The sequence below is a fragment of the Shewanella sp. Pdp11 genome (assembly GCF_002838165.1).
Taxonomy (GTDB): Bacteria; Pseudomonadota; Gammaproteobacteria; order Enterobacterales; family Shewanellaceae; genus Shewanella; species Shewanella hafniensis.
Genome location: NZ_CP015194.1, coordinates 3509928 through 3567598, shown reverse-complemented (window position 1 = coordinate 3567598; position 57671 = coordinate 3509928). Strand labels below are relative to the sequence as shown.

Genomic DNA, 57671 nt, shown 5'->3' with positions numbered 1-57671 from the left:
ATGAAAAATGGACATCCAGTCTTAATGGCATGGTAATTAACCTCCGACTATGCTTGGGTTAAGCATTAAACAAGGAGGTTTGTATGCCGCGCCCTCGCAGAACTCAGATAAGTGTTGAAGACACTCCCTATTACCATTGCTGTAGCCGCGTGGTGCGGCGTGCATTTTTGTGTGGCGATGATGCCTATTCGGGAAAAAATTATGACCATCGCCGCGCTTGGGTAGAATTGCTACTGTTTGAACTCGAAGCGGTTTTTGCTATTGATGTGGCGGCCTTTGCAGTGATGTCCAATCATCTGCATGTGGTGCTGCGGGTCGATGTCGACAGCGCCAATCGTTGGACTGACCGCGAAGTACTTGAGCAGTGGCATAAGCTGTTTAAAGGTGATGGCTTAACACAAAAATTCGCCAAAGGTGAGTTAGTTGAGGCGCATGAAGTTCACAGATTAAAGCATTCAATCGCAATTTACCGCAGCCGATTATGCGATATTTCATGGTTTATGCGCTGCCTTAATGAACCGATAGCAAGACAAGCAAATCAAGAAGATAACTGTACAGGTCGTTTCTGGGAAGGTCGCTTTAAAGCCCAAGCCCTGCTCGATGAAGCCGCTGTGTTAACTTGTATGGCCTATGTTGATTTGAATCCTATTAGAGCGCAACTGGCTGATACACCAGAACAATCCGACCATACCAGTATTCAGCTGCGTATTCGGGCCGCATTAAAAGGTGAGCAACCTAAAAATCTACTGCCTTTTATCGGTAATGAGCGCGACAACCAGCCCAATGGCATTGCGTTTTTATTATCGGATTACCTTGAATTGGTCGATGATACAGGTCGAATTATTCGAAGTGATAAACGTGGGGCAATCAGTATAAATAGCGCTAAGTTACTGGCAAGATTAAATATTCCCCATGATAATTGGCTCAAGCTCACTACTGAGTTTGGCAAGCTATTTCATGGTCCGGTGGGTACGCTGCAAGCACTCACTGATTACTGTGAACATCTAGAAAAGCGACGACGGCACTTTGCCGCAAGCTGTCAGCACTTTCACAGCAACTAACTGTAATACTGCTTAACCAAACCAATCACTGCCCATTTGTTTTATTGGGTGGGTTAGTATGTCTTAAATGCACCATTTTTTAATGAGTTAGCTCATTTTTATGCCTTAGCTTTAGCCCTTCAACTTTTGATGACTCTCATTTAAGCAATTTTAGTTCGTACAAGTTGTAGACAAACCAAAAGTGCATTATGTTGTTGATCTAAAATGGGTGGCCAGATTTTCGCCGTCCAGTTGCGTATTCGGGCTGCATTAAAAGGTGAGCAACCTAAAAATCTACTGCCTTTTATCGGTAATGAGCGCGACAACCAGCCCAATGGCATTGCGTTTTTATTATCGGATTACCTTGAATTGGTCGATGATACAGGTCGAATTATTCGAAGTGATAAACGTGGGGCAATCAGTATAAATAGCGCTAAGTTACTGGCAAGATTAAATATCCCACATGACAATTGGCTCAAGCTCACTACTGAGTTTGGCAAGCTATTTCATGGTCCGGTGGGTACGCTGCAAGCACTCACTGATTACTGCGAACATCTAGAAAAGCGACGACGGCACTTTGCGGCAAGCTGTCAGCACTTTCACAGTAACTAACTGTAATACTGCTTAACCAAACCAATCTCTGCCCATGTGTTTTATTGGGTGGGTTAGCATGTCTTAAATACACCATTTTTTAATGAGTTAGCTCATTTTTATGCCTTAGCTTTAGCCCTTCAACTTTTGATGACTCTCATTTAAGCAATTTTAGCTCGTACAAGTTGTAGACAAACCAAAAGTGCATTATGTTGTTGATCTAAAATGGGTGGCCAGATTTTTGAGATTTTTATCTACTTTCAACTAGTTGGAGAGTCTGATTCATTAGCAAGTCTTACAGACGCATGTAAAAGCTATCGAAACTCCTCTGAAGTTGAACTATTCGTTCCGTAATAGAAATACGTTTAAATCAAAGGTACTTCGAATTAATGCTATTGGCCTCATCCATTTGGAGCTTTTTCTTACCTGTAACAGAGCAATTTTGCCAGCGACCTAGGCAGTCGTAACCAGTAGATGTGATCAGTGGCTGCCAGCAGGGCGGGCAGTTTGGTGCAGTGCCACTAACTGATGACACTGACACAATTGATCGCTTCTGCTGTTTATGGGTGATCACTTCTACTGCTTTGAGCTGCTCAGTCTGCTGCGAGTTTTAGAAGAGCATTCGCTTTAGGATGGCTTTTTCATCGGGTTTAATATTAACGTTCAATAATCGCCTTACAAATATTAATCCGAAACCAATGAATTAGAGTAAAAAATCTAGCAAGGTTTTGTCCAAAAGTGTGTTGCGTATGTCTGTTAAATCTACAGGTTACGTGAATGCACGAAAGGTGAGCCATGGCGATTAGCGAGATGACCGTCCGCCCCATGGATGGGGCGGTCGAGCATCCACGGACGGACTGGCTGCGAGTCGAAGAGCGAATGCCATGGCAAGCCTGTGTGAGTGGATATCAGCAAACGCTACACTGCTAACAACTAAAATTACTGGTCCCAAGTCCAAAAGATTGTAGTGTATTTTTATTAGCCTTATTAAAAAGCATTTATAAGTCATCAATAAATAAAATGATTAGTCAATCTGATAACAGTAAATGTAAGATCTGTCTTTAGAAGCAACAGGTTACGCGAATGCTCGAAAGGTGAGCCATGGTGATTAGCGAGACGACCGTCCGCCCCATGGACGGACTTGAACAACATCCTTGTTTAACTGCCAGTTCGCCCTCCATGGCTCTCGTTCATAAGCTCAGAAACCTTAGGTTTCTATTCACCGTGTCGGAAAGTGAATGCCATGGCAAGCCTATATGATTGAATACCAGCCAACACTAGATCTCTGTGACTGAAATAACAGGTCACCCAGTACAATTTGTCTACACCTTCTGTCTTGAATTGAGTTGCGTTTAGTATGATATTTCATGACTCAGTTGCAGCGTCACTAAAGTAAAAACAATGCAAATCAGCACAATAACTTTTCCACACAATAAAAAGCCCTGCTTATACAGTGATGTATAGCAGGGCTTTTTAATCGAGAGTTTGCATTCGCTAAGCGGAGAGACACGCTTTACTCAGGGTTTATGACCTAGTTCGAATAGGTCATAAATCCTTTTATCTCATCCACCTATTTCTCTCACTCATCTCTTTACACTCATCTATTTCAGTAACATTGGCATCATGGAGATGCTAGTAGCCGATGGCTTCGCTACCTGAATGGCGAGGGTCAGAGGCGCCAAAAATCCCTTGTTCGGTCACCATGATTGATTGTGTACTGCCCATCGCGGGCTGTACTTTCACTTTGTGGCCTTTGGCTTCGAGCAGGGAAATGGTATCGCGGTTTAAGCTGGATTCAACTCGCAGCTCATCGGGCAGCCATTGATGGTGTACCCGCGCTGCATTACTGGCTTCGGCGATGTTTAATCCATGATCAATAACATTCATGATGATCTGCAGTGTGGTGGTGATAATGCGTGAACCGCCTGGGCTGCCAGTGACGAGGAAGGGCTTGCCATCTTTCATCACAATAGTGGGGCTCATTGAACTGAGTGGGCGCTTATTGCCTTCGACCGCATTGGCATCACCGCCAACTAACCCGTAGCCGTTTGGCACGCCGGGTTTGGCCGAGAAATCATCCATCTCGTTATTGAGCAAAATGCCAGTTCCCTTGGCTACTAAACCTGAGCCGTAGCTGAAGTTTAAGGTGTAAGTGTTTGAAACCGCATTGCCCCATTTATCCACTACCGAGAAGTGAGTAGTTTGGTCGCTCTCATAGGGCGCGAGTTTACCTGGCTTGATTTCGGCGCTTGGCGTTGTTTTATTCATCGCGATTTGGCTGGCGATTTTTTGGGCGTAGTCCTTACTGGTTAAGGCTTTGACGGGCACCTTATAAAAGTCGGGATCGCCTAAGTATTCGCTGCGATCGCTATAGGCATGCTTCATGGTTTCTGCCATCAAATGAATCGTCTGCGCCGTATTGTGGCCGAGTTTATCAATCGGGAATTGCTGCAGTACATTAAGCATTTCTATGATGTGCACGCCGCCCGATGATGGTGGTGGCATAGATACAACCTCGTAGCCACGGTATTCGCCGCGCACGGGTTCGCGTTCTACAACCTTATAATTTTTAAGGTCGTCTAAAGTCATAATGCCGCCAGCATCCTTCACCGCATTGATGAGCTTAGTGGCGGTTTCACCTTCGTAGAATCCTTTAGTGCCTTTTTCAGCGATCAGACTTAATGAATGTGCAAGTTCAGGTTGTTTAAGAATATCATCAACTTGAAAATCACTGCCGTCGGCTTTGTAGAAGATAGCGGCCGTAGTTGGCCATTGGGACATGCGACGTTTTAGGCCTGCAAGGGACTGTGCAAGATCTGGCGTCACGCTAATGCCTTCCTGCGCCATTTTAATCGCGGGAGCAGTGACTTGGGCGAGTGTCATAGTGCCATATTTTTCAAGGGCTAAGCTCATGCCCATGACTGTACCTGGGACACCTACAGCAAGGCCGTGTTCGCGGCTCAGCTTTTCAACTGCATCGCCATTCTCGTCGAGGAAAATGTCTTTCTTGGCTTTAGATGGCGCCATTTCACGGTAATCAATTGCTATGGTTTTGTTTTCTTTGGCAATATGCACCAACATAAAACCGCCGCCACCGATATTACCAGCGCGCGGTAAGGTGACTGCCAAACTAAAAGCCACTGCCACGGCCGCATCAACCGCATTGCCGCCTTGTTTTAGGATCTCAACGCCAGTGCGACTGGCGAGTGTTTCTTGGCTGGCAACCATGCCATGCTTGGCCCACACAGGTTGTGCTGTGGCCATCTGGCTGAAAATTGACGATTCTTCGGCAAGCAGACTGGGTGATGATAGTAGGGGAAGCGCCATGGCAATGGCGAGAATAAGAGGTCTAAAAGGTCTTGTTGGACGCATACTCAATCCTGAATTTATTTTCATTATGGCTATGCAATGTGCCGAGAATTAGGCTTAATTGCAACCTTGTATATTAGTTAAGATCCGTAAAGGACGAGAATTTACCCAATGAGACAGCTTATCTTGGCCTTTGCGAGCTCAATATCGGATATTTCGGCCAGTGCGTGGAATGCCGTTATGGGGGAGGCGAATCCCTTCTGTCGCCATGAGTTTTTGTTGGCACTAGAGCAAAGCCATTCGGCCTGCGCTGCAACGGGTTGGACGCCGCGGCATTTATGCGTGTTTGATGTGGGTGACAGATTAAATGATGTCGTAAGTACCGATAAAAGCCTGTCGCCTTTGCCTGCAGGAGCCCTGATAAGCCGGCAAGCAGCTAAGCACTTCAATCCATTATCGCTGGTGGCGGTGATGCCCTTGTATCAAAAGTCTCACTCCTACGGCGAGTACGTGTTCGATTGGGCGTGGGCGCAGGCCTATGAGCGCCATGGGCTCGATTACTATCCCAAATGGGTGAATGCGATTCCTTTTACCCCAGTGCAAGGGCAAAGGATGGGCATTCATCCCGCATTTGATAGCGTTGAGCAACTGCGCGTGGCGCAATTACTGCTGCTGACATTGAATCGCCGGCTAACATCAGAGCTGTTTAGGTCCGAGCCTAGTGCGTTAGAGAAAAGTGATTCGTTTTTTGATGAGCCGGAGTTTGACCAGTCTGTTATTGATCAGCCCGTTGTTGAATCTGATCTTGATAGCTCAGTGCAAAGCGCTAAAGAGCTGGGCGACAGCCCAATTTCTTCATGGCATAGCTTGTTTGTTACTCCAAGCCAAACACCGTTATTTGCAGGCTCGCCCAATTCGCTGTTAAAACGCTTAGGCACTCAGTTCCATTGGCATAATCGCGGCTATCGAGATTTTGATGATTTTTTGGCGGGCTTTAGTTCGCGCAAACGTAAGAATATCTTGAAAGAGCGGGTGCAGTTACAGCCTTTTAATCTTAAGTTTCACTTTGTCGAAGGTGAACACATTACCGTTTCACAATGGCAGACGTTTATTCAGTGTTATCAATTAACTTACCTTAAACGCTCCGGTCATCGCGGCTATTTAACGCCCGAGTTTTTTCAGCAGTTGGGGGCACAACTCGCTGCGCAAGTTTTACTGTTGGTAGTCGAAGATGCCAAGGGCGAGATGGTAGCAGGCGCCTTGTATCTTAAAGGCGAGAATACTCAAGGGCAGAAATGCTTATATGGCCGTTATTGGGGCACCACGGTTGAGCTTGACGGTTTGCATTTTGAGGCATGTTATTACCAAGGTATTCAATACTGTATTGAACATGGGTTCCAGATGTTTGATGCGGGCGCACAGGGGGAGCATAAGGTGCTGCGCGGCTTTGAACCTGTTGAAATGTATTCCTACCATAATATCGCTCACTTAGGATTTAGGGCGGCGATTGCCGATTTTGTTGAGCAAGAAGCACAGCAAATGCAGCAATATATGGCGCAGATGCGCGCTGTTTTGCCCTACAAAAAAGAGCCCTAATAAAAGACCGAGTTAACGGGACATTATTGGGTTCTCATTTATGTCGTGCTTGTTCAACCTATGTAATACAACCTAAGCAGTTCTATCTAAGCTGTTAATTCAAAAGGTTAGCTATGAATGTTGGCTATGAATGTTAGCTCATGGCTAACCAAACGCCCACGCCTATCATCAGGCTGCCTGCAATGCGGTTTAACCAGCGAATATTATCGCCGCGGCTTAGGAAAATACGCAGGCTTTTGCCGCCGCTGGCGTAGGCGAGCATAGAGGTAAACTCGGTCACCATGATAATGCTCAGCAGCGCGAGCAGCTGCGGCGCAACGTCACGCTCGGCATTGATAAAAGGCGGCAATAGCGACACCATAAATGCCCAACCTTTAGGATTGGCAATGGCGGTAATAAAGCCTTGAGAGATCAAGGTAACATTGCTGGCTCTGGGGTTAGTGTCGTCATCGCTTAATATGGCCATCTTGCCGCGCGCGCGCCACATCTGTACGCCGATAAAGCCTAAATAAATTCCGCCGATCCATTTAAAAATTTGAAATACTTCGGGATAGTTGAGCATGATACTGGCCACGCCCATCACGGCGGCCGTGGCCACTAACGCCACGCCTACCAGTTCACCCAGCATCATCCACAGGGTGCGGCGCACACCTATGCTCATACCCAGTGTCATGGCGAGTGTCATGCACATCCCCGGCGTAATAGAAACAAAGAAAAAAGTCGGGATAAACACAGCGAGTAAGGCAAAATCAGGCATGGTTTGGTCATTCTTGGGTGAAGATGAGAAGGCCGATAGTGTAATGAAAACCGCGGGTTTAGCCAATGCGCGTCCCGTTTTTTCGATGAGTAACTGTAACTTAGTATGTAAACAACTCGACTTTTTTGGGATGTTTACTCTGTTATCACCACAAGATCTCGCTATTTATGTATCGAGTTTACCCAGCTGCTCCCCATCTTTGCGGTACAAAGTGTACCGTATTAGCGATAGATGAGAGATGAACATTGTCATATTCTCTGTTTGTCGCTTTTGTTACTTTAGCCACTTGAGCTTAAATGCTGAGGTTTGGTAGGGTGACAGCATGAAATTAATCGCAGGGGATGCATGATGCTTGAGAATAAAGGGATTGAAGTAAAACAGACTGAGAAACAAAAAATGTTGGCGGGTCAGCCCTATAAGGCTTGGGATGATGAGTTATTGGCCGAGCGGATGCGGGCGAAATACGTTTGCCATCAGTTTAATCTGGCCGAACCGACTCAGCTTGATGCCCGAATGGATCACCTTCGTGGCCTGCTCGATATTCAACACTGCGCCCATATTGAGCCTATTTTCTTTTGCGATTACGGCTATAACATCCATATCGGTAAGCAATTTTACGCTAATCATAATCTAACCATATTAGATGTTTGCTCCGTCTCGATTGGCGATAACGTGATGTTTGGTCCCCATGTGATGATTTCTACCGCTACGCATCCGATTGATCCCATTGCGCGGCAAACGACTGAATTCGGCGCGCCAATTCAAATCGGCAATAATGTCTGGCTTGGAGGTAATGTCTCTGTACTGCCCGGTGTGACCATTGGTGATAATTGTGTCATCGGTGCTGGTAGTGTCGTGAATAAGAGCATTCCGGCGAACTGTGTGGCGGCGGGGAACCCTTGTAAGGTTATCAAACCCATCAATGTGGAATAACGCAGGAAGGTCGATGCCGAGTGATTGGCGTTAATGCTGATGCTGATTTAGATGGCGATTTAGATATTCGTAGAAAGAAAAACGGTACGCAGTGGTACCGTTTTTTATGGGGGATGAAAACTTACAGTACGCCGCGGCGCATTTGATCCCGTTCAATTGATTCAAACAGGGCAGTAAAGTTGCCTTCACCAAAACCTAAATTATTTTTGCGTTGGATGATTTCGATAAAGATTGGTCCAAACAGGTTTTTAGTAAATATCTGCAATAAATAGCCTGTATCATCGCCATCCACCAGAATTTGGTGATGTTTGATGCGCTCACGATTCTCTGTCACTTGAGGCAACTTCTCAAATATGGTGTCGTAGTATTCAGGGATGATGTCTAGGCATTGGATTGAGCTGCCTTCCATCGCATCCAGCGATTTTACGATATCGCGGCTTCTAAAGGCTAAATGTTGCACACCTGGGCCATTGTATTCCTTCAGGTATTCATCGATTTGGTTCTTATCGCTGCCTTTACCTTCGTTAATCGGGATACAGAAGCTGCCATCGGGCGAGCGCAGGGCGTAGGACACTAGCGCGGTTTGCACGCCGCTGATGTCAAAGTAGCGCACTTCAGTAAAACCAAAAATGTTTTTATAGAAGTTAGCCCAATGTTCCATTGTGCCTTTGTAGACGTTGTTGGTTAAGTGATCGACTTCGATAAAGCCTTTCTCTTGGGTGATCACTTGCTCGTCTAAGTCTTCAAAATCAGCGGCATAGATATTGTTATCTGCGCCAAAGGTGTCGATGAAATAAATTAAGCTGTCGCCAATGCCGTAAATCGCAGGATAAGGCAGATCTTTATTGGCATCATCGGCGGGTTTTGCACCACGTTCAACGGCAACGCGATAGGCAAAGCCGGCATCTTCTACCCGCCAGCCCATAGAACAAATGGCTGGGCCGTGGGATTTAGCAAATTTAGCTGAGAAACCTTCGCGCTCAGTGTTGAGCAAAAAGTTAATGTCATTCTGTTTGTAGTACAGGATGTCTTTGTTTTTGGCTTTTTTCAGCAGTGAAAAACCAAAGTCGATAAAGACCTTGTGCATAAAATCAGTATCAGGGCTGGCGAATTCCGTGAATTCTATACCTAATAAGCCCAGTGGATTTAGTTCGCTTGCCATGATGTTTTCCTCATTATTTTAGTTCAACCGCCGACACTCTTTATCCCTTTTATTACCTTGGGATACGCAACCTTTTTGGTGCGCTGGTGGCTTAGGGCTAGTCTTCTAGCCAAGAGCGGTTGTAGTCTTTGCTCATGCAATTTTGTACATGTTCAGTTAATTTCAGTGGGGCGAACGTGTCGACCATCACTGCGTATTCATAGGTTTCTTTTTTGCCAATCGAGGCTTCAGTGCGGCCCGGTTGTGGGCCGTGGGCCACGCCTTTTTGATGTAGGGTCATGTAACCCGCTTCAATGCCCGTACGGCTCATAAAGTCGCCATCGACGTAATATAAGACTTCGTCGCTATCTATGTTGTTGTGGTAATAAGGCGCTGGAATCGATTTCGGGTGGAAATCGTAGGGGCGCGGCACGAAGTTACAAATCACAAAGTTATGGGCGGTAAAGACTAAGTGATCAGAAGGCGGCAGATGGATTTTGCCCACTTTTGGCGCGTATTCGGTAATGTTGAATGCCCAAGGGTAAACACAGCCATCCCAACCCACTAAATCAAAGGGATGCCATTCGAGCGTAGTGAGTTGGTATTTATCGCCAAACTTACACACTAAGGGGAAGGCACCGCGCTCAACCACAGCGTCTTGCAATGTAGGTACGCGCAAATCGCGCTCGCAGTAAGGTGCTGATTCTAATAGCTGACCATACTCGTTACGGAAATGTTTAGGCACTTCCACCATAGAGAATGACTCGATAACGAACAGTCGCACATTGCTGTAATCGTTGAATTTAAGTTGATAAGTCGTGCCACGTGGGATCACGAGATAGTCCCACTTTTGGACCTTAATCGTGCCGTACTCGCTGTAGAGTGTGCCTTCGCCTTCGTGGATAAAAACCACTTCATCGGCGTAGGCGTTACGGTAAAACTCGTCAGTATCGGCGCTGACTTTGGCGGTATAAAGTGCTAAGTCATTGTTATAAAAAATCTTGTTACGGGCGCTGAAAAAATTACCTTCACGGTCGGCGTCGCGGGAATCGAGTTTATAGTTTTGGACCAGCGAGTCTTCCCAATTGGCACCATGGCTTAGGCTATAGGGCGCCACTTCCAATGCTTTGGTTGGCATGTTGTGGTGATATTTATTGGAATAAATATTGGAAAACCCATGGGTTGAGAACAGCTCTTCACGGTAAAGCTCGCCGTTTTCCTTTTCAAATGCGATATGGCGCTTATGGGGGATCTGGCCTTGTTTCACATAAAATGGCATGGTTATTCCTTCAATATTGCGTTGCAGGATTGCCTACATCGCTGGTCGTTATACTGCAAGTTGCATTAGTGTGATCTTGTTATCAATTTAGTTGCTTGAATGAACAAAAAAAAGAATAATAAATCCGTTATCTCAGTCTAAAAATTAGATGGTATTCTAATCTTTACGAATCGTAGTGTTTCCGTGACATGTTCATAAGAGCCAAGGAGTGACCATGCGCATCGATATTGATGCTTTTAATGTGCTGCAAGTGCTGGTGGAAGAGGGCAGTTTTGCCAAGGCGGCGGAGCGGTTACACAAGGCGCAATCGGCGGTGAGTTATCAAGTTAAAAAGTTAGAAGAGCACTTAGGTGTACAACTCTTTAGCCGTGAGCAATATCGTGCAGAGCTGACGCAAGAGGGCCGAGTGATTTTGGCCGAGGGGCAAAGGTTATTGCAACACCTTGCAAACATTGAACATCTTGCCAGTCGTTTCAGTGAAGGCTGGGAGCCAAAGCTAGAGCTAGTGATAGACGGTGCCTTGCCGATGGAGCCCATTATGACGGCTTTAAAGCGTATGGCTGAGCATCAAATACCCACTAAAATTCAGCTCAATATGGAATTTTTAGGCGGCGTGCAACACAGATTCGAGCGGGATAATGCCGACTTGATGTTAGTGAAAGATTATCGCACAGGTCCTTATTATCATCCGCAACCTTTGCCAGCTATCACTAGCGTGCTGGTAGCGAGTGCTTCGCATCCTTTGTCATTTATTCGCGAAATTAGTTTGTCCGAACTGCAGCAACACGTGGAATTGACTATCGAAGACTCTTCACCCAATAAAAGTTACCGCGATGAAATGCAATTTGGCGGCGATAAAGTGTTTTATCTTTCTGGTTTTATCATGAAAAAGAACGCTTTGTTAAAAGGTTTAGGTTTTGGTTGGTTGCCAGACTTTCTCGTACAAGAAGAGTTGGTGAAGGGGGAGTTAGTTGAAATCGACTTTGTCGGTGGCAGCCGGTATACCTTTATTCCACAGCTCGTCTCGACCTTAGAGCGGCCGTTAGGCCGTGCGGGACAACTTTTTACCGAGTTGATATTAGAGGAGTTTGCTAAGGCTGAGCAGTTCAATGGTGTGGGTTTGGGTTGATAAGTCTTCACCTGTCATCTTTTGATACAAGTTACCGCATAAAATAATCGCATTTTGACATTTTATGTCATAGATTAATGCCTAGGTCAGATTAAGGCTTAGATTGAGAGTTAAAATAAGGCCTAAATTCAGACTGAGCTTAGATCTAGATTAAGGTTCGTGATGAAGAGTGAAATTGAGCCGCGATAGCTAAAGAGTTGTCCATCTGGGTCAATCTAAAGGCTAGTAACAAGGAACTGACAGTTAAGGGGAACAGTATGTCTAGACGTTGTCATGAAGTGGATTATGAAATCATCGGTCACAGTATGCAGTTGGTTGAAGTGGAGCTTGATCCTAACGAAACCGTGGTTGCCGAAGCGGGCGCGATGAACTACCTAGAGCAAGACATTAGCTTTGAGGCCAAAATGGGCGATGGCTCTGAACCAGAGTCCGGCTTTTTTGGCAAGTTGATGGGCGCAGGTAAGCGGGCGCTGACGGGTGAGAGCATTTTTATGACTCACTTTACCAATCAAGGCAACCAAAAGCGTAAAGTCGCCTTTGCCGCACCTTATCCGGGCACAATCCTTGCGATCGACTTAGCCGAACATGGCGGCGAGCTTATCTGCCAGAAGGACAGTTTTTTAGCGGCTGCGTTAGGTACGCGAGTGACGATGAAATTTAATCGCCGTTTAGGTACGGGATTTTTCGGTGGCGAAGGGTTTATTCTGCAAAGCTTACAAGGCGATGGCATGGCCTTTATCCATGCGGGCGGCACTTTAGTGAAGAAAGAACTGCGAGGCGAAACCTTAAGGGTTGACACTGGTTGTCTGGTTGGATTTACGCCTGGAATAGATTACGACATTGAGCGCGCAGGCTCGTTAAAGTCCATGGTATTTGGTGGCGAAGGTTTATTTTTAGCGACCTTAAAAGGCCATGGCACGGTTTGGCTGCAAAGCTTGCCGTTCTCACGTATGGCGGATCGCATTATCGCCCATGCCCCATCTGCGGGTGGCAGTGATCGCGGTGAAGGCTCAGTGCTAGGTGGTATTGGTCGTATGCTTGATGGGCGTTAAGCCGTAAGCTCAATCGATTTATCAATCACAGCACCATTTTGCAATCATGCTGTCTTTTCCTAAGGCATTCCAGATAATCCTCTGGGATGCCTTTTTAATTGAAACCTGTCATTTCCTTCAATGTTTTAAGCATATTTAGCTGTAATTAAAGCTGTGTTGGGCCGTTGTTAAGACTCTGCTGAATGCGTCTTTCAACTAGTTTAGATATGAGATACATCATTAAATAGCCTGTTCCCAAGGCTAAAATCACTGCGACGACATTCTCGGTATATAGGCGATAAGCGTAGAAAGTACCCACTAGCACTGCGATACCTGCGAGGCGAATGAGCAGGCTTTGGGTAAAATAGCCGTGAGCTTTGATATAGGCCAACTGATAGCCATTGAGCATCATGAATATAAAAAACATGGAGAAATGCATTAATACTGGGGCCGCTTTTATGTATTGCTCGGGGAATAGCCAAGCGACTAATGGCTTGCTCGCAAAGACCATAACGACAAAAAAATACCGCTGATCCACAAAGAAACTTTAGTCAGCCATGACTTAATTTGTTGGACTTCGTCAAAGCGTTTTTCTCGTACGCACACTGCGACTTCGGGCAGCACAAAGCGGTAGATGGGGAAGACAAACAGCAAGGTGAGGTAAGTGATCATCGGCCGCACCACCACTTGGAAATCACCCAGTTCATCTATGCTGAAATAGGCAATGGTCAGCAGTACTGTAATGTAAATCATCAAGATACTTGCGCCAGCCTCCATGGACGCCGTCAGGCTTTTCTTCATAAAACTGCGTAAACCTGTATCAAAATGCACCGCACTTAAGGGCGGAGTGGCGATATCCTTGCGTCGTTTTAAGTACATATATAAGGCAACGATGAGCGATGACAATGTCATGCTGTAAAAGAGTGACGCTATGGCCGTTTGTTTTAACGCATAGAAACACAAGAAAAAGCTGCTCACTTGTGCAATCGGCTCAAGCCAAGTCACTCGATTGGAGATGGCATATAGCCGGTACATAGCAATTTGATTGGTAAAATACACTTTAAGCCCCATGCTCAAAATAATGCCAACCAATTGAAAATATTCTACATTGAGCTGAAGTTTGTGTTTGATGTAGGGCAAAACTAAGCCCCAAGTCAGTAGCACCATAGCAATTAAGCTGTAGCGGAATATATTAGTGATATCCACATCTTGCTTGGTCTGGGAGTAGGTCACCACCATAGAGGAGCGAAATCCTGTCATCAGGATCAGCGACAGTGAGATGATATCGATAACCGTGTGATAGAGCGCAAGATCGGCTTTGGTAACCCATTGTGCTAACCAAAGCTTAAAAAGAAAACCCACAGAAATACTGGCAAGTGAAGCCCAGAACCCCGCAATAATCGCCTGCTTAACCCGTTGAAGTGAGGTGTGTTTCATTTTCAAAAATCCAGCGTCAGTCTACGGTCATTGGAGAGTAATAATAGATATGCTATGGGTGGCGTTAAGGTTATGCATTAGTCGCTGCTTTAGTTGTAAGAGAGCTTTGATAACGCTTAACTTACTCAAAATTATACGTATGAGTTTATGCAGAGCACTTGGTATCAATACTTCGATGTCAGGAGCTTAGTTTTCGGTCTCGACTATAACGTCTCACCTCACCGAAGAAGTTTTATCTGAGTTTACACACATATTAGCACTGGCTGAGTCTAGCATTCAGCTCATGAGTGACCAAGCATCAGAGAGTAAAGATATGATAAATATCAGTATGTTGCTTAATTGTAACTGTGGCCGTTAATTCGCTAGCGATTGCGGGATACATAGCAGTTCAGATAAGGGAGCGAGCTGTGCAAGCATCATGGTTTTGAATGCTTGCACGTCCTAATAAGAATTGGGCGTGCTAATAAAACTGCCGTGATTAGCCATTTCGCACATGTTATGCGTGACTATTCGGTAATAATATTGACGATATCGAGGATTTTACGGCTGTTATTATCGAGTTTGATCAATGCGCCTTCAACTTGAATGCTAATAATCCCATCTTTGTCTAAGGGCACAATGATACGGCCGCGGTCATAAATATCATGCTCAAGCACATCACCACGATGGAGTTTTTTCTGCCAACCGGGTGGCAGTGGTTGACCACGGTTCACTTTTTTCTGTAATCCCGGTGGTAAATCTTTATCATTTTTATGGTGTTTATGCTCTTGGTCGTCTTTAGCAAAAACAGAGATAGGCGCCATTAAACTGAGCACTAGCCCTGCGACAACCATTGACGTGAATTTATTCATCTGTGCTCCAAAAGGTGTTTAGTCGATGCTGTGACAATAGAGTCTCTTAAATGAACCTTAGCTGAACGTTTTACGTTGAGATGCTAACTCAACGGGTTAACATTAGCACAGCTTGCCATTGCTCGGCGGTCACAGGTTGGATACTTAGCCTTGAACCCTTAGTCACTAAATACATGTCAGCTAATTGCGGCAGGTTTTTAATCAAGCTTAAGGGAATAATATCGTTAAATTTTTCGACAAAGCGGATATCTACTCGTAACCATCTTGGTTTAGTTGGATCTGACTTAGGGTCGAAATATTTTGATTCGGGATCGAAGGCCGTGCTGTCGGGATACGCATTGGTCACGACTTCTGCGATACCGACAATACCGGGTACTTTGCAGCTTGAATGGTAAAAAAATACCTTGTCGCCAATCTGCATCGCATCGCGCATAAAGTTACGCGCCTGATAGTTACGTATTCCATGCCAAGCTTCGGTTTGGTTCGGGCAAGCCTTAAGATCATCTATGCTAAATTCGTCGGGTTCCGATTTCATAAGCCAGTAGTTCATTGGGTTTCCTTAATTCATAGTGGTCGTTAAGCGCTTCAATATCCCTGAGTTTATCTTAATTTTATCGAACACCCCAGTTCGTCACTCAGATCAAGCATTGTGAGTTTGATTAAGTTTCGGTTCAGATAAGGTGGCTTAGCCTGTGGGCAGCAATCTTATTTGGTATGCCTTATGCAAATTCTCGATACTAAAGGCAAAGCGTCAAATTCGATCTCGGTTTGTGATTGGTGCCCTATAAGTTGTGGCAGCAGTGGCAATCAAAACCTATGAGGTGTGTTATGGAAACTTCAACAATGACGTCCGACTGTGGTTTATACACTAAATATCTTAAGGATTTTACCGCCGGTGATGTGATCCTAAGCCATGAGCGTATGCTGGAATTTATTAATGACCTGACTACGCAAGGTTGGTTGTTGGCAAATTTCACCTGGGACTATTGGTATAACAACAGTTACTTAGTCGATAAACCCGCCTACATTCGTGATGCGAGCATAGCACAATGTAAGTTGCTGTTGACGGCTATGACGCGCCTTGAGGTCTTTAGTCCTGGCGTATTAGAAAATATGCGCCGCCAAGGGATTTTACTGGCCATTATTGAGCGCTTGCAAAGCTTAAATGTGCCTAAGTCGAGCACTCATCTTGAATTTATCAGCCGTTAGCACAGGGCTTTAATGGATTGTTATCTAATCGATTATCTTACTCTTTAGTCTAATAAAGTGTTTTTTTGCTTGTGACATGATCCGTGGATTGGTTAGTTTGGACCTCGCTAATCATAATAATAAATGCACGGAGGCCTTAATGTCTGTTCCAACAAGCCAAGTTATCAGTCCGCTCAACGTCAGCGAGTTTAGAGGCGAGTTATCACCGAAACTCGTTGAGAAAACCATAGGTCAATATCTTGATGAGATTGCGGCAACCTATCCCGACCAATTAGCCGTTGTCGTACATCATCAACATATCCGCTGGAATTACCGCCAATATCTCGCTCAAATCGAGGCGCTCGCCACAGGGTTATTGAAGCTTGGCATTCAGCCCGGTGATAGGGTGGGTATTTGGTCACCTAACAATATCGAGTGGTGTTTAACCCAATATGCGACCGCTAAAATTGGCGCCATCATGGTGTGTATTAATCCTGCGTATCGACCGGAAGAATTGCAATATGCGCTGAGTAACGTGGGTTGCCGCGCGGTAATTTGTGCCGACAAGTTTAAATCCAGCAATTACCTCGAAATGCTATACGAATTGGCGCCTGAGCTAACTTCTTGCCCTGCTGGTCAATTACAGGCGAAGGCCGTTCCTGAGCTCGAGTTTGTGATCCGTATGGGCGCTGAAAAATCCGTCGGCATGTTGAATTTTGATGACCTGCTCGTCGATGTGACCGCCGATGAAAAGGCTACACTCGATAAGATCGGCATAGCATTAAGCCCGTATGATGCGATTAATATCCAGTTTACCTCTGGCACGACGGGTAGCCCTAAAGGTGCAACCTTATCCCACCATAACATTTTGAATAATGGTTATTTAGTCGCAGAGGCGATGAAGTTTACCTGCCACGATAAACTCTGTATTCCTGTGCCCTTATACCATTGTTTTGGCATGGTGCTCGGTAGTTTAGTCTGCTTAGCCAAAGGCGCAGCGGCTGTGTTCCCCGGCGAGTCCTTCGATCCTTTGACGACATTGCACGTGATTGAGCAAGAGCGGTGCACCGCTTTACATGGCGTACCGACCATGTTTATTGCCGAGCTTGAGCATCCTGAATTTACGCGTTTTGATTTGAGTTCTTTACGGACCGGCGTGATGGCGGGGGCAACTTGCCCCGAAGAAGTGATGCGCCGAGTACAAAACCTCATGTATATGGAAGAAGTGCTGATTGGTTATGGTCAGACTGAGTGCAGTCCGCTCAATCACATTACTGAAATCGATTCGCCAGTTGAGAAACGTGTGCTCACTGTTGGCCGTGCTTTGCCCCATACCGAAGTGAAAATAGTTGACGAATTTGGTGAGGTGTTGCCAATTAACCAACCTGGTGAAGTCTGTAGTCGCGGTTATTGCATAATGCAGTGCTATTGGAACGATCCCGAAAAAACGGCGGCGACCATAGACAGTGCGGGGTGGCTACATTCGGGCGATATCGGCCAAATGGATGAGCAAGGTTATGTGCAAATTGTGGGTCGCATTAAAGATATGATTATTCGCGGTGGCGAAAATATCTATCCCCGTGAGATTGAAGAGAAACTTTACACCCATAAAGATGTGCAGGATGCGGCGGTCTTTGGTGTTCAAAGCGATAAATACGGTGAGGAAGTGTGTGCTTGGATTAAAGTCCGCTCAGGCTCCGCGATTACCGAAGAAGATATTCGTCATTTCCTCACCGAGAAGTTTGCCTATTTCAAGGTGCCACGTTACATCAAGTTTGTGGATCAGTATCCAATGACAGTGACGGGGAAAATTCAGAAATTCAAAATGCGTGAGCTGATGTATCAAGAGTTATATGAAGATATTAATGCTTAAGTGATTTGGCTCGCCTGCTTTTTTGACTTCAAGCCGTGCAATGCGGCTTGAATTTTATTCAGTCTATAGATGCCGTTTAACCCACAAGTGAACGAGTTAACGGAAGAGTCGACGAGTCATGCCATCGAGCCAAGCCGCACTTTGAGTTAACTTTCGCTGGCTGCGACGCAGCGCCAGCTTTGCCCACGCATATTGTGTGCTGAGCAGCGCCAATCCTAAGATAATCAAGAGTAAACCTGGACCGGGTAAGAGTAAAAAGACCAGCCCGAGCAAGGTTAAAGCTGCGCCAACCACAGTGATCCCCGCTTGAGTTATTGCGCCTTTTGTATGGGAGGACGTCGCGCGATTGAAAACGGAAACTTTGCGCATAGGAGTTGGCCTTATGGTGAGTTAATCGAATCAAGCTTTACTATTTACTATCAGTTGAGTACTGACTGTATATCAGTTTTCAGTCTAATCCTTTGCTTATTTTTTGGCATCTTATGTCATTAGCCGAATTGTAACAAAACTTCACTTCCCCGAAGTGGCTTCATGGCTATACTAAAACCAGAGATAAAGTATCAGCGATAAAATCTTGGCAGATAAATTTAATGCTTAATTTGTCGATGATTTAGTGGTTAATCCAAGCAGCAGGCTAAGGAGTCTTAAATGGTTCGATGGCGGTCAATGCTCCTTGCATGTTGTCTTTCCTCCATGGGATTGAGCACAGCGAAAGCGGATACTTTAATGCTGACATCCTTACTTTGGCCGCCTTATTCGGGGCAACAGTTAGCAGAGCAGGGCGCGAGTATTGCCGTAGTGCGGGCTGCGCTTAAAGTGATGGGGCATCAATTAGAAGTGGATTTTTACCCATGGAGCCGCGCTGTAAAGCTCGCCAGTATGCCTAATTCTGACTATCTGGGTTATTTCCCTGAATATTACTTTGAGACTGAAAAGTTTGTTTTTTCTAAATCGATTGGCGACGGTCCTTTGGGGTTGGTGGAGCAAAAAGCCCACCCTGTGAGTTGGAATTATGTCGAAGATCTGAATCGCTATACCTTAGGCGTAGTGAAAGATTATGTGAATACTCAGGCGTTAGATCGCATGATTGCTACAGGCGTTCAACCGACTGAAGCCGTCACTTCAGACGAGCACAATATTAAGAAAGTGGCCGCAGGCCGTATTGATGCGGCGGTAATCGATGTCAACGTGCTGCACTATTTACTTAAGCAAAAGCCCTTGCAACCGCTGGCGGACAAACTGCAAATCAACCGCCAAATTTTAGCGAATAAGCAGCTTTATATTGCGTTTCGTAATACCGAAGAAGGTCAACGTTGGCGAGATATTTTCGATCAAGGTTTGGCACAAATTGACGTCGAAACCATCATTGGAGAGTTACTGTATCGTGAAGACTAATGCATGATTTAGGTTAGTGTGCTCTCTAATTTTCCCTCTATTTTCAGCCTATTTCTCTTAAAATTACATTAGATATACCACTTGTCATCATTCTGTCTTTGTTTACTATTAGCATCACCTTAACGGTATGAGTTGCTCTCTCATTTTTTGATTAAGGTGACATGAATAAACTTCCCTTTGAGCTACCATTTGAGTTAGATACGCTGCAACAACTCATTGATACTCATCATCTTAAGTTGCAGTATCACATTCTTGCCGACATCCCATTTCGTCACGAACATTTTCCGCTCTACAGTGTTGAACTGGGGGGAGGAGATAAGCCCTGTCCGACAGTACTCTTTGTGGGCGGCGTGCATGGGGTTGAACGTATTGGCTCTCAAGTCATCTTGGCATTGTTGAACAGTTTGTTGCAGCGACTGGTGTGGGATAAACACCTACAGCAGATGTTAACGGGCGTGCGGTTAGCTTTTGTCCCAGTGGTGAATCCCGTTGGCTTATTTATGGGAACGCGAGGTAATGGTAATCAAGTGGATTTGATGCGTAACGCCCCGATAGAATCCTGCGAAAAAGTCTCCTTTATGGTGGGAGGGCAGCGGATATCATCACGGCTGCCCTGGTATCGCGGCATGGGGGGAATGGAGCTTGAAACCGCTGGCTTAGTTGCCTACGTACAGCAATTGCTGAGCCGCAGCACCAGTTTAATTTCGCTCGATGCCCACTCGGGATTTGGCTTGAGTGATCATATCTGGTTCCCCTACGCCCATACGCGTACCGCCTTCGAAAATGCCAATTATATTTTTCATCTAAAACAATTATTTGAACAAAGTTATCCACATCATGGCCATTACCGGCTTGCGCCGCAGAGCCAGTTCTATCGCACCAATGGGGATATTTGGGATTACCTCTATCGCCAGCATCAAGTGGCCGATCCCCATGCTCAGGTACCGTTTCTGCCTTTGACATTAGAGATGGGGTCCTGGGCTTGGATAAAGAAAAACCCAAGGCAAATATTTAATTTTGCAGGTTTTTTTAATCCGCAGAAAACACATCGTCACCACAGAATTTTACGCAGGCACACAGTGCTGATGCAATTTATGATGGAAGCGGCCTACGCCCAATCGTTAGAGCAGTTAACGCCTGAACGTTTGGCTGAACTCACTGAGTGCGCGCGGCAGTATTGGTATCGGGAGCCACAGTCATGACAACTTGGGTGTTATTGCGGGGATTAATGCGTGATCAGCGCCACTGGCATGGCTTCGATCAACGACTGCGACAAAAAGGATTGCGAGTACTGACCCCAGATTTGCCGGGTAATGGGATGTTATCCAATAAGGCCAGTCCGCTGAAGATTGCCGATTATGCCCATGCCGTGTGGTTGCAATTGGATGAGCAGGTGCAAGAAGGAGAAGCCATTTACCTTCTCGGCTTGTCTATGGGCGGTATGTTAGCGCTGGAAATGGCGCACCAGCGGCCTTGGCAGATAAGGCATGTTTTTGTACTAAACAGCAGTGCGGCGAATTTATCGCCTTGGTATCAAAGATTTAATCCGCTGAATGCATTGAAGGCGTTTTGCTTGCGGGCTCGGGGTAAAGCCTTACATCCCATCGAATCGACGATAGTGCGTTTAACCAGTTTTCGCCATCGACGAGATTGCGATTTAATTGCCGAATGGAGTGAATTTCGCCGCGAATCCTCGCCAACTATCCGTAACGCCTGGCGGCAACTGTGGGCGGCTTTTCAATATCAGAGTCCATTGACCGTGGAAGTACCAATAAGTGTGCTTTGCGGTGACCGTGATGCGTTGGTGAGCATGGCATCGAGTAAAGCTTTAGCGCAGCACTTTCACACTGATTTGATAGTATTAGCGTATTGCGGCCATGATGCGGCCATTGATGCCCCTGCAAAACTGGCACATTACCTGTTAGCGATTGCGACGCCGACTAAGCCGCAAACTGAGGTTCAAGAGGATGATGAACCTGCCCATGCTCAATATGTCCATACTCAATATAGTTGCAATGATTTACTGGAGGAGGAAATGGCCTTCAATGAGGCGATATTTTCAGTATGGGATGACAAAGCGCTATCCACTCATGAAACCAAATAATCGAGAGTGAATAGCGCAGTTAACTGATTGGCTTATTAAGCTTTAGCCACTACGGTTTGCCCTATCGGTGTTAGGCTGAGTAACGCCAATTTAAGATGCTGTATTCCAAAGGGAATACCGATAATCGTTACAAAACAGGCTAAGGCATGAGCTAGGTGGCCTATGGCTAACCAGATCCCAAACAGCAAAAACCAAATGATATTTCCCACCATGCCTAGGGCACCTGTGCCTAAATCATCACGTCCGGTCAAGTGGCGACGGTTGATTTGTTCTTGGCCAAATGGCCAGAAGGTCATTTCGCCGATAACAAAGCAGGCGCGGCCAAAGGGAATACCAATAATGCTGATAAAACACAGGATACCTGCGAGCCACCAAGCGAGTCCCATCACAAATCCACCGAGCACAAACCAAGCGATGTTGAATATTAAGCGTAATACTGCCATTGAAAACTCCTTAGGTTACTTTTTTAGCCTTTATCGTTAGCTGTAATGAATGCCGTTAGCTTTGATAAATTGAATATATGTCAATGACTAAGCGAGAAACGTGCCAATTTTTTAACACCAGTAAATCAATTGCTTACGGGTATTGTTCAAAACTGTATTTGTGATTTCCACTACTTCTTCGCTAAATTGCTAATTTCTTAGGGTACACTAGCCATTCCATTAAAATGGCTTAAAAGCCCGAGTATTTAATCGTTTGAGTAGCCTGATGTTTGCAAATTCCCCCGTCGATATTTTTGCCTTTGCTGGTCGAGAAATATTTCTAAAACGTGATGATTTATTGCATCCAGCGTTTAGCGGCAATAAAGCGCGTAAATTCGGTTATTTTTTAGATCATGAGTTTGCCGGCATCAACAAGGTGATAGGTCATGGCTCACCCTTAGCGAACTCTTTGTATTCCCTATCAACATTGGCCAAGATGAAAGGCTGGCAGTGTGACTTTTATGTTGATCATATTGCCAGTCAAATAGTTAAACATCCCACGGGCAATTATGCTGCTGCCTTAGCAAATGGTGCCAATATTATCGATTTAAGTGTGTTAATGGCGCAAAAGCAGACGTGCACTCATGCGCAATCTGAACCTCAGGTTTTGTCAAATCTTAAGGCTAGTCCTAACCTTAATGCGCAAGTTGAAAATGTGCGATTGAGTTGCCAAGAGTATATCGAGGCTCAAGTGCTCGCGAATGAACCGACGGCACTGTTTATCCCAGAGGGCGGACGCTGTTCCTACGCTGAATACGGGGTAAATGTATTGGCGCAAGAAATAGTGCAATTTGCGCAGGCGAATGATTTAGTCGATTTAACGGTATTTTTACCGTCGGGAACGGGGACGACGACGGTATTTTTAAATAAGTACTTTATTCGTCAGCAAACGGCGATTCGCGTCGTGACTTGTGCTGTGGTGGGAGGCGATGATTATTTACGTTTGCAATTCTCTATGCTTAATCCAAACACTCTCGAGCATCCACAGATAGTGAATGTCGGCAAAAAATATCACTTTGGTAAACTTTATCCGGAATTTTATGCCATGTGGCAGCGGATTTGCGCCTCAGGGATTCAATTTGAATTACTCTACGATCCCTTAGGTTTTATTGTGCTTGAGGATTATTTACAGCGAAGTGAACCAGGTCATGTGATGTATTTGCATCAAGGCGGATTATTGGGGAACGAGACCATGTTGCCGCGTTATCAGCGTAAATTTGGCCAAAGTAGCTATGCCCACGGCGCAGGATATTTACTTAGTGACGCTAAGACATAATGTGTTTGAAGCTGTGTCATGCCTAAGTTAAGCTTATGATATTGAATGATGGGGAATACTCATGACTGAAGCGGAATATCTTGCCAATTACGATCCTAAGGCTTTCAAGGCTCAGCTACTGACAGTGGATGCTGTATTGTTTACCTACCATGATCAGCAGCTTAAAGTACTCTTAGTGCAACGTTCAAACCATCCTTTTTTAGGTTTCTGGGGATTACCCGGAGGCTTTATCGATGAAAATTGCGATCAATCCTTAGAACAAACCGTATTACGTAAACTGCATGAGAAAACCGCGGTAGTGCCACCTTATATTGAGCAGCTATGCACTGTGGGTAATAGCTGTCGCGATGTGAGAGGTTGGTCGGTGACTGTGTGTTATACCGCGTTGTTGAGTTATCAAGCCTGCCAAATACAGATTGATTCAGTGAGTGATGCTAAGTGGTGGCCATTAGAGGATGTGTTACAGATGCCCTTAGCGTTTGATCATTTGCAGTTAATCAAGCAAGCGCGCGAACGTTTAACCCAGAAAGCCTTGTATTCCTTAGTGCCAGGCTTTGCACTCTCAGAACCTTTCACTTTGCCAGAACTGCAGCATGTACATGAAGTCTTGCTGGGTAAGCCTATCCAAGGGAAATCCTTCCGTCGGCGAGTGGAACAGGCCGATTTATTGATTGATACGGGCTTAAAACGTACTGAACGTGGCCGTCCAGCCAATTTATACCGTTTGAAGTCGGATACGGCATCCTATCGATTCTTAAGAAATCTAGAATGTTAGCTGTGCTTGCCACTTAAAGCTGTTACCCAGAGCAATAATAGAGACTGTTTGTGCAGTAGCATGAATTATCAGGGGCTATGTAGCCGCCGATGTTGCCGTAATACGTCCATTCTTTACTTTTCGATACCCATTTTCTCATTATCATTGCTAAATCGCATATAGTGTCTTAAGGACATTATATGCGATTTAGGTATATTCTTTACCATTATCCCGTAAAAAATAGTCTAAAAATCAACTTTACACATTAGTGTCTATAGGACACTATTGCTCGCAGGCAACAAGAGTGCTGTATATTGCAGCAATCTTGCATAGACAGGAGGTGTATATGTCTCTAGGCATTCAAACGTATCAAGACGCAGTTAACTCATCATATCAGCAGGCTGATTTTTATCGACTCCCTGCCGCTAATGATGAAAATCACTACCGTTTATTTCAATTTGGTGCGGGGGAGAATCATGTTCAACTGCTGGTTCCTCCAGCGAAACGCGTCACACTTTTCTTCGGCTATCGTGGTGATCAATCCATCATGCAACTCTTGTTGTTAACTGATGCATTACGCCGCAGCGGTGCAGAGCAGATCGATCTGTTACTGCCTTATATGCCGGGCGCCCGCCAGGATAGAGTGTGTAATGTGGGCGAGGCTTTATCAGTAAAAGTCTATGCCAGCCTGATTAATCAGCAGCAATATGCTTCAGTCAGCATTTTTGACCCGCACAGTGATGTCACCGCCGCATTGTTAGACCGAGTGCAGGTAATTGACAACCACAGCTTTGTCGCAGCGATCGCAGCCCAATTAACCGGTGAGCTAGTGTTAGTTTCGCCTGATGCGGGGGCTAATAAGAAAGTATTCGGCTTAGCTAAAGCGTTACAGGGTATGCCGGTGATCAGGGCCGATAAACATCGTGATGTGGTTAATGGCCATATTATTGCTACCGAAGTGTTCTGTGATGATTTATCGGGTAAAACCTGCTTAATCGTCGATGATATTTGTGCTGGGGGCAGAACCTTTATCGAACTTGCCATCAAGTTAAAGCAGAAGGGGGCCCAAAGCGTCATTTTGATTGTTTCACATTATGAGGACAAGGCCAGCGAATCGGCTCTGTGCGAGGCGGGCATCGACAGGTTATTTTGTACCGATAGTTTAGGTGTCCCTGCACATATTTCGAGCGAGTTCTGTGATTGCCATGCTGTTTTGAGTTATATGAATCATTAAGGAAAATATTATGTACTTGAATCCCGTTACCGCCATTGATGGCTACAAAGTCGACCACCGTCGTCAGTATCCCGATAATACTCAAGTGATTTTTAGTAACTTGACCGCCCGTAAATCCCGTCGTGGTTATACAGACCAAATGGTGTTTTTTGGCTTGCAGTATTTTATCAAGCATTTCTTGATCGACAGTTGGAACCGTGATTTTTTTTCAACAACCCAAGGATCAGATCATTCGCCAATTCTCCCGCCGTATCAATAACTATCTCGGGCCAAATAATGTCGGTACTCAGCATATTGAGGAATTGCATGATTTAGGTTATTTACCAGTAAAAATCATGGCATTACCTGAAGGTTCAGTGTATACACTAAAAGTGCCTTGCTTGGTTTTGTACAATACTGATGAGCGATTCTTTTGGTTGACCAATTACCTCGAAACCATCCTTTCCGCGAATGTGTGGGGTATGTGTACCAGTGCCACTACCGCGCTGCAATACCGCAAAATATTTGAGACTTACGCGCTAGAAACCGATGGTGACATCGCATTTGTTGATTGGCAGGGCCATGATTTTAGTTTCCGCGGCATGTATGGTGCAGAGGCTGCGGTAATGAGCGGCGCCGCCCATTTACTCAGTTTTACGGGTACAGATACCATTCCCTCGATTGATTTTCTTGAGCAATATTACCGTGCCGATAGTGATCATGAACTTGTCGGTGGCAGTGTGGCCGCAACGGAGCACAGTGTGATGTGTGCGGGTGGTATGGAGAATGAATTAGAGACGTTCCGCCGTCTGATTGAAGATATTTATCCTAGCGGCATTGTCAGTATCGTTTCTGATTCTTGGGATTTTTGGCAGGTGATGACAGAGTTCACCGTTGCCTTAAAAGACCGTATTCTTGCGCGTGAGGGCAAAGTGGTGTTTAGGCCTGATACGGGTTGTCCGGTGAAGATCATTTGTGGCGATCCACAAGCAGCTGTGGGGAGCCCTGAGTATAAAGGCGCTATCGAGTGTTTGTGGGATGTCTTTGGGGGCAGCACAACTGCCAAAGGTTACAAATTACTCGATAGCCATGTCGGACTGATTTATGGCGATTCAATCACCATTGAGCGGGCTGAAGCCATTTGTGCTGGCTTAAAGGCTAAAGGTTTTGCTTCAACCAATATCGTGTTTGGGATTGGCAGTTTTACCTATCAACACGTGACCCGAGATACCGACGGTTACGCGGTGAAAGCGACCTTTGCGAAAGTTGATGGTAAAGACAGAGAAATATTTAAAGATCCTAAAACCGATGACGGTACTAAAAAATCAGCTAAGGGACTGGTTGCGGTGTTTAAAGATGAGCAAGGGCAATTTTATCTTAAAGATCAAGCGAGCTGGCAAGATGTTAACAATTGCGAGTTTGTCCCCGTATTTGCCGATGGTGAACTCTTAACTGAATATTCTTTGGCAGATATTCGCGCAAGGTTGGCAGAGTCCAGACGTTGAGCCTATAGAATTGTAATTTTTAACGGCTATAGACAATAGCTAAGATAAAACTGGCAATGTGATTTCTATCAGGATCATATTGTCAGTTCAGTTCAGTTCAGTTATGAATTTATGTTCAGTCGTATAAGTAAAACGCCCCATAAATAGTTAAATGCAAATACAAGCGATTAAGGCAGCAACTGGTTCCGCTTAAGGATTTTATAGGTACGTTGGCCTATCTTTTCGAGGTTTTTTAAATCTTTTAGGCTGGGTATCGTATCGGAATATTGCCAATAGCTGATTTCTGCATCGAGCATTTCAAGCATTTTTTTCGAACAACCTAAACATTGTCCCTGGCACAATTGTGCTTCTTCTAAGTTGAGTGGAATAGTCGCTTTGATCTGGTTTATCAAGCTTTGCATGGCGATTTGGGTATTGGGTTTTGGCATAGAAGAGGTACGTAACAGTATTCATGGGAATGAATATTAGCGGATGCTGCAGTGGAAGTGGGTGATCTAAGCTGGATTTGACTCATTTGGTTCGGCAGGTATCTGTGTGAGAGAGATACAGCCTGAACCAAATGTGTTCGTCATCATGACGTAAAAAAGGATAGCGTGTTCGTGACATTCGGCTATCAGTTTACTTAAGTGCTCGGTACTGCGAAGAGAATGGAAACCGATTAAATACACTTGAGCAAACGGGGTATAACAGTACTTATTTCTAACTTATCGTCTAATTTATTTTTTGACTTATTTATTTGCGGACAATAACCATTTCATAAAGCTGATGGCTTCTGTACGCTTTGAAAAAGTCTGTCTGTTTTTACCTTGACGATCGGTAAAAGCAATTGAGGTTTTATTTACTGAGATTGAATCTACAGGAAAGTTCACTGTAATTTCATGTCCATTAATTTTGTATGACATATGCCACACTCCTTTTTTGTTAATTCACCCATAGGTGAGATAGTTGTAACTATAAAATATCCTTAGCAATTTGCGAAAGATTCGTTCTATTGAGTATCGAGGTTACCCCATCTTTGATTCATTAATCAAGAGATGCTTAATCGATAAATAATACATGTTGTCGATTATGCCAATGGACTAACTTGATTCTGCCAGTTGACCATAGCTTAATGACAATACTATGACAGTGTGGAGAACAGTAAGTTCACAGACATAAGCACATGATTTTAGTGGTATCGAATGCTTGAGCTTATAGGGTTTTGCTTGTAGTAGGCTTTCTTTATGAGGACCGAACTCTGATTGCTTATGATCAGGCTGGTTTAAAAAGGTAAACAACAAGGTGTATCTCAAAACGACGTGCAGTATATCAATAAAAACAGCTTATGCAAGTTTAATTTTTATTCAATGTGATTATTTGTTGATTAATGTTGGGTTAACGTGAATTGTTTCTGGCTATTTATTTGATTTAAAGAATAAAGCTTGGCATAAGTTATGTTCTTATCTTGTATTTAGCGGTAATGCAGTGTGTCCATATTGCGGCTTTTTAGGCAAATAGATGAGGTAACGTCTAGCAAACTGAATAAAAAGCTCTCGCAAAATAGAACAAAAATCCCACTGAAATAGGTTATTTCAATGGGATTAATGGCTTATTTCGTAACTGATAATTTAGCAACTGAAGATTCAGTAACTGAAAATTTAGCAACGGATTCATCTAAACAAATTGAATAAATAAGTCACGCTACAGCACAGGCAGTAGGCTTAATAAATCAGTTCACCTATGGGGTTAAGCAGCTTGCTTAGGCCTTTGGTAAAATGCAGTGGCGCATCTAACACTGTGTAGCATAAACAACCGTCAACGGTTTTTGGTGAGTGGTGATGTTGGCTATCGAGCACAATAAAATCACCTGGCACATAGTCACCATTAAGATCCGAAAACTCTCCAGCCAGTAATAGTGTTAGTTCATAACCTTTGTGGGTATGTTGCGGGATTTCACCTTGGGCATCTATGTGTAACAAGCTCGCGCGGGTGTTCATTTCATCGACATCAAAACGCATGCGGCTGACTTTGCCTAATATTTGCCAAGGACGAGCCAAATGCTGGCGAAATACCGACGGTACTGTGTAATGCTGTTGTTTTACTTGAACATCCAGAGGAGCGTTACTAGGCACATGCGTTGCCGCAGGTTGAGCCATGATTTGCGCCAGCATAGCGTCAATATCCATCACTGGTAAATTAGTAGCTTGAGTGTTTTCAGCATCAATATGTGCATTGTGAATCGTCGCTTTATCAGTATGCTTTACAGCATGAGCATCATCTGGATTTAAAGCCAAATTGGCGGCTTGCTCTATTAATAGGGCAAGTTGCTCACGACACGTCTCACATAACGCGCAATGCGCTGATACCGCGATGGCCATAGACAAAGGTAAGTCCCCATTCGCATGGCTTACGAGTAATTCTGGTTGGGGATGATGCTTAATCATTGTGTGTCTCCAAGAAACTTTTCAACTTTTCTAGCCCGAGTCTTAATCGTGACTTTATGGTCCCTATAGGCACCTTGAGGGCATCGGCTAACTCTTGTTGAGTGAGTTCTTGCATGTAAATACCTTGCACGACTTGTCGTTGCGCGAGGGGAAGGGCATCAAGATGTTGGAGGAGTTTCGCCGTCAATTTATGATCAGTGAGTGTGTCTTGAGCCATGGTTGCATCGCACAATGGCCAAATATCATCGCCAAAGGTATCTTCTTTATTATGTTGTACTCGTCTCAGCATATCGAAACACTGATTACGCATTATGGTAAACACCCAAGTTGTCACTGAGCCTTTTTCAGCATTGTACAGGTGGGCCTTAGTCCACACGCTGGTCATAGTTTCTTGAACTAAATCCATGGCTAAGCCTTGTTGATTCAGTCTTTGTAAACCAAAGGCGCGGATCTTGGGCATAAAATGCTGGAATAAGTGCCCAAAGGCGGCTCTATCACGCTTATCTGCTACTTGAAGCATGAACGTGATTAAAGCATCTGCTTGAGGCTCGCAGGTTTTAGCAGCGGGAATGTCGTTATCCATAGCCGAATGAGTCAGAGACGTGATAGGGCCATGATACCGATTTTGCCTGCTTTGTGATTGAATATTTTCCATTATTTTCGCTCTTATCACAGTCGTTAGTCCTGATGTTGACATCAGTAACGACAACATTGAGAGGCTTGATTCGTTTCTGAGCCCAGTTTTACTGTCAAACTATCAATCAATACGGACTGGCTTAAATAAAGGATCATTCACAGGGCTATTTTATCACGGCTCTCAATAGGTCTCGGGTCATAATATGATCTAAGGCATTAATGCAGGTGTACTTTTCGGAGGCTTGCACGGGTAATATTTCTAGCCAGCGTTGGCAGACCCAAGCAATATCTTCGAACTGTTCCGCTTGGTAGTGCTTGAGATGTTGCGGATATTCCTTGAGGATATTTTGTAACATTTGGCTCAAGTAACGCTCATCGGTCGCAATACGTACAGCAGGCCAATTGTCGATAAAGCTAACATTGCCGCGCTTTAATCCATCGTCTTCGACACGGATTTCATTGAGTTTAAAGCGCTGCGCACCTTGAATACTGATCCCTAAAAAGCCATCGGGTAGGGTTTCAAAATCAATAATATGCACTAAGGTGCCTATGGGCTGAATAGTTTTACCATCCTCTTCGAGCATACATAAGCCAAATCCTTCGCCTGACTTTAACGATTCGGCGACTAAACGCTTATATCTAGGTTCAAATACCCGCAGTTGTGTGTAACCTTCGGGCAATAAACAAATGGGTAGTGGGAAAAGAGGTAATTTCATCGTGGCCTCTGGTGAACTTATGTTCCTATCATTACGTACCATAGTGGCAGTTCGATCAGTAAAATTATTCAACAATAGTTTACCCATATTTAGAGGATGGCATGAAATTAAATCCATTTGAGAAAAAGCTCGTTCAGCATCCAATACGTTTTTGGCTACAAAATCATATCGAAGCGCCTTTACTGACTTCTATGATGCCTAAACCTATGGCCCGCTGCGAGCGTGCATTAGAAATCGGCTGTGGGTTTGGTAATGGTATTCAGTTGATCCGCGAGCATTTTGGCGCAGGACATATCACGGCCGTGGATATCGACCCCGAAATGGTTGCAGCGGCACAGTCCCGTTGGCAAGCTCGGCCGCAGGGCTTAAAAGGGCTGAGTTTCTCGGTTGCCGATGCTTCTAGTCTTCCCTTTGCCGATGGCGAGTTTGATATGGTGTTTGATTTTGCCGTATTCCACCATATTCCAGATTGGCAGGCGGCCATTAAGGACGTTGCAAGGGTACTGAAACCAAACGGTTACTTTGTTATTGAGGATTTATATCGCGCTGCGATTTGTAATCCATTAAGCCGACGCCTATTTGAGCATCCACAGCAAAATCGGTTTAATCACCGCGAGTTGTTACTTGTGCTGCGTCAATCGGGGTTTGAGATAATCTGCGACAGAAATGCCTTGGATCTTGCGGGCATGGTGCTTGCACAGAAAGCGCAGCGTTAGGCGACAGTGTCGCTGACCTAAAATTGAATATGCGTTTTGAATGGGTTGAATATTCGTACTTTTGCGAGAGTGGTTGTAATTTTTAGATAAAATAGACTCTCGGCATGGTTCTTCATGGGAGTTTACCGCTATAATTTGAGCTAATCCGTCGCATGTGAGGAAAGGATTTTCCTCAAGAGTAGAGAAGCAGCATTATGGCAAACGTACTTGCAACCGTAGATCAGCGTACCAAACTCGTGGGTGAGAACCGCCTCGAGTTGTTGCTCTTTAGTATTAATTCCACGCAGTTATTTGCCATCAACGTCTTTAAAGTTAAAGAAGTGGTCAAGCTTCCTCCCCTTAATGCTATGCCTGGGAGTCATCCTCATATTTATGGTGTTGCTAATATTCGCGGCATTTCTATCCCTGTGATTGATTTACGTTCGGCGATTGGGTTTAAACCTTTACCGCCGGATGATGATGCCAATATGATCATCACAGAGTATAACCGCAGCGTGCAGGGCTTCTTAGTCGGCAAGGTTGAGCACATTATCAACATGACATGGAGCGATATCATGCCGCCGCCGAAAACGGCAGGGCGCAATAATTATTTGACAGCAATTACCCGCATCGAGCACCAAGGCAAATCGCAACTAGTGTCGATTATCGATGTAGAGAAAGTGCTAGCTGAGATTATTCACTACGATATTAGGCTTTCTGAAGGTGTGCTCGATGAAACCTTAGTCCATGAAATGCCAGGCAGAAAAATCTTGATCGTGGACGATTCATCGACCGCAAGGCGTCAAGTGCGTGAAACCTTAAGCCAACTAGGTATAGAAATCATTGAAGCCTCGGATGGCTTGCAGGCATTGACGTTATTACAGAAATGGCGTGATGAAGGTAAGCAAGTATCTAAAGAATTACTGATGATGATTACCGATGCCGAAATGCCCGAGATGGACGGTTACAAACTGACCTCTGAAGTTCGCGGTGATAAAGCTATGTCAGATCTATATATTACCTTGAATACTTCACTGAGCGGCAGTTTCAACCATGCCATGGTTGAGAAGGTCGGTTGTGATAAGTTTATTTCTAAATTCCAGCCGGATTTACTCGTGGAAGTGGTACAAGAAAGATTAAGACAAGTGATCAATCACTAAGCATCTTGAGATTTTCCCTATCGGTGATTGGTCTTGTGTTGGTCATCGGTAGGCTCAGCGCTTTTAATAACCGCTTTTAAGGACTGTTTTTAGATGTGGCTTGTTAATATCTGCCTTTGAATATCAGCCATTCAATCGTCACCTTTCCATCGCTTTTGTTTAAATCCTACCAAATTACCTTTTTATTTAACGCTTGATTACAATGCTAATTCGGCCTCAACATCTTGTAATACTTGGCGTTTCATTTCTTTGGCGGCGGCAATATGGATGCGGGCGAGTCGTAGGGCATAGTTGAATCTTGTTCGGCCGACGAGGCGAACAAGTTCGGCAAAAAACTGTGGATCTAAGGTGAATTGCGTCGAGTAGTATTGGATAGCGGCATTGACTGAGTTAAAGGTCACGCCATCAAATTCAAAACCTGCGTTATAACCTTGGTCGTCAATTTCTTCGCCTTCTAATACCAGTGGCCAGCCGGGTGCGTTGATACGGTCGCGGGCAATCTGGTACATCATCCAAGCACTTTTCTTAAATCCTTCAAACACTTTGCAGGAAAATTCAGACTCGGCCAGTTCTTCTTCGGTCCAATTAATCCCAATCGCGAGGTGTTTTGCGTAAATGCGCATCAGTGCATCTTTGACGGCCATACGACAATCCCAAATTGAACTTAGGGTATGTTGTTTGGCTAATCGCAAACATTCACTGCAGGCGGGCACAGCTAATGAAGGATGTGGTGTATGTGTGTGGGCAATATATTCGAAGTGTTGATTGCTCGGCTCGCCGCAAAACCAACAAGTATGGCGTTGGTCGAAGGGAATATCGATGAGCGGAATTGCAGACATCAAGGAATGAGTACCTCAGTCCTTGATGTCATCAATGGCATATTGAAGGGATTAAACTTCTTCAACATCAACCAAATCTTTTGCTAAAACAATTGGATCAAGTTCAAGGCAATCTTCATCAGTCTGCCAATCGACACCGATCAACACACCATCGTCGTTGAGATCAGACACCCAATATTCCAGAAATTCATCTAGTGAAATCGCAACGGGTTGGTAGTCGTGCCATTCGTCGCTGCAATGGGATTTTGCAGTGGCTTCACTTGACCACAATGGCATCACATCTGTGTCTTCAAATTCTGAAGAGTCACAAACCACCCAGCCTTCGCCAGTTTCATCCATTAGACCCCAAAGCGTCTGATGTTGTTTTACATTTTCGATAAAGCCAGCCAAAGCCGCATTGATTTCAGTCATGATAGGTCTCTTTGATGTGTGCTGTTAACTTACCCATTATACGGTAACATGCTGCGATACCAAGGGATTCTTTGTTAAGATTTTTCTTGTGTTGGATAACTGAGCAATAAGCCTGTGCCACAAGGTATTTATGGCGATAAGGATTGTGTTACGTGGCGCTATGGGTCAGGATTATTGGCAATGAAAAGCCTTGATGCAGTGTGCTTTGCTGACCAAGTGTGATTCAGATAGAGGCTTTCCATGGGGGAGAAACATGTCTTCTATGCCATTGGCCGTTAAAGGTTTTTTGTAATAGAACCGTTAACTCGTTATGCCAAGGCGAATATCTCTCTGGGGCAATGCCTTCTCGAAGAAGGAAGATTGTCGTGTTTAACCACAGCAGTGTGATGACTTTGTCATTGTTGTGAAATCAAATATTGGAGTTGTTGATTTGATTAAAATTAAAGGGTTAACTTATCTGTTTGCGAGTATAGCCGCCTGTGTCAGCTTGAGTGCCTGTTCAAGCGTGCCAGCGGCGAGTGCCAGTTCCAACACTAGCGCAACTGCTAACGCAGTCAGTAGCAACGCCAGTGGCATAGCTGCTGAAGCCAGTCAAGAGTCTGATATTAATGCTAGCGTACAAGTAAATGCTGAGGCATTTCCGAGTTGTGTGGCTGGGCTACAAGCGCGGGCACGCTCTGAAGGGCTGTCAGAGGCGATGATTAACTCGACCATTGCAAATTTGAAATTTGTGCCGCGGGTGATTGAGCTTGATCAGCAACAACCCGAATTCAGCCAGACCTTCGATAATTATTTCAGTAAGCGCGCCACTGAATGGCGCGTTAATGAAGGCCGTCGCTTACTGAAAAAACACAGCGTTTTACTCAATCAGCTAGCTAAAGAATATGGCGTGCCGCCGCAATATATCTTGTCTTTTTGGGGGCTTGAAACTAATTACGGTTCCTATAAAGGCAAGATGTCGGTATTGAATTCGCTCGCGACTTTGGCCTGTGAGCCACGCCGTAGCAATTATTTCACCATAGAATTGATGCAAGCCTTAAAGCTGAAAGAAAAGTATCAGTTTGATGATGACACTATGGTGGGATCATGGGCTGGCGCCATGGGACACACGCAATTTATGCCGTCGGCCTATGCCAAATATGCCGTCGACGGTGACGGTGATGGTAAAGCCGATTTATGGAATAGCACCACTGACGCGCTAACGTCCGCCGCGAACTTTTTACAGCACTTAGGCTGGCAGCGAAATGAACGTTGGGGCCGTGAAGTCTTATTGCCAAAGGATTTTAGTTACAGCCATTTAGGTGCAAAGCAGCCCTTGGCGTTATCAGACTGGGCCGCCCTTAATGTTACGCAAGCGAATGGTCAACCTTTGCCCGCCGTGGATATTCAAGCCGCGTTGTATTTGCCAGCAGGGCATACGGGGCCAGCCTTTTTAGGCTATGAGAATTTCAATGTGATCATGCGTTGGAATCGCTCCGAGTATTATGCCATTACGGTAGGGCATCTCGCCGATCGCATTAATGGGGGGTTACCTTTGACAGTGAGCCCGCCAGAACAGCCACGCTTAAGTCGCGAGCAAGTTAAGCTATTGCAAGCCAAACTGAACGAGGCTGGATTTGATGTGGGTAAGCCTGATGGCGTGTTAGGGCGTAACTCTGTGGCAGGGCTGCAAGCCTTTCAACGGAGCCAACAGATGATTGCCGATGGTTTCCCAAGCCCAGAGGTGTTTAGCGCTTTAGGACTATCACTGTAGCCACTGCCACTGTAGTTACTTTAGTCACTATAGCCAAAGAGCGCTCGTTGCGGGTTTTGAGCACTTTTAGGCCGGATAAAAAAGTGGAGTGAAAAGCGCAGTTTTGTTAAGCTCGGCCCACAATTGAAATCGAAGAAAATCAAAGGATATTCGATGAGCATTAAAGACGATATGGTTGTGCAGTTTAACTACACACTGCGTGACGAGAAAGGCGAAGTGATTGAGACGAACGAAGGTCGCGATCCGATTGCCTATTTACACGGTCATGACAACATGATGCCAGGCGTTGAAAACGCGATTAATGGTAAAGCCATAGGTGAAAAGTTCACTGTGACTTTGCCTGCTGCCGAAACCTACGGTGAGCGCGTAGCGGATGCGGATGCACACCAACGTGTGTCGGTTAAGCATTTATTGGGCGCGACTGTGTGGAAACCGGGTATGACGGCTGTGGTCAATACTGACCAAGGTCAACGCCAAGTGACTATCGTTAAAGTGGGTAAGTTTATGGCGACTGTGGATGTAAACCATCCATTAGCCGGCCGTGAACTGACCTTTGATATCGAAGTTGTGGGTGCCCGTGACGCGAGTGATGAAGAAATCGCCCATGGTCATGCCCATGGCGCCGGTGGTCATCACCACTAATCTTTAGGCTTCGGGCTCGGCTTCGGATTTGGCTTTTATCTCACCCAATGTGAGATGAGTATCAGTTCAGAATAAGTTGAATGAGTCGAGGCAGAAGATTGAATAGCAAAAGCCCAAACCTAGGTTTGGGCTTTTTTGTTTTTATGGTGCTAATGGCTTAATAGTTAGCGCAACTACCAATGGCTCTTTATCTCGCTAATGGCTCTTTATCTGGCTAATGGCTATGTTCATGCTCGAGTGGTTTGTCGGCAAACATCATATCTAGGCTTGCTTGGGTTTGTGGATGGTAGCCGCTGCGAGCCTTAAGATAGACGCTCTTGGCCCAATCGTACTGATCTGTGCTTGCAAGCTTTTGGTATAACGGCACGATTAAGCGCATGCGGCCAATATGGGTTAAGTGTTGTTTTAATGCGGGTAGTACCGCGTAATAGCCGTTGTCTAGGGCGAGCGAATACCATGCAAAAGCAATTTCACTGTTGCCTGTGCCCGTAAAATGGAACGCCTTATCCAGCTCGGCAAGCTTGGTTTGGTCTAGATTGACTCTTGGCATTTCGTTGATAAACCTTAACCACTGGTGCACTGTCCAAGTGCTGGTTTTCAACTCGCTTGCGCTAAGTTTACCGTCGAGCCAAGTTTGCCTTTGGGCATCGACATCATCGAAGGCGTGGGAGTTAGGCTGCACCAAAAATGATGGCAAACCTTGCCCTTCAATCCAAGTGTCCACTTCAGCTTCACTGACCACATTGGGGTATTTGTTTAATAGATTCAAAGATAAATACTCACGGAACTGTGCCGTGGTAATGCTTTGAAATGCAAAATGATTGAAGTAGTTTTTTACAAAGGCATCGAAGCGCTCGCGGCCAAATTTTTGCTCTAAAAAGAGTAAAAACAACTGACCTTTTACATAAGGGACACCGCTGAAGGCTTCGTCGGGTGAGCGTTTGCCAAGATCCACATGTAGCACTGAATCGCTAGGCGTGAGTTCTGCAAGCTCGGCAAGTAATTCTGAGTAACCTATAGTTTGCTCCATTAGCGCTCGGTCATGGCCGTAGAGATCTTCCATAATGCGGTTCTCCACATAGGTGGTAAAACCTTCATTAAGCCAGAGATCGCGCCAAGTAGCGTTGGTCACTAAGTTACCCGACCAAGAATGGGCAAGTTCGTGGGCAATCAGACTCACTAAACTTTTATCACCCGCGATCACCGTTGGCGTAATAAACGAAAGCCGTGGATTTTCCATCCCGCCGAAGGGAAAGCTTGGCGGCAAGATAAGCAAGTCATATCGTCCCCAGCGATAATCACCGTAACGTTTTGCTGCGATTTTGATCATCTCCGGTGTGTCGGCAAATTCCTTGCTCGCCTTGTCGAGGATTTCTGGCTCAGCCCAAATGCCGGAGATGTTATCTAAGGGCGCAAACTGTAAATGTCCGGCCGCAATGGCAATCAAATAAGCTGGAATAGCCTGCGGCATAGTGAACTGGGTCTGCGTGCTCGACAGGGTTTTGCGATCGGCACTCATGACCACAGTAATGGCTTGATCGGCAGTGATCGTTGCGCTATAGGTTTGGCGTACGGCTGGGGTATCTTGCAGTGGGATCCAACTGCGAGCATGAATCGCCTGACTCTGACTGAACATAAAAGGCAACTGTTTACCTTGGGTTTGCTCTGGAGTTAACCATTGAATACCGGATGGATTATTCGATGTGTGATAATTGATTTTAACTTTTGGAGTATCTTCATCGGCAAGTTTGATGGTTAGCGCCGCGCCTTTTACTGCATCCGCTTTGGCTAAGTTGAAGGGCACGCTTTGCCATTCCCCATTTGAATTTAAAGTACTCACGCTGTTAATCGTTAGATCTCGAGTATCTAAGATGAGTTCTTTCCCCGCCTTATGCCAAGCTAAATCGAGGGTGGCTTCACCGGATAAGCGGTTTTGCTTAAAATCGATGGCAAGGGCTAGTTCTACATGACTCACGCTGACGTCAGTGTAATTGGCATAGGTCAGTGCATCTAGGTTCTGTTGCGTCTGTGCTTGTACAACAGTGGCAGTCGGTTCAGCGGCTAACGTATTTGGAGCGCTATTGGCATAGGTGCTAGGAAGGAATTGCAGCGCAAACAAAAGGGCACTACTCAGGACGGTACGGCGAAGTGAAAGCATTATTTAACAGCCTAATGATGAAGTATTTTCGTTCGAGTTTTGGGCGACAAGTGCAACAATTTGTTTGGTGTTCTATCGACCCATTCTATTTAGGGCAAAAGTTTACCTGATAATCCACTGGATTTGTGATCTCACTGTTAGCTCAAATGTAATCAAACTTTAATGGCTCGTCTGTTGGGAAGGAAATGCCATCGGTAAAAGGCCACAAGTTTGCTATGATGACGGCGTTTTCACATAGGGCGGTTATCAAAATGGTGTTAGATTTTTCGCAGGGTAAGTTAATCGTCACTGAGTTCGAAGTTCAAGTGCGGCTCAATGTTGCCAGTATCGTGCTGCAAGCGAGTGCGGAGGATATAGGTTTGCGACGTCAGCCACCTATGTTAATCGCCGATGGTGGCGGTGTACGTTGGAGCTTAGTATTGGACTCAAATACCCAGTTGCGTGCGATTCAAGATGTACTGGGCATGGATGCGGAATAAAGCACGCCTGCACAGCATGTCTAACTTACAGATTTATCATCACTTTTTAGTTGATGAGTGTTTAATATCGAATTAGGGATTTTTTAGTATGTCAGTTTCTCTTGAGCGTATTGTCGTTGAGCCTAAGACGCCTGCTACAGCCGTGGTCATTTGGTTACATGGATTAGGGGATTCGGGTGCCGGATTTGCCCCCGTTGTGCCTGCATTAGGTTTGCCTGCCGATCATGCTATCCGGTTTATTTTCCCCCATGCGCCAGAGCAAGCTGTGACCATCAATGGCGGCTACGTCATGCGCGCTTGGTACGATATTAAAAGCATGGATTTGCACGACAGAGCCGATATGCAAGGCGTGCTTGAGTCGGAGAAAAGGGTTGCCGCATTAATTAATGAGCAAATCGCGGCGGGTATTGCGAGCGATCGTATCGTATTAGCGGGATTCAGCCAGGGCGGGGTGATGAGTTTATTCTCTGGACTGCGTTTCCCGCTGCAACTTGCTGGGATTATGGCGCTATCTTGTTATTTACCGACGGGCGATGTGTTACCCACTGAATTAAGCGTAGCGAATCGCAATACACCGATATTACAGCAACACGGTATACAGGATGATGTAGTGCCATTATCCGCCGGCATATTAGCGAAAGAAGCGTTAATGGCGGGAGGATATAATGTGGTGTGGCAGACTTATCCTATGCCACATTCGGTGATCCCTGCGCAGTTAAAAGAGATTTCTAAGTGGTTATTACAGCGATTTGAAATGTAGATAAGTCTAATTGCCGATAAAAACAGCATGCGGTAAGTTTAAATTTGCCCATGCTTGTTTTTTTATGGGAACAATCAATTTTTTCTGTAACACTTTCTAAGTCATTTATACTGAAGGATTTAAATTAAGTTATTTCACTTTTATATTTAATTCTCTACATATATAGAAATCAGTCATTCAGCTTATTTTTTATATGAAACAAATCTGTCTTAAAGCTCCTGCGAATTCCCCTATTAATGTCAAGTTTTTAATAAAAATGACACAATTTATCTTTATTCTTTGTTATTATCCGTGACGCTGAACTTGATGGAGTTCACGGCAATCTTTCTATGATAAAATAATTAAAATCAAGGGGTTGATGTAATGAGACATATGCTTATTAAAGGACTAGTTGCAACTGCTGTTGTCGCTGCGCTTACGGGTTGTAATAATAGTGATGACGATAAAGTCCCAACAACATGTGCTGAAGCGGGAAGCGCTTGCACAACATTTACCGTTTTACACACCAATGATAACCACGGCCGTTTCTGGCAGAGTGAGTATGGTGAATATGGTATGGCAGCTCGTAAAACGCTAATTGATCAGATCCGTGATGAAGTTGAATCACGTGGTAGTCAAGTATTACTCCTGTCTGGTGGTGATATCAATACCGGAGTCCCTGAGTCAGATATGCAAGATGCTGTACCAGATTTTATTGGTATGAACTTGATTGGTTATGATGCGATGGCAGTGGGAAATCATGAATTTGATAATCCATTAGATATTGTTCAAATGCAGAGGAAACTTGCTGATTTCCCTATGTTAGCCGCTAACATATACGATAAAGTTTCAGGGAAACGCTATTTTGATCCTTATAAAGTTTTTCATATAAATGGATTACGTATAGCCGTTATTGGTCTCACTACTGTAGACACCGCTAAAATCGGTAATCCAGAGTATTTGACTAACCTTGAATTTACTGATCCTCAAGTTGAAATCAAGAAAGTGATAAAAGAAATTAAAGATGCAAAAGCTGCTGATTTAATTTTTGCCACAACACATATGGGACATTATGCTAATGCAGCAAGTGGAAGTAATGCGCCAGGAGATGTCTCGCTAGCAAGAGCACTTAATGAAGGTGATTTACAAGCGATCATTGGTGGACATTCACAAAATCCTGTGTGCATGGAACCTGGTAATGAATCTTATGCAGCATTTAACCGTGGCGATGAGTGTAAGCCAGATCAGCAAAAAGGTACTTACATTATGCAGGCCCATGAATGGGGTAAGTATGTAGGTCGGGCCGATTTCGAATATTTTAATGGCGAGTTGCATTTAGCGAGTTATAAGTTAGTGCCAGTCAATTTAATGGTTTTAGATGCATATGGTACTCCTGCACTTGCAGTTAAAGGCGACAAAAAATCTACAACATTAGTACCGGGTACATCACAAATTGATGAAGATATCGGAGTGTTACAAGTCCTAAGACCTTATCAAGAGAAAGGACAAGCGTTATTAGATGTTATCATTGGTAATACGGATGGAATGTTAGTTGGGGAGCGAAACATTGTTCGTTTTGAACAGACTAATCTTGGCCATTTATTAGCTAGAGCTCAAAGCCAATATAAGCTGGTTAACAGCGACTTTGGTATCATGAATTCTGGTGGTGTAAGAGCATCTATTCCGGCAGGAAACATTACATATCGTGATGTACTAACAGTCCAGCCATTTGGCAACATGGTTGCTAAAGCTAAGATGAAAGGCTCAGATATTACGCAATACTTAAACACTGTTGCAACAATCAGTGTTGATAGTGGCGGATATGCTCAATTCGACGGTATTAAGATGGCCGTTGATTGTGATGCAAAAAAAGTCACTGTAAACGATATCAATGGCAAAGGGTTTAGTGAGAATGAAGAATATACATTCTCAATCTCTACATTTAGTGCCGCTGGTGGAGACAAATATCCAGTGATCAGTGCGACATCTATTGAGGTTGCTGATGCTTTAGTTTTACGAGACTTTATTGAAACTAAAAAAGATATCAAGGTTGCTGATTTTAATCCTGTTGCTGGTGATATAACTTATACATCAGCTGGTGGCGAAGTTAAAGGTTGTCCTGCTGCTCCTAAGTTGTAATATAAGGCTTAGATAACATTTATGTAAATTTTCTCACCAGTTGATTTTATTATCAACTGGTGTTTTTATTTAAGTATCCAAATTAATTTATCGCATTATCAAGTCTGAGTCGTCATAATTTTTTGATGTTAAGATTACTCTGATTTAGTGGTTTTAGCATAAATAATGCGATTCCTTGATAACTAAAATTTTATTTGTGAGCTTATTTATCTAGGAGCTAGTGCGGTGCAGTATATCGTGATGTCTCAGGAATAGCTGATTTAGGCAGTATGTTAGTGACATCAGAAAAAAGTGATAAAGTCAAAGCCGATTTTGGCGTGATGAACTCGGGCGGTGTACCAGGGTGAGATCGTGAATGTATTTTAACCGTTTTGAACCCAATTTGACGAACGGTATCGATTATGATCTTATGCTCTCTTTTTCTTATAGAGAACATCAGAGCATGTACCTTGAAGCCTTCACGTCTCATTTCAACTCGATTGCTGACAGCCGACAATCTGCCAAAGTGACTTACCCATTGCATGATGTATTGTTCGTTACTCTGTGTGGTGTGATTGCTGGTGCCGAAGGCTGGTCAGAAATCCATGACTATGCTGCCGGACATCATAACTGGTTTAAAGAAAAGGGAATTCTGACCGAAGGTGTCCCAGTCGATGATACCATTGCACGTATTATCTCTCGTATCGAGCCGGAACAGTTCCGACTGTGCTTCGCCAATTGGATGCGAGCCGTCCATGAGATGAGTGATGGTCATCTTATTGCTATCGATGGTAAAACGCTTCGTGCCTCATACAATCGTGAAGATCGGCGCTCAACCATTCATATGGTCAATGCGTTTGCCTGTGCCAATAAAGTGGTGCTGGGGCAAGTAAAAACGGCAAATAAATCCAATGAGATAACCGCAATCCCAGCGCTGCTGCAGTTGTTAGATATAGAAGGAGCACTTGTATCAATCGACGCCATGGGTTGCCAGACAGAGATTGCAAGACAGATAGTCGAGCAAGGAGGTGACTACTTACTTGCTGTAAAGGCAAATCAAAGTTCCTTGCATGAGGCCGTGGTCAGTGCTTTCAGTGAAGCGCGCAGTAATCCTCTTGATGGACTCGTTATTGAAAAAAATAGAGGCCGTATCGAGGCAAGAGCCTACTATGTAATACCTGCAAACCAGCTCCAAGATTATTTTCCTAAGTGGATGAAATTGAACACATTAGGTATGTGTTTGAGTTATCGGTATACGAAAGGGAAAGAGGCAGAACTGACCTACCGTTACTATATCAGTTCAGCCACACTCGATGAGCAGCAGTTAGCCAATTCAGTTCGTGGCTATTGGGGGATTGAGAACAGCTTACACTGGGTGCTAGATGTCTCAATGAAAGAAGATAGTTGCCAGATTTACCAACATCATGGGGCAGAAAATTGGGCCATGCTTAGGCAAATATCACTGAATATGCTTAGGGCTGAACCTTCTAAAGGAAGCATTCCAGCGAAACAGAAAAGAGCTTGGATGAAACCTGAATATTTAGAATCGGTTCTATTAGCAGGGTTGCAGCTGGACGAATTTTAAACACTCATGCGGTTGCCCTGGGATCGTCTGCGACCTTAGTGTTATTAGATGGACGCCGTATGCCAGGCACGAGTTCGAGCTCTGGCTCAGTGGCGGATACATCTTCTATCCCTATGGCTATCGTGGAACGTATTGAAATCCTGCGGGATGGCGCTTCAGCAGTCTATGGTTCCGATGCGGTAGCGGGCGTGATAAACATTATCACTAAGAAAGAGTTTGAAGGTTTTCAGCTTGATTACAGTACAGAGCAACCAAGCGTAGAAGGGGGCGATGCTAACCGTTTATCGCTTGCAACTGGCTTTAATACAGATAAAGGCAATATCACTCTCACCTATGAATATCATGATACTAAAGCGGTAATGGATCGTGATATTTGGCGAATGGATGATTCAAGTTATAACGCCTATAGCGGATATAGCTCAGTACCAAATGGTAAATATGGACCAGGCAATGGTAGCTGGTATAGTAATTCAGATATATGTGAAAAAACGGAAAATACCATAGACTCAGGTGATGGTCGTTGTTTATATAATCATGGTAATGTGACTAAGTTATTTGGTGATCAAACCCGTAACTCGCTATTATCTAATTTCTCCTATGAAATTTCAGAAAATATAAAATTCCGAGGCCGAGCTTCTGCGTCTTTAGCTGAAACTGAAACTCGTTATGCGGGTACACCAGTATCAACGAATACCCCAGTGATGAGTGCCGATAATAAGTACAACCCCGTTGGCGAAGAATTAGTGATTTCTATGCGAGGTGCGCAACTTGGCGAGCGAGATACATTAACTGAAACTAACAATTTTGATATTCTTGGTGGCTTTGTTGGCACAATAGATTCAGGTAATGGTATCGATTGGGAATTAAATGCTCAGCATGCGACCTCAACAACAAACAGTTTTAACTACAATTTACTCAATGACAATATTATTCAGCAAGAAATAGATTCAGAGCAATATGATATTTTCAATACCTCTGGAATGAGTTATGAGCAGTGGGATCAACAGATGACAGATCTGTATCGTAAAGCTGCCCATACTGGGGTGTATCAAGGTAAGTTTGAAAGCACTCAATTAGATGGTTTAGCGTCGACGCTACTTGTCGATAACGGTGATTTTTCGGTCGCTATGGTCGGTGGTCTTGAATATGAAATGATCAAGTTTAAGCAAACCAGTGATCCAGAATCAGCGGCGGGGATTATTTCCGGTGGCTCGGGTGGTGATGATGTCGATGCCACGCGTGACCGTAGTGCTGCGTATCTCGAGTTTCAAGTGGGTTTACCTGCTAATGTTGAGTTCTCTGCCGCGGTTCGTTACGAGCGCTATGAGCAGGAAGGCTCTCTGACTGGGCCTCAAGGTGAAGTGGTCAACTCATCGACCTTCGATGCCGTGGTGCCTAAATTTGGTTTGAGCTGGCGCCCAGTGGATAGCTTGTTACTGCGTGCCAGTTACGGTGATTCGTTCCGTGCGCCAAATATGAGTGAGATGTTCTCATCTCAATCCTTGAGTTTTGAGAAGGCGGTGGATTCCCTATGGTGTAATGAACCCGGTAACGTGGATGCCATATATTGCGCCACTAATAATCAGCATAAAACTTGGTTTGGTGGTAACCCAAACTTAGAGGCTGAAGAGGGTAACTCGTTAACCTTTGGTGGCGTTTGGAATGTCACTGATGCATGGAACTTGGAGTTATCTTATTACTCAATCACCTACGACAATAAAATCGAGTCGATCGATGTAGATGATATTCTGCGTGATGAAATCAAGAATGGATCGTCTCCCTATGTGACCCGTGGTCCAGATGGCAAGATTGAGTATATTGAGGCGGGAATACGTAATTTAGCCACAGTTGAGACCTCTGGTATCGATTTTGTAACGGCTTATAACTTAGAAACTGGCTTTGGTGATTTCAATTTCAAACTGGATTTGACTCACGTGCTTGATTTTAAGAAGCAGGATAATGCCGAATCAGAGATGATCGACTACGCAGGAACGACGGACTCACCCGATTGGCGTGGCAACTTTGCGACAAGTTGGAAATACGATGATTTCTCTGCCGCATGGACAGTCGTCTATATTGGTAGTCAATCAGCAAGTTATTTCAACGAGTTAGAAAAAACTGACCGTTATGTCGATTACGATAATTACTTTAAACACAATATCCAATTTGGTTATACCCATGCTTATAACGGCTCTATCACAGTAGGGGTGAATAATGTGTTTGATGCTGAAACACCAAACTATTATACCTACGCCGATTATCGCGATGTGAATGTGGGTTTATATGATGTGTTAGGTAGAACGTATTACCTGAGAATAAACCAGAAGTTTTAGGTTGTCCGCCCTCCCTGGATAACTCAAACCTCCGCTTGCGGAGGTTTTTTGCTTATTTTTGCCTGCTTTTCAGGTTGCTTATCGGATATCGGATCAGCGCTGTCAATGTGTGAGGCGCAGCTCGTGGCGATGTTCGTGTTGATAATGCTCGGCGCAGGAGGCGCAGCGTTGTTCAGTGGGATCTTGGTTTAAGCGTTCGGTTTCGATTTCTGCCTCACAATCCGAACAAAGACCGTAGAGGCCTAAGTCGAGCTGACAAAAGGCGGCATCAAGTTTATTCAGCTGGCAAAATAGCGGGTGATCGGCCAGTGGCGTTTGCGCCAATGTATCAATTAACTCTGTCAGACTCAGGCTAGCATAATACTCCCCTATGACTTCGAGGAACGGAGGGAGCGCGCCGAGTTCTTTCCTTAGATTAGCTTCAAGCTCTGACAATTCATGTCTGATATGGGTGGTGCTCACGTAAAATCGCCTATTTCATTTGACTCTAGGCGTCCAGTCTAATAGTTCCACTACCAACGACTATGATAAAGATCAAGTATCTGCCATATTTTAAATATTTTCGCCGTTAAAAATCGAAAAAGTACTTCATTCCTATCGCATTATGTGTGCTATGACTAAGTCCCTTTCATTGCACACATTGCCGCGTTTGAGTCTCGATTTCTTACCTTTATCAGATAGATTTCCGTTTTGTGGTTGGTCACACTCTATGGTTAGTCGGCTAAGTTTCGCTGCGCAGCTTCTAATACCGCGACGATTTCTTCCGTTGTTTTAAACACGCGTAGCTCCCTAAATAAGGTATCGGCTTCGGGATATTGACGATTGAGGTAGGTAAACCACTGTTTGATCCGGGCGGGATAATAGTCACTCTTGCGACCATTAAGCTCTCTTTGGGTATAACTGAGCATCAGCCCTAAGGTTTGCGCCCAAGTATAAGGGGTTGCGCCTGTCTTGATGGTATCGGCCAAGTTGGGCAATGAAATCGCCCCGCGGCCGATCATAATACTGTCGCAGCCCGTGACGTCGATGCAACGCTTAGCATCGTCGCGGTTCCAAATTTCACCGTTGGCGATCACCGGGATTGGCAAACGTTTACGCACTTCGGTGATGTATTCCCAGTAGGCGGGTGGTTTGTAACCGTCAACTTTACTGCGCGCATGGATGGCAAGCTCAGTTGCGCCGGCTTCATACACAGCGATAGCGTTTTCCATAAACAGTGACTTATCTTCGTAGCCTAAACGTATTTTGGCGGTTACGGCATGTTCTTTCGGCACCGCTTGACGCATGGCTTTGACAATATCGTGCACGCTCTCAGGATATTGCAGTAATACGGCGCCACCTTTGCTGCGGTTAACGATTTTTGCCGGACAGCCAAAGTTGGCATCGACACCGTGTGAGCCGAGTTCAATTGCCCGCAGGGCATTTTCACCCATACATTGGGGTTCTTGGCCGAGTAACTGCACTCGCACGGGCGTACCCGAAGGAGTATTCCCCTTATTGAGTAGCTCAGGACACAGTTTGAGAAAGACTTTTTCAGGCAGCAGTTGGTCTACCACACGCACAAATTCGGTGACGAGCAAATCGTAGGGATTGATGGTCGATAGAATGTCACGCATTAAAGCGTCTACTACGCCTTCCATTGGAGCCAAAATCACACGCACTGCAGTAAACCCATATCTATTTGCAAAGGGCGAGCATTCTACCTTATCGGCCTTAAGTTACAAAGTGGCCGAGTGAATGCGGATGATTATGCGCTCCCATAAATAAAATCCAAGCTAAACTGATTGTCCTAGCAGGATATTTTGACCATTTCTGTGACTTAGTGATATTTTTTTGCAATAGAATTGAAACAGGGCAGGTCTTTTGTTGTAAGCCAGCTACTTAAACTGTTGTTGGTCATTATTACTCAATAAACAAGAAGGGATTATTTATGAATTCAGTTAAAAAAACAGCAGTTGCAGTAGCGTTAGGTTCAGTTGTGATGAGCTCAGCTTTTGCTGTCAATGCACAAACTAACCCATTTGGTTTTGAAGCTATGGATGCGGGCTATCAAATTGTCGGTTCAGAAGGCAAATGTGGTGAAGCTAAATGCGGCGCAGACATGAAGAAAGCCGCCGCTGAAAAAGCCAAAGAAGGTAAATGTGGTGAAGCTAAATGTGGCGCGGATATGAAGAAAGCGGCCGCAGATAAAGCCCATGAAGGCAAATGTGGCGAAGCGAAATGCGGCGCTGACATGAAAAATGCCGCGGATAAGGCCCATGAAGGTAAGTGTGGTGAAGCGAAATGTGGCGCTGATATGAAGAAAACCGCAGAGAAAGTTGACGCTAAAGTCGAAGCCGTTAAAAAAGAAATGAAATAAAACTGACTGCACTGCTCCCGCTGTGATGGGGGTTATTGAGTCTAAAGAGGCCAGCCCGCGCTGGTCTCTTTTGTTTTATCCTAAAGCGATGACCAAGCGTTCGTGAGGTTTTATGAATAATCAAAAAAATGCGGTACAGGTAGGGCTGGGCTTACGGCGAGAAATGCTCAGTGAGTTTTGTACACAGGTGCCTGATGCTATTGATTTTTTTGAAGTGGCACCAGAAAATTGGATGACCTTAGGTGGTAAATTTGGTCGCCAATTTCGTGAACTAACCGAGCAACATACTTTCTACTGCCACGGTTTGAGTTTATCCATTGGTAGCCCTGAACCCTTAGATCTCGCGTTTGTAAAAAATATCAAAACCTTTATGGATTTACACCAAATCCAAGTCTATTCCGAACATTTAAGTTATTGCTCAGGGCAAGGTCACTTATATGATCTCATGCCTATCCCTTTTACCGACGCAGCGGTAAAGCATGTGGCGGCGCGGGTCAAGCAAGTAGAAGATATTCTAGAGCGGCCGCTTATTTTAGAAAATGTGTCTTTTTATGCCGCTCCAGGTGCGCAAATGAGCGAACTTGAATTCGTTAATGCCGTGCTGCAAGAAGCCGATTGTAAACTGCTACTCGATGTGAACAACATCTATGTGAACTCGATAAACCATCAATACGATGCCGATGCCTTTTTACAGGCCATGCCGACGGAGCGCATCGCTTATCTGCATATTGCTGGGCACTACAAACAAGCTGAAGATCTGCTCATTGATACCCATGGCGCTGCAATTAACGATCCCGTGTGGGCATTGTTGCAACGTTGCTATGCCTTGCATGGGGTAAAGCCGACCTTGCTTGAGCGTGACTTTAATCTGCCGACAACCGCTGAATTGTTGCTCGAGCTAAATCAAATCCACGCTTATCAAGCAGCGGTCAGTTCCCAAATTCAAAATAGCACTCATGCTGTAAAGAGGAGCGCCTAATGGATTTTAAGCAAGTGCAGCAATCGTTTATCGATTATATCCGCGATCCCTCTTCGCCATTGCCTGCGGATACTGATGTTCGACGCATGCAGGTTTACCGCGAGTTATTTTTTAATAATGTGCTGGGATTTGTGTCGAACGGCTTTCCCGTGCTAAAAAGTTTGTATTCTGAAGAAGACTGGTTAGCTTTGGTGCAGAGCTTTTTTAGCCAGCACGATTGCCAATCGCCGATTTTTATCGACATCGCGGGCGAGTTTTTAGATTTTTTACAGCAGGAATATCAGCCCACGGCAAATGATCCTGTTTTTATGCTCGAATTAGCCCACTATGAATGGCTGGAGTTGGCCGTTGCGGTCGCACAGGTGAGTGGGGATGAATCTCAACTTAGCCCTGTGCAAATTTCAACGCAGGCGTTATGTTTGTCACAGACGGCGAGGGTAGCGCAGTATCATTTTGAGGTGCAGCACATTCGTCAGGATTATCGTCCGCAGCAACAACTCGATGCGCCAGTGTTTTTTTGTCTCTATCAAGATGCCGATTGTGAAGTGTGTTTCTTACAGTTAAACCCCTTAAGTGCGCAGGTGTTGGCATTTCTTCAAGCTCAAGGCCAAGCGGGTTTTCAAGAGATAGTTGATTGGTTAACAATCACTTACCCTCAAATGGTGCCAGAAGTTATTGCGCAAGGTTGTAGCCAGTTACTCGAGCAATTAGCGGCCAAAGGGATAGTGCGCGGACGTCAGTCTTAAGGTTGGGATTATTGCCGAAATAAATGCAATAACCCTACATTTAGAGGGTTTTTATTAATTTGACAAACCGCTACAATGTCGGCCGTTTTGTGATCTCAATCACTGTACGATTCCTGCGCACTTATACTTGCACATACTAGAGGAGCTGTAATGAGTAGTCAGCCGTTTAAAGACCCATTTAATTTTTTGTATTTTATTGGTTTTATTTTAGTTTTACTGTTGCCGACTCTGCCAGCAAGCCTGTCTTGGTTAAAGCACTTAGGTCTAATTTAAGCGAGCGTTAATCTCGAGCGCATAGACTATTGGCCACTCTTAGAGTGGCTTTTGTTTTTCCGATAAAGGGTAAGTTAATCTATGGTATTAAAGCGCGGATTATTTTTATTGTTAGGTTTAACCGCGTTAGCCTTAGGTTTACTCGGTATCGTGCTGCCCTTGCTGCCGACCGTGCCGTTTATCTTGCTTTCCGCTTTCTGCTTTGCCCGCTCCAGTGAACGTTTACACCATTGGTTGATGACTCACCCATGGTTTGCCGATGCCTTAACCCAGTGGCAAGAGCAGCGAGCAATGCGTAAAGGATTGAAACGCAAAGCTATGATAGTCAGCGCGCTGAGTTTTAGTGTCAGCATTATTGTGGTGCCCATCCTTTGGGTAAAAGGTTTGCTGCTCGTGATGGCACTCGTCTTACTCTGGTATCTCAAAGGGATCCCTGAAATAGCTGAATAGAGCGACACTGTGAATTTAATGCATGACAGATAGTTTTCGTCGCGTCATGGTTGAGGTGATTTAACACTGTGTCGACAGGGTTTGATCTGAGGCACAAATTGATAACCTTTCCATCACTTGTGCGTTGTGATTGTTGCAACTAAAACTAAAGCGGCATAAGCTTTGTCCGACTTTCGACAATGCGTCCACCCAGTGTGGACGTTTTGTTTTATACCGCCAACGCTAGGTTGGTGAATTGATTAAGTAACTTATTAAGTAAATATGATGGCTATGAATACAGAAACCTTATCCTTGATAAAGCAAAGCATTAAAACGATTCCTAATTATCCTAAGGAAGGGATTTTATTTCGAGATGTCACCAGTTTGCTTGAGAATGCAGCCGCCTATAAAGCGACCATCGACTTGTTAGTTGAACATTATCGTGGCCAAGGCTTTACCAAAATAGTGGGCACCGAAGCCCGTGGTTTCTTATTTGGTGCGCCGCTGGCTTTAGAATTGGGTGTGGGTTTTGTACCTGTGCGTAAACCGGGTAAATTGCCGCGTGCAACTATCAGCCAAAGCTATGAACTGGAATACGGTCACGATAGCCTAGAAATTCATACCGACGCGATTAATCCAAATGACAAAGTGCTCGTTGTTGACGATTTACTCGCCACTGGCGGTACTATTGAAGCGACCGTTAAACTCATTCGCCAACTGGGCGGTGAAGTTAAACATGCGGCCTTTGTGATCTCATTACCTGATTTAGGTGGTGAAGCCCGTTTAACCGCATTAGGGCTTGAGTTGGTTAAACTTTGTGAGTTTGAAGGCGAATAAATCTGCAGCTAAAGGCGCCTTGGGATAGTTTGATGGCATGTCAAATCATGACATGTTATCTTTCAAAGTTCTCGGGGCGCATGCTCCCGCTTTTGTATCACATACTCTGGGGAGTTCCATGTCATATCAGGTGTTAGCCAGAAAATGGCGCCCTGCCACATTTGATCAAATGGTTGGCCAAAGCCATGTTTTGCATGCCTTGACCAATGCGTTAAGCCAGCAGCGTTTACACCATGCTTACCTGTTTACGGGAACGCGCGGTGTCGGTAAAACCAGCTTAGCGCGACTCTTTGCCAAAGGCTTAAATTGCGAACAAGGCGTGACAGCCACTCCCTGTGGTGTTTGCGGTAGCTGTGTGGAAATCGCCCAAGGCCGTTTTGTCGATTTAATTGAAGTCGATGCCGCTTCCCGTACTAAGGTCGATGACACCCGTGAGCTGTTAGACAATGTGCAGTATCGTCCGACCCGTGGCCGTTTTAAGGTTTATCTCATCGACGAAGTGCATATGCTGTCGCGCAGCAGTTTTAACGCACTGCTAAAAACCTTAGAAGAACCCCCCGAGCACGTTAAATTTCTTCTGGCGACAACCGACCCACAGAAACTGCCCGTGACTGTGTTATCCCGTTGTTTGCAGTTCAATTTAAAAAGTCTGACCCAAGGCGAAATTGGCACTCAGCTTAATCATATTTTGACCCAAGAGCAGCTTCCCTTTGATGCTGAAGCGCTAAAGCTTCTTGCCAAAGCCGCCAACGGCAGTATGCGTGATGCCTTGAGTTTGACCGATCAAGCGATCGCCTTTGGTGGCGGCAATGTGATGCTCACTCAAGTACAAACTATGCTTGGCAGTATTGATGAGCAGCATGTGGTTGCTTTGCTTAAAGCCTTAACCGATGCCGATATTGGCGTGTTAATGCACACCTGTGCCCAAGTGCTGGCGTACGGCGCCGATGCCCAAGAAGTGCTGCGCAGTTTGCTTGAGCTGTTACATCAAATTACTTTGACTCAATTTGCCCCAGTTTGCGCGCAGCAATCTTTGTATAGCGCGCAAATTCGCGCCTTTGCCGAGCAGCTTACGCCAGAGCAAGTGCAGCTTTATTATCAGATTTTATTAACAGGCCGCAAAGATTTACCCCATGCACCAGACCCTAAATCGGGTCTTGAGATGGCGCTGTTACGCGCTGTTGCATTTGTGCCAGAAAAGCCGGTAAAGCGTTGGCAGCCTGATGTGGTCGCTGAGATCCGTTTACCCGAAGGCCAAACGCCCGTTGCGGCAACTGCTGCAGTGCAAGCTCCCCATGTAAATGAACAACAGTTTGCAGAAACTCATACTGCTGAACCACATAGTACTGAACCGCATATCACTGAAAAAGTGCCTGCTGAAAAAAAAACAGTATTAATTGAGCAAGCAAGCGCTAATCAGCAAGTTGAAACCGCGCAAGCGGACGCTATTGCTACGGCTACGGCTGAAGTGTCAATTGAGCCAGCTGATGCTGTAGAGCAGGCGCTTGATGCTGAGCTCGAAGCGGATGCGGCATTGATTGCCGAACAGACGGTGATTTTAAGTCAGGCTCAGAGTCAGGGATTTAACGCTGACAGCTTAAATGCTGGCACAGCGAATGCTGAGGTAGAGCCTCAAACTCAAACAGTATCAACCGCTCAAGCGACTTCTATACACATTTCTGAGCCCGTTGCTGACAATGAAGCATCGGTTGCCAGTCTTGATGCTCAGAATAGTGAAGTTCCTGAATTAATTGGGGCAACTGCCGAGTCGAGTATTGTTAATCCAGCAGCGGCTGAAATGGTTAACAACAGCGCAGCTGAGAACACACTGGATAACAATCCCACCGCTAACAACACGCTTGAGCAAAAAGGGCTTGATGGGCATAGTTCCTATGGAACTGAAGCAGCGTATTCATATCCTGCTATGGGAGATTATGCCCAAGAGTCGGCGCCGCTCGATTCCTATCAAGATGCTTATGTTGAATTTTCTTCTGGCTCTTACAATGATGACGACTTTCATCACAGTTTTGAGGCTCATGCGGTACCTGATGATGTTCAACACTCAGCTAATGTGCAACACTCGGATAGTGTTCAACATTCTGCTGATATTCAAAGCACAGGTATTCAAAGTGCAGTTGGCATGCAAGGTTCAGTTGATAGTCAGTCAGTAGCTATGGCTCAAGCGTCTCCTCAGACACCAATTTCAATTCCAACACCTGCTTCTGCATCCTTAGCCGATGATGATATTCTCTCGGCTGTGTTGGCTGCGCGAGATTCACTGTTATCGGATCTCGACGCCTTAAGTGTTAAGGACGGTGATGAAAAAAAGTCGTCACTGGACTCAAAGTTAAAGACACCAAACAGTAAATCAAATGTAGCCACCTTACCTAAGTCGGCCAGTAAAAGTGATGTCAGTCAGACAAATGTGTCATTTTCTGCTGATCCTGCTGCTGATTTAGCCCCCGATGTAGCGATAGATTTTGATGATGATTTTGACTTAGATCTTGAGCCAATTACTTTGCATCAATCCGTATCTTCGATCGCAGAATCAGCTAGTTCTGTTTCTGCTGTTCCAGTCAAACCGGCAGCATATGATCGTCCGCCTTGGGAGGCTGAGTCAGAAGCAGAGTTAACCGCAGAGCTTATCGAAACGACTCAGGTTGAGTGTGGCAATAATGATATCGCTGATGTTGATGTTGCTGTTGCTGATGTTATGGTGGCTCAAGGCTCAGAAATTAAGGTCGACTCAGCCAGCGGTGACCAAGGATCTTTAGAGGCTAACAACACTGCTAATGATGCACTGAATCAGACGGCTAATGCTGAACACACGCAGGAGACACACGTTGCGCTCAGTTCGACTCAACCTATTAGTGGTCATCCATTAGATTTGCATTGGTACAAGTTGATGGCGAGCTTAGAGATCGGCGGACGAGTGCGGCAATTGGCGGTGAATTCCGTTTGCCAAACCCAGAGCGATCCTTTGCCGCTGTTGCTTAAGCCAAACCAGAAACATCTTGCGGCCGATGTGGCCATAGTGCAGCTTGAGCAAGCCTTAAGTGCCGTGCTTGGGAACCCAAGACGGGTACAAGTGGTCATAGGAATCGATGCTCAGCGGGAAACGCCTTTAGAGTTACGTAAACGTTTCCACCAAGAGTTGCTGCAACAGGCGCATCAATCATTGATCCATGATGACAATGTGCAATGGTTGATCCAACGTATGGGCGCCGAACTCGATGCTGATAGTTTAGTGTACCCGCCTGAGTTGTTGAATTTACGCAGTCAGCAAATACAAGCTTTACCTGAGCTAACTGAGGCCGCGAGTTAACCACTATCGATTATCGACAATCAACGAGTCCTAGGGGTAAAGTTTCGTCGTTAATTTGTTACGCCGTGGTTTAAATTTGAGCTTAAAGTACCTATTTATAGTAATGCTGCTGAGAAACTCGGCATCGAGATCATAAGTTTATTAACAAGATAACGGCATTGATTGCCAATCCCATTTATTTAAGTAAGATTAGCCGCGTTAATGCTTGCGACTAACCCTAATAGAAGAGAAAAGACTATGTTTGGAAAAGGCGGTATGGGCAATCTGATGAAACAGGCCCAGATGATGCAAGAAAAAATGGCCAAAATGCAGGAAGAAATCGCCCGTATGGAAATGGTGGGCGAATCGGGTGCAGGTTTGGTGAAAGTCACCATGACAGGCGCGCACACAGTGCGTAAAGTCGAAATCGACCCAAGCTTGATGGAAGACGACAAAGAAATGCTGGAAGATTTGATTGCTGCAGCTTGTAATGATGCAGCCCGTCGAATTGAAGAAAATCAAAAAACTAAAATGGCCGAAGTCACTGGTGGTATGCAATTACCTCCAGGCATGAAAATGCCATTTTAATTGAGATAGCCGATGAAATTTAGTCCACTGTTAGATGAGTTAATTCAGTCCCTGCGTTGTTTACCTGGGGTTGGGCCTAAATCGGCGCAACGTATGGCGTTTCAGTTACTCGAGCGTGACAGAAAAGCAGGGCTTAAATTAGCCAGTGCGCTGTCCTGTGCGATGAGTGACGTCGGTCATTGTCAGTCTTGCCGAACCTACACTGAAGAAACCCTCTGTCCGATTTGTGCTAGCCATAAACGCGGCACGTCTTCCACCATTTGTGTGGTGGAAACGCCGGCCGATGTGTTAGCCATTGAGGCGGGTGGACATTTCACTGGTCGCTACTTTGTGCTTTTAGGTCATTTATCGCCACTCGATGGTGTTGGGCCAGAAGAGCTAGGTTTAGCGTTACTCGAGCGCCACTTGGCTTCGGGTGATGTTGCCGAGTTGATTTTAGCGACCAATCCGACGGTAGAAGGCGAGGCCACAGCGCATTTTATTGCTGATATGGCCAGACGCCATAAGGTGATGATCAGTCGCATCGCCCACGGCGTACCCGTTGGTGGAGAGCTTGAATACGTGGATAGCACGACGTTAGCCTTGTCATTTAATGGTCGTTTACCGCTTTGACAGAACACAGTGACTCAGTTTAGTTAGTGTAATGTAATTGATTATATTAGCTTAATTTTAATGCTGAACGGTTCGGCTCGACTTAAGTGTCGCGATCCCATAAACCCGCCAAGAACTTATCTTGAGCGGTTTTTTTATTTGCTTAGTGTTTCATCTAGATGTCGAGGCAGGATTGTCGAGGCTGTGTGGTAGGGCTGTGGAGATAGCGCCGTGGTTTTAAATGCTCATATCAATTGATACCTATCCATATAAAAACTAGGTTTATCAATAGTTTTTAAATTTCATACTTGTCTTATGCGAGCTTCATCCGTAAAGTCGGTTAGATAAGAAGCGGGCAGAGTTGCGATTTTCTATTATGTTCGCGCATGTGCTTTAGTTAATTCGATAGGCTTAGCTCCGTGTACTTAGCTCTATGTACGTGGGATCGGACAGGTGTTTTATGGGAAAGAAAATCAAGGAGGGATTTATTGGAAAAGATTACGATTAGGCATGCAGAGAAGTGTGACGCCGCAGCCATTCAAGACGTATATGCCTGCCCGAATGCCTATGCAGGCACCTTGCAACTTCCTTGGCCATCGACCGATAAATGGGAGTCACGCCTTGCTGCAACATCGAATAATATTCATCGCTATGTCGCAGAGATTGAAGGTGAAGTTGTCGGCGAGTTGGGTTTCGAGGTGTACGAGCAACCCCGTCGCAGGCATGTAGCCTCCTTTGGAATGGGGGTAAAGGACAGCTATCAAGGCCGCGGTGTTGGTAGCGCTTTGATTAACGCTATGCTTGAGCTTACCGATAAATGGATGAATATAAAACGAATTGAATTAACGGTTTATACCGACAATCATGCCGCCATTGGTCTGTATAAAAAGTGTGGTTTTGTGATTGAAGGTGAGTCGAAGGATTTTGCCTTTAGAAATGGTGAATTTGTCAGTGTGTACCATATGGCGCGGATAAAGTAGCATGCTGATCTCGGCGCTATTTTTACAGTTGCTTAAGACATTTACTTTAAGAACGGACTCTAAGTGCTCATTCCATTTCAAGTCCTAACTTTAAGTACTTACTATAAGATTTGACGCTAAGTGCTCAATCTAAGAACGTACTTCAAGCGCTCATTTCATAAAATGTGGTCAGTGAATAGCATTAAGCGCTTATTTTCAAAGCCCGCTTTAGGTGCAAAGTGTATTTATATCTCAACTTTTAAGGATAAAAAATGGGGCTCATTTTATTGCCGCTGCTGATACTTTGGTTGGGTGTCGGTATTTATTCCATTCATATTGGCTATCAAGTCTTGTCTGGGACATCTCAGTTAAGCTATACACTCAGTGTTGGTGCTATCGCTATGGTGGCATTACTGCTTTATCTCTATTTCGGTTTCGCTCAATTTAAGGGAAACAAGGAGCTATGGGCGTTTGAAATTCCGATGTTTTTTGCCGCGAATAAGCTCGCTTTTGGTGTCATGTTCCTTGGTTTATTACTGCACTGGTTTGGTCAAGGCATGCTCACTTCCGCTTATTTAAAACCTCTACCTTTTATCATGATTTTCACCGTTTCCTTTGGTGCTATGGCTGGCGTCATATTGTCCGATATTTTTATGGCGAAATTTGACATCCAAAAAACGCATTGATGTCAACTGAATAGAGCCCGACGAGTTACCGGGTGCACGAGTGATTATTTACGGAAGGTTTTACGAATTTTAGATACAAAAAAACCAGCTTGTGCTGGTCATTTTCTCTTTAATAAAGAGAAGTGGTTGCGGGAGCCGGATTTGAACCGACGACCTTCGGGTTATGAGCCCGACGAGCTACCATGCTGCTCCATCCCGCGTCCGATTGTTGCTGTTAATAACTGTTTTAATTCTGTCATTTAAGAATTGGTTGCGGGAGCCGGATTTGAACCGACGACCTTCGGGTTATGAGCCCGACGAGCTACCATACTGCTCCATCCCGCGTCCGATTGTTGCTGTTAATCACTGT

The 57671-nt window shown here is 44.9% G+C and carries 51 protein-coding genes, 2 tRNA genes and 3 pseudogenes; 35 read left to right on the top strand and 21 right to left on the bottom strand.

Annotated features, from left to right (window positions below):
- Window positions 1–83 precede the first annotated feature (83 nt).
- Window positions 84–1061, top strand: coding sequence for a transposase (locus AYJ58_RS15795; protein ID WP_106650853.1), 978 nt, complete (start codon window positions 84–86; stop codon window positions 1059–1061).
- Between the two features lie 222 nt (window positions 1062–1283).
- Window positions 1284–1652 (top strand): annotated as a pseudogene (locus tag AYJ58_RS15790) (transposase); the annotation flags it as partial.
- A 1611-nt stretch (window positions 1653–3263) separates the two neighbouring features.
- Here AYJ58_RS15790 and ggt read toward each other — a convergent pair.
- On the bottom strand, window positions 3264–5003 hold the full coding sequence (gene ggt, locus AYJ58_RS15785; protein ID WP_106650852.1) for a gamma-glutamyltransferase: 1740 nt from the start codon (window positions 5001–5003) through the stop codon (window positions 3264–3266).
- Between the two features lie 108 nt (window positions 5004–5111).
- Here ggt and AYJ58_RS15780 point away from each other — a divergent pair, with 108 nt between their 5' ends.
- A complete protein-coding gene (locus tag AYJ58_RS15780; RefSeq protein WP_106650851.1) occupies window positions 5112–6536 on the top strand; it encodes a GNAT family N-acetyltransferase in 1425 nt (474 codons plus the stop codon).
- 133 nt (window positions 6537–6669) lie between these two features.
- On the opposite strand, the gene AYJ58_RS15775 is transcribed toward AYJ58_RS15780, so the two are convergent.
- Complete coding sequence (locus tag AYJ58_RS15775) at window positions 6670–7293, bottom strand: LysE family translocator (RefSeq protein WP_106650850.1); 624 nt, start codon at window positions 7291–7293, stop codon at window positions 6670–6672.
- 348 nt (window positions 7294–7641) lie between these two features.
- Here AYJ58_RS15775 and AYJ58_RS15765 point away from each other — a divergent pair, with 348 nt between their 5' ends.
- Window positions 7642–8226: a sugar O-acetyltransferase gene (locus AYJ58_RS15765; protein WP_106650848.1), complete on the top strand. Its 585-nt coding sequence runs from the start codon at window positions 7642–7644 to the stop codon at window positions 8224–8226.
- Window positions 8227–8347: 121 nt separating this feature from the next.
- Here the strand turns inward: AYJ58_RS15765 and hppD are convergent, their stop codons facing one another.
- Both hppD and AYJ58_RS15755 read right to left on the bottom strand, forming a co-directional pair.
- On the bottom strand, window positions 8348–9388 hold the full coding sequence (gene hppD, locus AYJ58_RS15760) for a 4-hydroxyphenylpyruvate dioxygenase (protein ID WP_106650847.1): 1041 nt from the start codon (window positions 9386–9388) through the stop codon (window positions 8348–8350).
- Window positions 9389–9485: 97 nt separating this feature from the next.
- Window positions 9486–10646 (bottom strand): homogentisate 1,2-dioxygenase, encoded by a 1161-nt coding sequence (locus AYJ58_RS15755; RefSeq protein WP_106650846.1) that lies wholly within the window; start codon window positions 10644–10646, stop codon window positions 9486–9488.
- 214 nt (window positions 10647–10860) lie between these two features.
- Here AYJ58_RS15755 and AYJ58_RS15750 point away from each other — a divergent pair, with 214 nt between their 5' ends.
- Both AYJ58_RS15750 and AYJ58_RS15745 read left to right on the top strand, forming a co-directional pair.
- On the top strand, window positions 10861–11775 hold the full coding sequence (locus tag AYJ58_RS15750) for a LysR family transcriptional regulator (RefSeq protein WP_106650845.1): 915 nt from the start codon (window positions 10861–10863) through the stop codon (window positions 11773–11775).
- Between the two features lie 257 nt (window positions 11776–12032).
- Window positions 12033–12827, top strand: coding sequence for a TIGR00266 family protein (locus AYJ58_RS15745; RefSeq protein WP_106650844.1), 795 nt, complete (start codon window positions 12033–12035; stop codon window positions 12825–12827).
- Between the two features lie 145 nt (window positions 12828–12972).
- On the opposite strand, the pseudogene AYJ58_RS15740 reads toward AYJ58_RS15745, so the two are convergent.
- The 3 genes and pseudogenes from AYJ58_RS15740 to AYJ58_RS15730 form a co-directional block, all read right to left on the bottom strand.
- Window positions 12973–14243, bottom strand: a pseudogene (locus AYJ58_RS15740) (hypothetical protein).
- Window positions 14244–14749: 506 nt separating this feature from the next.
- Window positions 14750–15094 carry a hypothetical protein gene (locus AYJ58_RS15735; protein WP_106650843.1) on the bottom strand — a complete coding sequence of 115 codons (345 nt, stop codon included), beginning with the start codon at window positions 15092–15094 and terminating at the stop codon, window positions 14750–14752.
- A gap of 88 nt (window positions 15095–15182) precedes the next feature.
- On the bottom strand, window positions 15183–15644 hold the full coding sequence (locus tag AYJ58_RS15730; protein WP_106650842.1) for an EVE domain-containing protein: 462 nt from the start codon (window positions 15642–15644) through the stop codon (window positions 15183–15185).
- Window positions 15645–15922: 278 nt separating this feature from the next.
- Here AYJ58_RS15730 and AYJ58_RS15725 point away from each other — a divergent pair, with 278 nt between their 5' ends.
- Both AYJ58_RS15725 and AYJ58_RS15720 read left to right on the top strand, forming a co-directional pair.
- A complete protein-coding gene (locus AYJ58_RS15725) occupies window positions 15923–16303 on the top strand; it encodes a DUF6508 domain-containing protein (protein ID WP_106650841.1) in 381 nt (126 codons plus the stop codon).
- Between the two features lie 139 nt (window positions 16304–16442).
- Entirely contained in the window at window positions 16443–18155 is a 1713-nt protein-coding gene (locus tag AYJ58_RS15720) for an AMP-binding protein (RefSeq protein ID WP_106650840.1), read from the top strand.
- Between the two features lie 96 nt (window positions 18156–18251).
- On the opposite strand, the gene AYJ58_RS15715 is transcribed toward AYJ58_RS15720, so the two are convergent.
- Window positions 18252–18524, bottom strand: coding sequence for a PGPGW domain-containing protein (locus AYJ58_RS15715; protein ID WP_106650839.1), 273 nt, complete (start codon window positions 18522–18524; stop codon window positions 18252–18254).
- Window positions 18525–18803: 279 nt separating this feature from the next.
- Between AYJ58_RS15715 and AYJ58_RS15710 the strand changes: the two genes are divergently transcribed.
- The 3 genes from AYJ58_RS15710 to AYJ58_RS15700 all read left to right on the top strand — a co-directional run bounded on the left by AYJ58_RS15710 (window position 18804) and on the right by AYJ58_RS15700 (window position 21654).
- Complete coding sequence (locus tag AYJ58_RS15710) at window positions 18804–19550, top strand: substrate-binding periplasmic protein (RefSeq protein ID WP_106650838.1); 747 nt, start codon at window positions 18804–18806, stop codon at window positions 19548–19550.
- A 161-nt stretch (window positions 19551–19711) separates the two neighbouring features.
- Window positions 19712–20752, top strand: a complete 1041-nt coding sequence (locus AYJ58_RS15705) for a M14 family zinc carboxypeptidase (protein WP_106650837.1) — start codon at window positions 19712–19714, stop codon at window positions 20750–20752.
- Window positions 20749–21654 carry an alpha/beta fold hydrolase gene (locus tag AYJ58_RS15700; RefSeq protein ID WP_106650836.1) on the top strand — a complete coding sequence of 302 codons (906 nt, stop codon included), beginning with the start codon at window positions 20749–20751 and terminating at the stop codon, window positions 21652–21654. The genes AYJ58_RS15705 and AYJ58_RS15700 overlap by 4 nt, the downstream gene beginning before the upstream one ends.
- Before the next feature lie 35 nt (window positions 21655–21689).
- On the opposite strand, the gene AYJ58_RS15695 is transcribed toward AYJ58_RS15700, so the two are convergent.
- A complete protein-coding gene (locus AYJ58_RS15695; protein ID WP_106650835.1) occupies window positions 21690–22097 on the bottom strand; it encodes a YccF domain-containing protein in 408 nt (135 codons plus the stop codon).
- Window positions 22098–22362: 265 nt separating this feature from the next.
- Between AYJ58_RS15695 and AYJ58_RS15690 the strand changes: the two genes are divergently transcribed.
- From AYJ58_RS15690 to AYJ58_RS15675, 5 genes are all read left to right on the top strand, one after another.
- Complete coding sequence (locus AYJ58_RS15690; protein ID WP_106650834.1) at window positions 22363–23412, top strand: pyridoxal-phosphate dependent enzyme; 1050 nt, start codon at window positions 22363–22365, stop codon at window positions 23410–23412.
- Window positions 23413–23473: 61 nt separating this feature from the next.
- The gene (locus AYJ58_RS15685; protein WP_106650833.1) at window positions 23474–24187 is read left to right on the top strand and encodes an NrtR DNA-binding winged helix domain-containing protein; all 714 of its coding nucleotides are present in this window, start codon (window positions 23474–23476) and stop codon (window positions 24185–24187) included.
- A gap of 325 nt (window positions 24188–24512) precedes the next feature.
- Window positions 24513–25400: a ribose-phosphate diphosphokinase gene (gene prs, locus AYJ58_RS15680; protein WP_106650832.1), complete on the top strand. Its 888-nt coding sequence runs from the start codon at window positions 24513–24515 to the stop codon at window positions 25398–25400.
- A 10-nt stretch (window positions 25401–25410) separates the two neighbouring features.
- The gene (locus AYJ58_RS22045; protein ID WP_232790823.1) at window positions 25411–25659 is read left to right on the top strand and encodes a nicotinamide phosphoribosyltransferase domain-containing protein; all 249 of its coding nucleotides are present in this window, start codon (window positions 25411–25413) and stop codon (window positions 25657–25659) included.
- On the top strand, window positions 25598–26884 hold the full coding sequence (locus AYJ58_RS15675; protein WP_232790822.1) for a nicotinate phosphoribosyltransferase: 1287 nt from the start codon (window positions 25598–25600) through the stop codon (window positions 26882–26884). The genes AYJ58_RS22045 and AYJ58_RS15675 overlap by 62 nt, the downstream gene beginning before the upstream one ends.
- Window positions 26885–27051: 167 nt before the next feature.
- On the opposite strand, the gene AYJ58_RS15670 is transcribed toward AYJ58_RS15675, so the two are convergent.
- The 5 genes from AYJ58_RS15670 to AYJ58_RS15650 all read right to left on the bottom strand — a co-directional run bounded on the left by AYJ58_RS15670 (window position 27052) and on the right by AYJ58_RS15650 (window position 30659).
- Window positions 27052–27312, bottom strand: coding sequence for a hypothetical protein (locus AYJ58_RS15670; protein ID WP_106650831.1), 261 nt, complete (start codon window positions 27310–27312; stop codon window positions 27052–27054).
- A gap of 300 nt (window positions 27313–27612) precedes the next feature.
- Entirely contained in the window at window positions 27613–27786 is a 174-nt protein-coding gene (locus AYJ58_RS15665; protein WP_006082106.1) for a hypothetical protein, read from the bottom strand.
- A gap of 798 nt (window positions 27787–28584) precedes the next feature.
- Window positions 28585–29307, bottom strand: coding sequence for a ChrR family anti-sigma-E factor (locus tag AYJ58_RS15660; protein WP_106650830.1), 723 nt, complete (start codon window positions 29305–29307; stop codon window positions 28585–28587).
- On the bottom strand, window positions 29300–29962 hold the full coding sequence (locus tag AYJ58_RS15655; protein ID WP_198555480.1) for a sigma-70 family RNA polymerase sigma factor: 663 nt from the start codon (window positions 29960–29962) through the stop codon (window positions 29300–29302). Before AYJ58_RS15655 ends, AYJ58_RS15660 begins: the two co-directional genes overlap by 8 nt.
- A gap of 145 nt (window positions 29963–30107) precedes the next feature.
- Window positions 30108–30659, bottom strand: coding sequence for an LON peptidase substrate-binding domain-containing protein (locus AYJ58_RS15650; RefSeq protein WP_106651843.1), 552 nt, complete (start codon window positions 30657–30659; stop codon window positions 30108–30110).
- 101 nt (window positions 30660–30760) lie between these two features.
- Here AYJ58_RS15650 and AYJ58_RS15645 point away from each other — a divergent pair, with 101 nt between their 5' ends.
- Together AYJ58_RS15645 and AYJ58_RS15640 are read left to right on the top strand one after the other, a co-directional pair.
- Complete coding sequence (locus tag AYJ58_RS15645) at window positions 30761–31375, top strand: class I SAM-dependent methyltransferase (protein ID WP_106650829.1); 615 nt, start codon at window positions 30761–30763, stop codon at window positions 31373–31375.
- 194 nt (window positions 31376–31569) lie between these two features.
- A complete protein-coding gene (locus AYJ58_RS15640; protein ID WP_106650828.1) occupies window positions 31570–32514 on the top strand; it encodes a chemotaxis protein CheV in 945 nt (314 codons plus the stop codon).
- A 197-nt stretch (window positions 32515–32711) separates the two neighbouring features.
- Here AYJ58_RS15640 and AYJ58_RS15635 read toward each other — a convergent pair whose 3' ends face one another.
- The gene (locus AYJ58_RS15635) at window positions 32712–33353 is read right to left on the bottom strand and encodes a hypothetical protein (RefSeq protein ID WP_106650827.1); all 642 of its coding nucleotides are present in this window, start codon (window positions 33351–33353) and stop codon (window positions 32712–32714) included.
- Window positions 33354–33404: 51 nt separating this feature from the next.
- A complete protein-coding gene (locus AYJ58_RS15630) occupies window positions 33405–33764 on the bottom strand; it encodes a DUF2750 domain-containing protein (protein ID WP_106650826.1) in 360 nt (119 codons plus the stop codon).
- Window positions 33765–34194: 430 nt separating this feature from the next.
- On the opposite strand from AYJ58_RS15630, the gene AYJ58_RS15625 reads away from it, so the two are divergent.
- Together AYJ58_RS15625 and AYJ58_RS15620 are read left to right on the top strand one after the other, a co-directional pair.
- A complete protein-coding gene (locus AYJ58_RS15625; protein WP_198555478.1) occupies window positions 34195–35517 on the top strand; it encodes a lytic murein transglycosylase in 1323 nt (440 codons plus the stop codon).
- Between the two features lie 153 nt (window positions 35518–35670).
- A complete protein-coding gene (locus AYJ58_RS15620; RefSeq protein ID WP_063883053.1) occupies window positions 35671–36159 on the top strand; it encodes an FKBP-type peptidyl-prolyl cis-trans isomerase in 489 nt (162 codons plus the stop codon).
- Window positions 36160–36373: 214 nt separating this feature from the next.
- Here the strand turns inward: AYJ58_RS15620 and AYJ58_RS15615 are convergent, their stop codons facing one another.
- Entirely contained in the window at window positions 36374–38317 is a 1944-nt protein-coding gene (locus tag AYJ58_RS15615) for a M1 family metallopeptidase (protein WP_106650825.1), read from the bottom strand.
- A 251-nt stretch (window positions 38318–38568) separates the two neighbouring features.
- On the opposite strand from AYJ58_RS15615, the gene AYJ58_RS15610 reads away from it, so the two are divergent.
- From AYJ58_RS15610 to AYJ58_RS15590, 5 genes and pseudogenes are all read left to right on the top strand, one after another.
- Entirely contained in the window at window positions 38569–38796 is a 228-nt protein-coding gene (locus tag AYJ58_RS15610) for a DUF3389 family protein (protein WP_106651841.1), read from the top strand.
- Window positions 38797–38884: 88 nt separating this feature from the next.
- Window positions 38885–39556 carry an alpha/beta hydrolase gene (locus tag AYJ58_RS15605; RefSeq protein ID WP_106650824.1) on the top strand — a complete coding sequence of 224 codons (672 nt, stop codon included), beginning with the start codon at window positions 38885–38887 and terminating at the stop codon, window positions 39554–39556.
- A 363-nt stretch (window positions 39557–39919) separates the two neighbouring features.
- A complete protein-coding gene (gene ushA / locus AYJ58_RS15600) occupies window positions 39920–41674 on the top strand; it encodes a bifunctional UDP-sugar hydrolase/5'-nucleotidase UshA (protein WP_106650823.1) in 1755 nt (584 codons plus the stop codon).
- A gap of 442 nt (window positions 41675–42116) precedes the next feature.
- A complete protein-coding gene (locus AYJ58_RS15595; protein ID WP_106651840.1) occupies window positions 42117–43238 on the top strand; it encodes an ISAs1-like element ISSod22 family transposase in 1122 nt (373 codons plus the stop codon).
- A 14-nt stretch (window positions 43239–43252) separates the two neighbouring features.
- Window positions 43253–45571 (top strand): annotated as a pseudogene (locus AYJ58_RS15590) (TonB-dependent receptor domain-containing protein); the annotation flags it as partial.
- A 102-nt stretch (window positions 45572–45673) separates the two neighbouring features.
- Here AYJ58_RS15590 and AYJ58_RS15585 read toward each other — a convergent pair.
- Both AYJ58_RS15585 and AYJ58_RS15580 read right to left on the bottom strand, forming a co-directional pair.
- Window positions 45674–46033, bottom strand: coding sequence for a TraR/DksA C4-type zinc finger protein (locus AYJ58_RS15585; RefSeq protein ID WP_106650822.1), 360 nt, complete (start codon window positions 46031–46033; stop codon window positions 45674–45676).
- 251 nt (window positions 46034–46284) lie between these two features.
- A complete protein-coding gene (locus AYJ58_RS15580; protein ID WP_106650821.1) occupies window positions 46285–47232 on the bottom strand; it encodes a tRNA-dihydrouridine synthase in 948 nt (315 codons plus the stop codon).
- Window positions 47233–47501: 269 nt separating this feature from the next.
- Between AYJ58_RS15580 and AYJ58_RS15570 the strand changes: the two genes are divergently transcribed.
- The 10 genes from AYJ58_RS15570 (at window position 47502) to AYJ58_RS15520 (ending at window position 57322) form a co-directional block, all read left to right on the top strand.
- The gene (locus AYJ58_RS15570) at window positions 47502–47930 is read left to right on the top strand and encodes an HvfA family oxazolone/thioamide-modified RiPP metallophore (protein WP_106650820.1); all 429 of its coding nucleotides are present in this window, start codon (window positions 47502–47504) and stop codon (window positions 47928–47930) included.
- Between the two features lie 112 nt (window positions 47931–48042).
- Window positions 48043–48909: an HvfB family MNIO-type RiPP peptide maturase gene (locus AYJ58_RS15565; protein ID WP_106650819.1), complete on the top strand. Its 867-nt coding sequence runs from the start codon at window positions 48043–48045 to the stop codon at window positions 48907–48909.
- Window positions 48909–49655, top strand: coding sequence for an HvfC family RiPP maturation protein (locus AYJ58_RS15560; protein WP_106650818.1), 747 nt, complete (start codon window positions 48909–48911; stop codon window positions 49653–49655). Before AYJ58_RS15565 ends, AYJ58_RS15560 begins: the two co-directional genes overlap by 1 nt.
- Window positions 49656–50009: 354 nt before the next feature.
- Entirely contained in the window at window positions 50010–50378 is a 369-nt protein-coding gene (locus AYJ58_RS15550) for a YbaN family protein (protein ID WP_106650817.1), read from the top strand.
- Window positions 50379–50642: 264 nt separating this feature from the next.
- A complete protein-coding gene (gene apt / locus AYJ58_RS15545; RefSeq protein ID WP_086010671.1) occupies window positions 50643–51194 on the top strand; it encodes an adenine phosphoribosyltransferase in 552 nt (183 codons plus the stop codon).
- 118 nt (window positions 51195–51312) lie between these two features.
- Window positions 51313–54519, top strand: a complete 3207-nt coding sequence (gene dnaX / locus AYJ58_RS15540; protein ID WP_443019182.1) for a DNA polymerase III subunit gamma/tau — start codon at window positions 51313–51315, stop codon at window positions 54517–54519.
- Window positions 54520–54756: 237 nt separating this feature from the next.
- A complete protein-coding gene (locus tag AYJ58_RS15535; protein WP_028759630.1) occupies window positions 54757–55086 on the top strand; it encodes a YbaB/EbfC family nucleoid-associated protein in 330 nt (109 codons plus the stop codon).
- Window positions 55087–55098: 12 nt separating this feature from the next.
- On the top strand, window positions 55099–55698 hold the full coding sequence (recR, locus tag AYJ58_RS15530) for a recombination mediator RecR (RefSeq protein ID WP_106650815.1): 600 nt from the start codon (window positions 55099–55101) through the stop codon (window positions 55696–55698).
- A 467-nt stretch (window positions 55699–56165) separates the two neighbouring features.
- Window positions 56166–56657 (top strand): GNAT family N-acetyltransferase, encoded by a 492-nt coding sequence (locus AYJ58_RS15525; RefSeq protein WP_106650814.1) that lies wholly within the window; start codon window positions 56166–56168, stop codon window positions 56655–56657.
- 251 nt (window positions 56658–56908) lie between these two features.
- Window positions 56909–57322 carry a hypothetical protein gene (locus AYJ58_RS15520; RefSeq protein WP_106650813.1) on the top strand — a complete coding sequence of 138 codons (414 nt, stop codon included), beginning with the start codon at window positions 56909–56911 and terminating at the stop codon, window positions 57320–57322.
- Window positions 57323–57445: 123 nt separating this feature from the next.
- Here AYJ58_RS15520 and AYJ58_RS15515 read toward each other — a convergent pair.
- Together AYJ58_RS15515 and AYJ58_RS15510 are read right to left on the bottom strand one after the other, a co-directional pair.
- A tRNA-Met gene (locus tag AYJ58_RS15515) sits at window positions 57446–57522 on the bottom strand.
- A 47-nt stretch (window positions 57523–57569) separates the two neighbouring features.
- Window positions 57570–57646: transfer RNA gene (locus tag AYJ58_RS15510), tRNA-Met, on the bottom strand.
- Between the last annotated feature and the right edge of the window lie 25 nt (window positions 57647–57671).

Bases quoted from the DNA above. Each gene is read 5' to 3' on its own strand.
- AYJ58_RS15795 (WP_106650853.1), top strand. From the start codon at position 84: ATGCCGCGCCCTCGCAGAACTCAGATAAGTGTTGAAGACACTCCCTAT.
- ggt (WP_106650852.1), bottom strand. From the start codon at position 5,003: ATGCGTCCAACAAGACCTTTTAGACCTCTTATTCTCGCCATTGCCATG.
- AYJ58_RS15780 (WP_106650851.1), top strand. From the start codon at position 5,112: ATGAGACAGCTTATCTTGGCCTTTGCGAGCTCAATATCGGATATTTCG.
- AYJ58_RS15775 (WP_106650850.1), bottom strand. From the start codon at position 7,293: ATGCCTGATTTTGCCTTACTCGCTGTGTTTATCCCGACTTTTTTCTTT.
- AYJ58_RS15765 (WP_106650848.1), top strand. From the start codon at position 7,642: ATGCTTGAGAATAAAGGGATTGAAGTAAAACAGACTGAGAAACAAAAA.
- hppD (WP_106650847.1), bottom strand. From the start codon at position 9,388: ATGGCAAGCGAACTAAATCCACTGGGCTTATTAGGTATAGAATTCACG.
- AYJ58_RS15755 (WP_106650846.1), bottom strand. From the start codon at position 10,646: ATGCCATTTTATGTGAAACAAGGCCAGATCCCCCATAAGCGCCATATC.
- AYJ58_RS15750 (WP_106650845.1), top strand. From the start codon at position 10,861: ATGCGCATCGATATTGATGCTTTTAATGTGCTGCAAGTGCTGGTGGAA.
- AYJ58_RS15745 (WP_106650844.1), top strand. From the start codon at position 12,033: ATGTCTAGACGTTGTCATGAAGTGGATTATGAAATCATCGGTCACAGT.
- AYJ58_RS15735 (WP_106650843.1), bottom strand. From the start codon at position 15,094: ATGAATAAATTCACGTCAATGGTTGTCGCAGGGCTAGTGCTCAGTTTA.
- AYJ58_RS15730 (WP_106650842.1), bottom strand. From the start codon at position 15,644: ATGAACTACTGGCTTATGAAATCGGAACCCGACGAATTTAGCATAGAT.
- AYJ58_RS15725 (WP_106650841.1), top strand. From the start codon at position 15,923: ATGGAAACTTCAACAATGACGTCCGACTGTGGTTTATACACTAAATAT.
- AYJ58_RS15720 (WP_106650840.1), top strand. From the start codon at position 16,443: ATGTCTGTTCCAACAAGCCAAGTTATCAGTCCGCTCAACGTCAGCGAG.
- AYJ58_RS15715 (WP_106650839.1), bottom strand. From the start codon at position 18,524: ATGCGCAAAGTTTCCGTTTTCAATCGCGCGACGTCCTCCCATACAAAA.
- AYJ58_RS15710 (WP_106650838.1), top strand. From the start codon at position 18,804: ATGGTTCGATGGCGGTCAATGCTCCTTGCATGTTGTCTTTCCTCCATG.
- AYJ58_RS15705 (WP_106650837.1), top strand. From the start codon at position 19,712: ATGAATAAACTTCCCTTTGAGCTACCATTTGAGTTAGATACGCTGCAA.
- AYJ58_RS15700 (WP_106650836.1), top strand. From the start codon at position 20,749: ATGACAACTTGGGTGTTATTGCGGGGATTAATGCGTGATCAGCGCCAC.
- AYJ58_RS15695 (WP_106650835.1), bottom strand. From the start codon at position 22,097: ATGGCAGTATTACGCTTAATATTCAACATCGCTTGGTTTGTGCTCGGT.
- AYJ58_RS15690 (WP_106650834.1), top strand. From the start codon at position 22,363: ATGTTTGCAAATTCCCCCGTCGATATTTTTGCCTTTGCTGGTCGAGAA.
- AYJ58_RS15685 (WP_106650833.1), top strand. From the start codon at position 23,474: ATGACTGAAGCGGAATATCTTGCCAATTACGATCCTAAGGCTTTCAAG.
- prs (WP_106650832.1), top strand. From the start codon at position 24,513: ATGTCTCTAGGCATTCAAACGTATCAAGACGCAGTTAACTCATCATAT.
- AYJ58_RS22045 (WP_232790823.1), top strand. From the start codon at position 25,411: ATGTACTTGAATCCCGTTACCGCCATTGATGGCTACAAAGTCGACCAC.
- AYJ58_RS15670 (WP_106650831.1), bottom strand. From the start codon at position 27,312: ATGCCAAAACCCAATACCCAAATCGCCATGCAAAGCTTGATAAACCAG.
- AYJ58_RS15665 (WP_006082106.1), bottom strand. From the start codon at position 27,786: ATGTCATACAAAATTAATGGACATGAAATTACAGTGAACTTTCCTGTA.
- AYJ58_RS15660 (WP_106650830.1), bottom strand. From the start codon at position 29,307: ATGATTAAGCATCATCCCCAACCAGAATTACTCGTAAGCCATGCGAAT.
- AYJ58_RS15655 (WP_198555480.1), bottom strand. From the start codon at position 29,962: ATGGAAAATATTCAATCACAAAGCAGGCAAAATCGGTATCATGGCCCT.
- AYJ58_RS15650 (WP_106651843.1), bottom strand. From the start codon at position 30,659: ATGAAATTACCTCTTTTCCCACTACCCATTTGTTTATTGCCCGAAGGT.
- AYJ58_RS15645 (WP_106650829.1), top strand. From the start codon at position 30,761: ATGAAATTAAATCCATTTGAGAAAAAGCTCGTTCAGCATCCAATACGT.
- AYJ58_RS15640 (WP_106650828.1), top strand. From the start codon at position 31,570: ATGGCAAACGTACTTGCAACCGTAGATCAGCGTACCAAACTCGTGGGT.
- AYJ58_RS15635 (WP_106650827.1), bottom strand. From the start codon at position 33,353: ATGTCTGCAATTCCGCTCATCGATATTCCCTTCGACCAACGCCATACT.
- AYJ58_RS15630 (WP_106650826.1), bottom strand. From the start codon at position 33,764: ATGACTGAAATCAATGCGGCTTTGGCTGGCTTTATCGAAAATGTAAAA.
- AYJ58_RS15620 (WP_063883053.1), top strand. From the start codon at position 35,671: ATGAGCATTAAAGACGATATGGTTGTGCAGTTTAACTACACACTGCGT.
- AYJ58_RS15615 (WP_106650825.1), bottom strand. From the start codon at position 38,317: ATGCTTTCACTTCGCCGTACCGTCCTGAGTAGTGCCCTTTTGTTTGCG.
- AYJ58_RS15610 (WP_106651841.1), top strand. From the start codon at position 38,569: ATGGTGTTAGATTTTTCGCAGGGTAAGTTAATCGTCACTGAGTTCGAA.
- AYJ58_RS15605 (WP_106650824.1), top strand. From the start codon at position 38,885: ATGTCAGTTTCTCTTGAGCGTATTGTCGTTGAGCCTAAGACGCCTGCT.
- ushA (WP_106650823.1), top strand. From the start codon at position 39,920: ATGAGACATATGCTTATTAAAGGACTAGTTGCAACTGCTGTTGTCGCT.
- AYJ58_RS15595 (WP_106651840.1), top strand. From the start codon at position 42,117: ATGTACCTTGAAGCCTTCACGTCTCATTTCAACTCGATTGCTGACAGC.
- AYJ58_RS15570 (WP_106650820.1), top strand. From the start codon at position 47,502: ATGAATTCAGTTAAAAAAACAGCAGTTGCAGTAGCGTTAGGTTCAGTT.
- AYJ58_RS15565 (WP_106650819.1), top strand. From the start codon at position 48,043: ATGAATAATCAAAAAAATGCGGTACAGGTAGGGCTGGGCTTACGGCGA.
- AYJ58_RS15560 (WP_106650818.1), top strand. From the start codon at position 48,909: ATGGATTTTAAGCAAGTGCAGCAATCGTTTATCGATTATATCCGCGAT.
- AYJ58_RS15550 (WP_106650817.1), top strand. From the start codon at position 50,010: ATGGTATTAAAGCGCGGATTATTTTTATTGTTAGGTTTAACCGCGTTA.
- apt (WP_086010671.1), top strand. From the start codon at position 50,643: ATGGCTATGAATACAGAAACCTTATCCTTGATAAAGCAAAGCATTAAA.
- dnaX (WP_443019182.1), top strand. From the start codon at position 51,313: ATGTCATATCAGGTGTTAGCCAGAAAATGGCGCCCTGCCACATTTGAT.
- AYJ58_RS15535 (WP_028759630.1), top strand. From the start codon at position 54,757: ATGTTTGGAAAAGGCGGTATGGGCAATCTGATGAAACAGGCCCAGATG.
- recR (WP_106650815.1), top strand. From the start codon at position 55,099: ATGAAATTTAGTCCACTGTTAGATGAGTTAATTCAGTCCCTGCGTTGT.
- AYJ58_RS15520 (WP_106650813.1), top strand. From the start codon at position 56,909: ATGGGGCTCATTTTATTGCCGCTGCTGATACTTTGGTTGGGTGTCGGT.